Annotated in this window: 46 protein-coding genes (1 of these 46 running past the window's edge); 22 read left to right on the top strand and 24 right to left on the bottom strand. The window is 65.4% G+C overall.

Features of this window, described 5'->3' with window-relative positions:
- Positions 1-75: 75 nt before the first annotated feature.
- From EUV02_RS11870 to carA, 7 genes are all read right to left on the bottom strand, one after another.
- Positions 76-558 (bottom strand): CYTH domain-containing protein, encoded by a 483-nt coding sequence (locus tag EUV02_RS11870; RefSeq protein ID WP_424022191.1) that lies wholly within the window; start codon positions 556-558, stop codon positions 76-78.
- A gap of 164 nt (positions 559-722) precedes the next feature.
- Positions 723-1424 (bottom strand): PEPxxWA-CTERM sorting domain-containing protein, encoded by a 702-nt coding sequence (locus EUV02_RS15960; RefSeq protein ID WP_243445878.1) that lies wholly within the window; start codon positions 1422-1424, stop codon positions 723-725.
- A 94-nt stretch (positions 1425-1518) separates the two neighbouring features.
- Positions 1519-2199 (bottom strand): rhomboid family intramembrane serine protease, encoded by a 681-nt coding sequence (locus EUV02_RS11860; RefSeq protein ID WP_135246417.1) that lies wholly within the window; start codon positions 2197-2199, stop codon positions 1519-1521.
- 33 nt (positions 2200-2232) lie between these two features.
- Positions 2233-2712 carry a transcription elongation factor GreA gene (gene greA / locus EUV02_RS11855; protein ID WP_135246416.1) on the bottom strand — a complete coding sequence of 160 codons (480 nt, stop codon included), beginning with the start codon at positions 2710-2712 and terminating at the stop codon, positions 2233-2235.
- 140 nt (positions 2713-2852) lie between these two features.
- Positions 2853-6116, bottom strand: coding sequence for a carbamoyl-phosphate synthase large subunit (gene carB / locus EUV02_RS11850; RefSeq protein ID WP_135246415.1), 3264 nt, complete (start codon positions 6114-6116; stop codon positions 2853-2855).
- Positions 6116-6487, bottom strand: a complete 372-nt coding sequence (locus tag EUV02_RS11845; protein WP_135246414.1) for a ribonuclease E inhibitor RraB — start codon at positions 6485-6487, stop codon at positions 6116-6118. The genes carB and EUV02_RS11845 overlap by 1 nt, the downstream gene beginning before the upstream one ends.
- Positions 6484-7680, bottom strand: coding sequence for a glutamine-hydrolyzing carbamoyl-phosphate synthase small subunit (gene carA / locus EUV02_RS11840; RefSeq protein WP_135246413.1), 1197 nt, complete (start codon positions 7678-7680; stop codon positions 6484-6486). Before carA ends, EUV02_RS11845 begins: the two co-directional genes overlap by 4 nt.
- A gap of 147 nt (positions 7681-7827) precedes the next feature.
- Here carA and EUV02_RS11835 point away from each other — a divergent pair, with 147 nt between their 5' ends.
- The 6 genes from EUV02_RS11835 (at position 7828) to EUV02_RS11810 (ending at position 14666) form a co-directional block, all read left to right on the top strand.
- On the top strand, positions 7828-8283 hold the full coding sequence (locus EUV02_RS11835; protein WP_135246412.1) for a GatB/YqeY domain-containing protein: 456 nt from the start codon (positions 7828-7830) through the stop codon (positions 8281-8283).
- A gap of 22 nt (positions 8284-8305) precedes the next feature.
- Complete coding sequence (dnaG, locus tag EUV02_RS11830) at positions 8306-10156, top strand: DNA primase (RefSeq protein WP_135246411.1); 1851 nt, start codon at positions 8306-8308, stop codon at positions 10154-10156.
- A 41-nt stretch (positions 10157-10197) separates the two neighbouring features.
- On the top strand, positions 10198-12225 hold the full coding sequence (rpoD, locus tag EUV02_RS11825; RefSeq protein WP_135246410.1) for an RNA polymerase sigma factor RpoD: 2028 nt from the start codon (positions 10198-10200) through the stop codon (positions 12223-12225).
- A 59-nt stretch (positions 12226-12284) separates the two neighbouring features.
- Positions 12285-12953, top strand: coding sequence for a hypothetical protein (locus EUV02_RS11820; RefSeq protein WP_135246409.1), 669 nt, complete (start codon positions 12285-12287; stop codon positions 12951-12953).
- A 95-nt stretch (positions 12954-13048) separates the two neighbouring features.
- Complete coding sequence (locus EUV02_RS11815) at positions 13049-13747, top strand: hypothetical protein (RefSeq protein WP_135246408.1); 699 nt, start codon at positions 13049-13051, stop codon at positions 13745-13747.
- 73 nt (positions 13748-13820) lie between these two features.
- Positions 13821-14666 (top strand): AAA family ATPase, encoded by an 846-nt coding sequence (locus EUV02_RS11810; RefSeq protein WP_135246407.1) that lies wholly within the window; start codon positions 13821-13823, stop codon positions 14664-14666.
- Between the two features lie 38 nt (positions 14667-14704).
- Here the strand turns inward: EUV02_RS11810 and EUV02_RS11805 are convergent, their stop codons facing one another.
- The 4 genes from EUV02_RS11805 to EUV02_RS11790 all read right to left on the bottom strand — a co-directional run bounded on the left by EUV02_RS11805 (position 14705) and on the right by EUV02_RS11790 (position 18453).
- Positions 14705-15412 carry an ABC transporter ATP-binding protein gene (locus EUV02_RS11805; protein WP_135246406.1) on the bottom strand — a complete coding sequence of 236 codons (708 nt, stop codon included), beginning with the start codon at positions 15410-15412 and terminating at the stop codon, positions 14705-14707.
- Positions 15409-16371 (bottom strand): HlyD family secretion protein, encoded by a 963-nt coding sequence (locus tag EUV02_RS11800; protein ID WP_166430613.1) that lies wholly within the window; start codon positions 16369-16371, stop codon positions 15409-15411. The genes EUV02_RS11805 and EUV02_RS11800 overlap by 4 nt, the downstream gene beginning before the upstream one ends.
- 7 nt (positions 16372-16378) lie before the next feature.
- Complete coding sequence (locus tag EUV02_RS11795) at positions 16379-17518, bottom strand: FtsX-like permease family protein (protein ID WP_166430612.1); 1140 nt, start codon at positions 17516-17518, stop codon at positions 16379-16381.
- A gap of 137 nt (positions 17519-17655) precedes the next feature.
- Complete coding sequence (locus tag EUV02_RS11790) at positions 17656-18453, bottom strand: SDR family NAD(P)-dependent oxidoreductase (protein WP_135246403.1); 798 nt, start codon at positions 18451-18453, stop codon at positions 17656-17658.
- 282 nt (positions 18454-18735) lie between these two features.
- Between EUV02_RS11790 and EUV02_RS11785 the strand changes: the two genes are divergently transcribed.
- The 5 genes from EUV02_RS11785 to EUV02_RS11765 all read left to right on the top strand — a co-directional run bounded on the left by EUV02_RS11785 (position 18736) and on the right by EUV02_RS11765 (position 24578).
- Positions 18736-19857, top strand: coding sequence for a phosphoserine transaminase (locus tag EUV02_RS11785; protein ID WP_135246402.1), 1122 nt, complete (start codon positions 18736-18738; stop codon positions 19855-19857).
- 115 nt (positions 19858-19972) lie between these two features.
- Positions 19973-21550 carry a phosphoglycerate dehydrogenase gene (serA, locus tag EUV02_RS11780; protein ID WP_135246401.1) on the top strand — a complete coding sequence of 526 codons (1578 nt, stop codon included), beginning with the start codon at positions 19973-19975 and terminating at the stop codon, positions 21548-21550.
- On the top strand, positions 21547-22674 hold the full coding sequence (locus EUV02_RS11775) for an ATP phosphoribosyltransferase regulatory subunit (RefSeq protein WP_135246400.1): 1128 nt from the start codon (positions 21547-21549) through the stop codon (positions 22672-22674). Before serA ends, EUV02_RS11775 begins: the two co-directional genes overlap by 4 nt.
- Positions 22675-22714: 40 nt before the next feature.
- Entirely contained in the window at positions 22715-24004 is a 1290-nt protein-coding gene (locus tag EUV02_RS11770; RefSeq protein WP_135246399.1) for an adenylosuccinate synthase, read from the top strand.
- Between the two features lie 46 nt (positions 24005-24050).
- A complete protein-coding gene (locus tag EUV02_RS11765) occupies positions 24051-24578 on the top strand; it encodes a hypothetical protein (protein ID WP_135246398.1) in 528 nt (175 codons plus the stop codon).
- Between the two features lie 68 nt (positions 24579-24646).
- Here the strand turns inward: EUV02_RS11765 and EUV02_RS15955 are convergent, their stop codons facing one another.
- The 6 genes from EUV02_RS15955 to EUV02_RS11735 form a co-directional block, all read right to left on the bottom strand.
- Positions 24647-25486, bottom strand: a complete 840-nt coding sequence (locus EUV02_RS15955) for a PEPxxWA-CTERM sorting domain-containing protein (RefSeq protein WP_243445877.1) — start codon at positions 25484-25486, stop codon at positions 24647-24649.
- A 203-nt stretch (positions 25487-25689) separates the two neighbouring features.
- Complete coding sequence (locus tag EUV02_RS11755) at positions 25690-26100, bottom strand: NINE protein (protein ID WP_135246397.1); 411 nt, start codon at positions 26098-26100, stop codon at positions 25690-25692.
- 11 nt (positions 26101-26111) lie between these two features.
- On the bottom strand, positions 26112-26504 hold the full coding sequence (locus tag EUV02_RS11750; protein WP_135246396.1) for a TM2 domain-containing protein: 393 nt from the start codon (positions 26502-26504) through the stop codon (positions 26112-26114).
- 69 nt (positions 26505-26573) lie between these two features.
- On the bottom strand, positions 26574-28736 hold the full coding sequence (locus tag EUV02_RS11745; RefSeq protein ID WP_135246395.1) for an RNA degradosome polyphosphate kinase: 2163 nt from the start codon (positions 28734-28736) through the stop codon (positions 26574-26576).
- Positions 28737-28760: 24 nt separating this feature from the next.
- Positions 28761-29378, bottom strand: coding sequence for an HdaA/DnaA family protein (locus EUV02_RS11740; protein WP_135246394.1), 618 nt, complete (start codon positions 29376-29378; stop codon positions 28761-28763).
- Positions 29379-29382: 4 nt separating this feature from the next.
- A complete protein-coding gene (locus EUV02_RS11735) occupies positions 29383-30654 on the bottom strand; it encodes a heavy-metal-associated domain-containing protein (RefSeq protein WP_135246393.1) in 1272 nt (423 codons plus the stop codon).
- A gap of 83 nt (positions 30655-30737) precedes the next feature.
- On the opposite strand from EUV02_RS11735, the gene purM reads away from it, so the two are divergent.
- From purM to EUV02_RS11715, 4 genes are all read left to right on the top strand, one after another.
- Positions 30738-31832 (top strand): phosphoribosylformylglycinamidine cyclo-ligase, encoded by a 1095-nt coding sequence (gene purM / locus EUV02_RS11730; protein WP_135246392.1) that lies wholly within the window; start codon positions 30738-30740, stop codon positions 31830-31832.
- Positions 31825-32769 (top strand): phosphoribosylglycinamide formyltransferase, encoded by a 945-nt coding sequence (gene purN, locus EUV02_RS11725; RefSeq protein WP_135246391.1) that lies wholly within the window; start codon positions 31825-31827, stop codon positions 32767-32769. The genes purM and purN overlap by 8 nt, the downstream gene beginning before the upstream one ends.
- A complete protein-coding gene (gene bla, locus EUV02_RS11720; RefSeq protein ID WP_135246390.1) occupies positions 32766-33632 on the top strand; it encodes a subclass B3 metallo-beta-lactamase in 867 nt (288 codons plus the stop codon). The genes purN and bla overlap by 4 nt, the downstream gene beginning before the upstream one ends.
- Before the next feature lie 89 nt (positions 33633-33721).
- Complete coding sequence (locus tag EUV02_RS11715) at positions 33722-34192, top strand: cupin domain-containing protein (RefSeq protein WP_243445876.1); 471 nt, start codon at positions 33722-33724, stop codon at positions 34190-34192.
- A 170-nt stretch (positions 34193-34362) separates the two neighbouring features.
- Here EUV02_RS11715 and ndk read toward each other — a convergent pair whose 3' ends face one another.
- From ndk to EUV02_RS11690, 5 genes are all read right to left on the bottom strand, one after another.
- A complete protein-coding gene (gene ndk, locus EUV02_RS11710) occupies positions 34363-34785 on the bottom strand; it encodes a nucleoside-diphosphate kinase (protein ID WP_135246389.1) in 423 nt (140 codons plus the stop codon).
- An 87-nt stretch (positions 34786-34872) separates the two neighbouring features.
- Positions 34873-35943 carry a chorismate synthase gene (gene aroC, locus EUV02_RS11705; protein WP_135246388.1) on the bottom strand — a complete coding sequence of 357 codons (1071 nt, stop codon included), beginning with the start codon at positions 35941-35943 and terminating at the stop codon, positions 34873-34875.
- Positions 35940-36731, bottom strand: coding sequence for an enoyl-ACP reductase FabI (fabI, locus tag EUV02_RS11700; RefSeq protein ID WP_135246509.1), 792 nt, complete (start codon positions 36729-36731; stop codon positions 35940-35942). Before fabI ends, aroC begins: the two co-directional genes overlap by 4 nt.
- A gap of 25 nt (positions 36732-36756) precedes the next feature.
- The gene (locus EUV02_RS11695; RefSeq protein ID WP_135246387.1) at positions 36757-37662 is read right to left on the bottom strand and encodes a YihY/virulence factor BrkB family protein; all 906 of its coding nucleotides are present in this window, start codon (positions 37660-37662) and stop codon (positions 36757-36759) included.
- A gap of 27 nt (positions 37663-37689) precedes the next feature.
- Positions 37690-38640: a DnaJ C-terminal domain-containing protein gene (locus EUV02_RS11690; RefSeq protein WP_135246386.1), complete on the bottom strand. Its 951-nt coding sequence runs from the start codon at positions 38638-38640 to the stop codon at positions 37690-37692.
- Between the two features lie 153 nt (positions 38641-38793).
- Here EUV02_RS11690 and pdxH point away from each other — a divergent pair, with 153 nt between their 5' ends.
- The 6 genes from pdxH (at position 38794) to EUV02_RS11660 (ending at position 44604) form a co-directional block, all read left to right on the top strand.
- The gene (pdxH, locus tag EUV02_RS11685) at positions 38794-39372 is read left to right on the top strand and encodes a pyridoxamine 5'-phosphate oxidase (RefSeq protein WP_135246385.1); all 579 of its coding nucleotides are present in this window, start codon (positions 38794-38796) and stop codon (positions 39370-39372) included.
- A gap of 10 nt (positions 39373-39382) precedes the next feature.
- A complete protein-coding gene (locus EUV02_RS11680; RefSeq protein ID WP_135246384.1) occupies positions 39383-40288 on the top strand; it encodes a cation diffusion facilitator family transporter in 906 nt (301 codons plus the stop codon).
- 207 nt (positions 40289-40495) lie between these two features.
- Positions 40496-41785: a cytochrome C gene (locus EUV02_RS11675; protein WP_135246383.1), complete on the top strand. Its 1290-nt coding sequence runs from the start codon at positions 40496-40498 to the stop codon at positions 41783-41785.
- Entirely contained in the window at positions 41770-42147 is a 378-nt protein-coding gene (locus tag EUV02_RS11670) for a c-type cytochrome (RefSeq protein ID WP_243445875.1), read from the top strand. Before EUV02_RS11675 ends, EUV02_RS11670 begins: the two co-directional genes overlap by 16 nt.
- 82 nt (positions 42148-42229) lie before the next feature.
- Positions 42230-43615: a cytochrome P450 gene (locus tag EUV02_RS11665; RefSeq protein WP_135246382.1), complete on the top strand. Its 1386-nt coding sequence runs from the start codon at positions 42230-42232 to the stop codon at positions 43613-43615.
- Positions 43612-44604, top strand: coding sequence for an alpha/beta fold hydrolase (locus tag EUV02_RS11660; RefSeq protein ID WP_243445874.1), 993 nt, complete (start codon positions 43612-43614; stop codon positions 44602-44604). The genes EUV02_RS11665 and EUV02_RS11660 overlap by 4 nt, the downstream gene beginning before the upstream one ends.
- Here EUV02_RS11660 and EUV02_RS11655 read toward each other — a convergent pair.
- Positions 44568-45437, bottom strand: a complete 870-nt coding sequence (locus EUV02_RS11655; protein WP_135246381.1) for a hypothetical protein — start codon at positions 45435-45437, stop codon at positions 44568-44570. The two genes, EUV02_RS11660 and EUV02_RS11655, sit on opposite strands and share 37 nt — an antisense overlap.
- A gap of 223 nt (positions 45438-45660) precedes the next feature.
- Between EUV02_RS11655 and EUV02_RS11650 the strand changes: the two genes are divergently transcribed.
- Entirely contained in the window at positions 45661-46713 is a 1053-nt protein-coding gene (locus EUV02_RS11650) for a sigma-54 interaction domain-containing protein (protein WP_135246380.1), read from the top strand.
- Positions 46714-46720: 7 nt separating this feature from the next.
- On the opposite strand, the gene EUV02_RS11645 is transcribed toward EUV02_RS11650, so the two are convergent.
- Positions 46721-47719: the 3' portion of a succinylglutamate desuccinylase/aspartoacylase family protein gene (locus EUV02_RS11645; RefSeq protein WP_166430610.1), read on the bottom strand. The gene runs 87 nt beyond the window's last position; only the last 999 of its 1086 coding nucleotides appear in the window; its start codon lies beyond the right edge, outside the window; its stop codon occupies positions 46721-46723.

The following is a 47719-nucleotide window of genomic DNA, read 5'->3' as shown; positions in this document are numbered from 1 at the left end:
ACTAACCGATTCGGTTCGTGAAGTCAAGTGAAATCGCGCATTCGACCTCTCTCCCTAGTGGGGAGAGCAAAAAGGCTACGCCGTCCGCGCCAGTTCCGCGCCGCTGTAGGCCGGGTCGCCGGTAACTTCGCGCATCGCCCAGCCGGGCATCATTTGCGCCAGCACCGCCGCCTGCGTCGGTGCCTCGATCTCGGCGATGATCAGGCCGGCGTGGCGACCTTCGAACACGTCGAGCCCGAAGCCGTCGATGCGGTAGCGGCACTTGGAGATACGGTTGCCCGGCAGCACATCGAGCTGCGCGAACTCCTCGGCGGTCAAATACAGGTTGGTGATCGGCGCCGACACCGGATCATCCGACAGATATTTGCGGCATAGCTTGTAGACCGGCGCGGCACCGGCGCCGGTCACGCGCCGCAAGCGCAGCCGCGTCGCCACGATGTACAAGTCCTCGATCCGCACCATTGCCGCACCGTCGAGCGGCGGGCAGCGTGCCGGGTCGACGAGAAACCGCCGCTCATGTTCGAAAAGCGCGTATTTGGGCAGCTCCATCGCGGTCACCGCGCCGGCTGGCTGGACGTGCAGGTCGATATGAATTCGGACTGCATCATACGTGCCATCTCCCTGACACGTATGCCCGTTCCGGCCAAGCGGCCTTGCTGACAACGGGGATGGTGCAAGGCGGTGGGCGAAGCCACCGTCTTGCACCAGGACCATACCCTAAATCAGGCCGTCAGGGCCTTCTGGCGCCGACGCAACGACGTGCCAACGAGCCCAAATCCGGTGATCATCATCGCCCACGCTGCGGGTTCGGGAACCGCATTGCGGACGACCAATGAATCATTGAAGAACTGTTGCGGCCGGTTCCACGCTGGCGTCTGGCCGTACGAGCAGTTCGATCCGATGCCGTTGCACCAGTCACCATGATAGTAGGCATTGGTGAAATAGGGCGACGCCAGCGCCGCATCGCCGTTGAGTGTCACATCGGTAAACGACCAGAACGCACCGCTGACCGGATCAGTGCCGCCAAAAGGCACGTTGGCGCCTTGAAAAATGAACAGCATCGCCGACGGCGCATTCGCCAATTCGACATCGGTCGGCAGGCGCCAGCCGAATTGCGTCTGGTAGGACAAGTCAATAAACGACTCGTCGACCGGTGCAGCCCAGGCCCAGTTAAGGCCGCCATAGGTAATATAGGCATTGACCGGCACCGGCGCGTTGACCAACGCGGCACTGGCGGCGGTCGCGAAACCGGCTGCAGCAACCAGAACGCCCAGTTTTGCAAAAGTTTTCATGATATTTCCCCTGGATTTCTGATTCTTATGAATCGATGCATTGTCGATCACGCAACGCAACTTGCCAGCAAAGCCAATGGCATAGCCGCAACAGAAGGCCGGCAGGGAAAATTCTCCAAAAATTTCCTTCATTTGTAAAGAAGTGATTCAGGCTTGAGGGCTGGCTGGCGCCAGCGCAACGCGCTTCGATCAGGCGGCAATCCTGCCGATCCGGAACGCCGGCCGCTTAGACGCGCGGGTCGATCTGAGGGCCGCGCACGAAGGGCTGCGCGAACAGCAACCCGGTGACGAAGCCGCCGATATGTGTCCAGATCGCCACCTGGAACGGCCCGGTGTTGAACGCCAGCGCGGTCAGCAGTTGCAGCCCGATCCACACCGCCGCGTACCACAGCGCGGTCAGCGCGTCTGATGAAATGCTGATGCCCAGAATCTTGCGCGCCGACACACGGCTGCGCGCGAACAGCACCGCATAGGCGCCGAACACCGCGGCAATCGCGCCACTGGCACCGACAACCGGTGCCGGCGAGCCGGGATCGACTGCGACCTGCAGCAACCCGCCGGCGATACCGCCGAGCAAGTAGAGCGCCAGAAACCGCCAGCGCCCGACGACCCATTCGACATAGCGCCCGACCCATGCCAGAAACAGCATGTTGAGCAGCAGATGCATCCAGCCGCCGTGCAGGAACATCGAGGTCAGCAGCGTCAGCGGCGCCGGCACGATGCCCGGCAACAGCTTGGCTGCACCGATGCCCAGACTGTGCGACAGTCGCGCCGGCACAAGCCCGAAATTGTCGATCATCCAGATACCAAAGTCGTGCCCGCCGACGGTGGCGATGACCTGCACCGCCACGCACAGCGCAAGCAGCAGCCGCGTCACCACGGCCAGCGGCGGGGTGAACGGCTTCATCGGCGGGGGCTCAACGCGGCGACCGCCCTCGCCTCAGATGAACTGCAGCGACTGGATCTGGTAGTATTTTTCGCCCGACGGGGTCACGACCTCAACATCGTCACCGACCTTGCGGCCGATCAGCGCGCGGCCGAGCGGCGACGAATAGGAGATGCGGCCGATGCGCGCATCGGCTTCGGTCTGCCCGACGATCTGGTAGGTGATCGACTTGTCGTCCTCGTCCGCCAGCTTGACGGTGGCGCCGAACACGACGCGGTCGCCCGACAGCGACTTGGGATCGATGACCACGGCGCGCGACAGGCGATCCTCGATCTCGTAGATCTGCGCTTCGATCTGGCCCTGGCGCTCCTTGGCGGCGTGATATTCGGCATTTTCCGAAAGATCGCCATGCGCACGCGCTTCCTCGATCGCCACGACGACTTCGGGACGCTCTTCCTCTTTGAGGCGGCGCAGCGTGTTGACGAGGGTTGCATGCCCCTCTGCCAGCATCGGCAGCTTGTCGACGGTCGCCATTAAACTCGAACCTTTCGTCACTTCATTTTACGGTAGACAGGGTGTAACGCCCGGCCCCCGATTTTGTTGCAGCCCCTTGAACAAGACGGCTCGGCCGTCGGTGGAATCCCACCGTATTCGGCCGACTGCTTTCCCTGGAGCTACGCTTCGCGCGTCTTATAGTATGACTGCAACGACCGGACTTCAAGCGCGCGTTGCTTGGCTGCGGCGATTGCGCGGGCTGCGGCGACGCCTGCCGAGGCCGTGGTGAACGACGGCACCTTGCCGTACAGCGCCGAGCCGCGGATCGACTGGCTGTCCTTCATCGACTGCACGCCTTCGGTGGTGTTGAAGATCAGCGCGATGTCGCCGTCCTTGATGCGGTCGACGATATGCGGCCGGCCCTGCAGCACCTTGTTGACGCGTTCGACCTTGAGCCCCTGCCCCGTCAGATACTCGGCGGTACCGTCGGTGGCGATGACGGTGAAGCCCATGTCGAGCAGCATCCGCGCCGCCGGCAGGATGACCGGCTTGTCGGTGTGCTTGACCGAAATGAACACGCAGCCCGCCATCGGCAGCACCGTACCGGCGCCGAGCTGCGCCTTGAAGAACGCCTGGCCGAAGTCGGCATCGATGCCCATGACTTCGCCGGTCGACTTCATTTCCGGCCCGAGCACCGGATCGACGCCGGGGAAGCGCGCGAACGGGAAGACGGCTTCCTTGACGGCGACATGCGCCCATTTGGGCTTGGTCAGCCCGAAGCTCGCGAGGCTTTCGCCGCCCATGACGCGCGCCGCAATCTTGGCGATCGGCATGCCGGTGGCCTTGGCGACGAACGGCACGGTGCGCGACGCGCGCGGGTTGACTTCGATGAGGTAAACCAGCCCGTCCTTGACCGCGAACTGGATGTTCATCAGCCCGCGGACGTTGAGCGCGCGTGCCAGCAGCGCCGTCTGGCGCTCGATTTCGGCGATGATCGCGGGTGCCAGCGAGTGCGGCGGGATCGAGCACGCCGAATCGCCCGAATGGACGCCGGCTTCCTCGATATGTTCGAGCACGCCCGCCACGAACACCGTCTCGCCGTCGGCCAGCGCATCGACATCGACTTCGGTGGCGTCACGCAGATACTGGTCGATCAGCACCGGCGTATCGCCCGACACGCGTACCGCCTCACGGATATAGGTATCGAGCTGCGCGGTGGTTTCGACGATTTCCATCGCACGGCCGCCAAGCACGTAGCTCGGCCGCATCAGCACCGGATAGCCGATGCGTTCGGCGACTTCGACGGCCTCGTCGCGCGAACGCGCGATGCCGCCGGTCGGTTGGCGCAGGCCGAGTTCCTCGACCAGCGCGGCAAAGCGCTCGCGGTCTTCGGCAAGGTCGATGTTGTCAGGCGAGGTGCCGAGGATCGGGATGCCGGCGTCCTTAAGGCGCTGCGCCAGCTTGAGCGGCGTCTGGCCGCCGAACTGGACGATGACGCCGACCAGCGTGCCGGCGTCCTGTTCTCGCTTGAGGACTTCGAGCACGTCCTCGCCGGTCAGCGGTTCGAAGTACAACCGGTCCGAGGTGTCATAGTCGGTCGACACCGTTTCGGGGTTGCAGTTGATCATGATGGTTTCATAGCCGGCTTCGTCCAATGCGAAGCAGGCGTGGCAGCAGCAATAGTCGAACTCGATGCCCTGGCCGATGCGGTTGGGGCCACCGCCGAGGATGACGACCTTGCGCTTGTCCGTCGGCGCGCTTTCGCATTCGGGGGTGCCGAAGCTCGGCGCTTCATAGGTCGAATACATGTACGGCGTCTTCGCCTCGAACTCGGCAGCGCAGGTGTCGATGCGCTTGAACACCGGGTGCAGGCCGAGGTGGTGGCGGGTGTTCGCCACCGCGGCTTCCGTCAGGCCCGACAGCTTGGCGAGGCGTGCATCCGAAAAGCCCATCGCCTTCAAGGCGCGCAACGGCGCCAGCTCGCGCGGCAGGCCGTGCGTCGCGACTTGTTCCTCGGCAGCGATGATTTCGGCGATGCGTTCAAGGAACCACGGCTCGTAATGGGTGATGGCGTTGATGCGTTCAACACTGAAACCGCAGCGCAGCGCCTGTGCGATGATGAGCAACCGGTCGGGGCCGGGGATGCCGAGCGCGGCGGCGATTTCGTCTTCGCTGGCATCGACAAGGCTTTCGACTTCGTCAAAGCCGGTGAGGCCGGTTTCCAGCCCGCGCAGCGCCTTCTGGACGCTTTCGGCGAACGTCCGGCCAATCGCCATGACTTCGCCGACCGACTTCATCGCGGTGCCGAGCAAGGCTTCGGCGCCCTTGAACTTTTCAAACGCAAAGCGCGGTATCTTGGTGACGACATAGTCGATCGTCGGTTCGAACGCCGCGGGCGTCGCGCCGGTGATGTCGTTCATGATCTCGTCGAGCGTGTAGCCGACCGCGAGCAGCGCTGCGACCTTGGCAATCGGGAAGCCGGTGGCCTTCGACGCCAGCGCCGACGAGCGCGACACGCGCGGGTTCATTTCGATGACGACCAGGCGGCCGTCCTTGGGATTGACCGCGAACTGGACATTCGAGCCGCCGGTTTCAACGCCGATCTCGCGCAGCGTCGCGATGCTCGCGTTGCGCATGATCTGGTATTCCTTGTCGGTCAGCGTTAGCGCCGGCGCGACGGTGATGCTGTCGCCGGTGTGGACGCCCATCGGATCGATATTCTCGATGCTGCAGATGATGATGGCGTTGTCGTTTTTGTCGCGCACCACCTCCATCTCATACTCTTTCCAGCCGAGCACCGATTCCTCGATCAGCACTTCGGTGGTCGGCGAGGCGTCGAGCCCGCCGGTGACGATATGGACGAATTCCTCGCGGTTATAGGCAATGCCGCCGCCGGTGCCGCCCATTGTGAACGACGGCCGGATGATCGACGGCAGGCCGACGACGTCGAGCGCTTCCAAGGCTTCTGCAACAGTGTGCGCGATGCGCGACTTCGGCGATTCCAGCCCGATCTTGTCCATCGCATCGCGGAACTTGAGCCGGTCTTCGGCCTTGTCGATGGCTTCGGCGTCGGCGCCGATCAGCTCGACATCGAATTTTGCCAACGTGCCGTCATGGTGCAGCGCCAGCGCGGTGTTGAGCGCGGTCTGGCCGCCCATCGTCGGCAGCACGACCATCTTCTCGCCCGGGTGGCTGGCACGTTCGGCAGCGATGATCTTGGCGACCACGGCCGGCGTGATCGGCTCCACATAAGTCGCGTCGGCCATGTCGGGGTCGGTCATGATCGTCGCCGGGTTCGAATTGACCAGCACGATGCGGTAGCCTTCGGCCTTCAGCGCCTTGCACGCCTGCGTCCCCGAATAGTCGAACTCGCACGCCTGCCCGATGATGATCGGGCCGGCGCCGATGATGAGGATCGAGTCGATGTCAGAACGTTTGGGCATCAGCTATTTTTTCCGGTCTTCGCTTCGCAGCCCCAGCCGTCGTATTCGACGCCGTGGCTGACTTCGATTTCGAGCGCCTTGCGGGTCAGTGCCGCCATCGCATCGGGCTGCGTAGTGCCGTCGATCTGCAGGTCGATGGCGCTATCACCGTCTTCATAGGCACCGAAGCCGACGAAGCGGAAACCCAGCGCTTCGACATCGGCGCGCAGGGCCTGCACGGCCGCCTCGCTGCCCTTGAAATGCACGTCGATCGGGCGGACCAGCGTCGCGATATCGCCGTTCGCCGCGAGGTCTTCGAGCACGTCGCTGTCGGCGGCGATTTCCATCGCGAACTTCATCAGGTCGATCGGGGCTTCGGGAATGCCGCTCATTTGCGCAGCCCTGCGACAAATTTTTCGAACAGGTAATGGCTGTCCTGCGGGCCGGGCGAGGCTTCAGGGTGGTACTGGACGCTGAACGCCGGCTTGTCGGTGAGTTCCAGCCCGGCCAGCGAGCCATCGAACAGGCTGAGGTGTGTCGGCCGCGCATTCGCCGGCAGCGTTTCGGCTTCGACCGCGAAGCCGTGGTTCATGCTGGTGATTTCGACGCGGCCATCGCTGAGCCGCTTGACCGGATGGTTGGCGCCGCGGTGGCCCTGGAACATCTTGACGGTCCTGGCGCCCACCGCCAGCCCGAGCATCTGGTGGCCGAGGCAGATGCCGAACAGCGGCTTGCCCGTCGCCAGCCACGCCTGGATGACCGGAACGGCATAGACGCCGGTCGCGGCGGGGTCGCCGGGGCCATTCGACAGGAACAGCCCGTCGGGGTTGTGCGCCATTATGTCGTCGAAGCTCGCGGTCGCGGGCACGACGGTGACGCGTGCGCCGGCATTGACGAGGTTGCGCAGGATGTTGCGCTTGATGCCGTAGTCGATGGCAACGACGTGCGGCCGCTTGGCCTCGTCGCCGGCGTTGATCGTCGGGCCGTCTTCGTCGGCGGGGCTGGCATAGCCCTGCCCCAGCCGCCACAGCCCGTCTTCCCAGCCATAGCTTTGCAGCGTCGTGACGTCCTTCGCGAGGTCCATGCCTTCGAGGCCGGGCCACGCCTTGGCGCGTGCCAGCAGCGCCGGAATGTCGAATTCGCCATTGGCGCTGTGCGCGATGACGGCGTTGGGGGCGCCCGCCAGCCGGATGCGACGCGTCAGCGCGCGGGTATCGACGCCCGACAGCCCGATCCGGCCCCAGCTTGCCAGCCAGTCGTCGAAGCGCCCGGTGGCGCGGAAATTGGCGGCTTCGGAAATATCGGCGGCAATGACGCAGCCCAGCGCGTGCGGGTTGGTCGCTTCGACATCTTCGGCGTTGGCGCCGACATTGCCGATGTGCGGGAAGGTGAAGGTGACGATCTGCCCGGCGTACGACGGGTCGGTCATCACTTCCTGATAGCCGGTCATCGCGGTGTTGAAGCAGACTTCGCCGACCGCCTGGCCTTCGGCGCCGCAGCCGCGGCCCCAGACCAGAGTGCCGTCAGCAAGTACCAAAACGCCTGTCGCGCCTGTCGGTTGGGCGTGCGCGAGGGCGTCGGCCATTTATGGCTCCTGTGGTTCTTGGCGGCATGGATGTTGGCTAACGGCCAAACGCATGGCGAACTAGGGTGCAGACCCCGCGTCGTCAATCTATTCTTTATGCCGCGCTGCCGCTATCATTGCTTCCAATCCCACATAGCAGGACACGACATGATTCGCGACGACATCAAGGCCGCCACCATTGCATCGATGAAGGCGCACGACAGCGCCCGTACCGCGACGCTGCGCATGGTTTCGAGCGCCATCAAGAACAAGGACATCGAACTGCGCACCGGCACCGCGCCGGCGAACGACGACGCGATGGTCGCCGACGTGCTGGCCAAGATGATCAAGCAGCGCCGCGAATCGATCGACATGTACACCAAGGGCAACCGCCCCGAACTCGCCGCCGCCGAAGCCGCCGAGGTCGCAGTCATCGAAAGCTTTCTGCCGCAGCAGATGAGCGAGGCCGAAGCACAGGCCGCGGTCGCGGCGCTGGTTGCCGAACTGGGGGCGAGCAGCGCCAAGGACATGGGCCGGGTGATGGGCGAGCTGAAGACGCGCTACGCGGGCCAGCTTGATATGGGCAAGGCCGGCGGCATGGTAAAGGCAGCGCTGGCGGGGTGAGCGGCGCAACAGGGGCACGCGATTGACCATCCCCCCCGCCTTCCTCGATGAAATCCGCGCGCGCGTGGCGCTCGCCGCTGTCGTCGGGCGGCGGGTCAAGCTGACGCGTGCCGGGCATGAATGGAAGGGCTGCTGCCCGTTCCACAACGAGAAGACGCCGAGCTTCTACGTCAACGAGGACAAGGGTTTTTACCACTGCTTCGGCTGCGGCGTGCACGGCGATGTCATCCGCTTCGTCACCGAGCAGGAGGGGCTGAGTTTCCCCGACGCGGTGCGGCAATTGGCCGACGAGGCCGGGCTCGAAATGCCGGTCGAATCGCCCGAGGCACGGGCGCGGGCGGCAGCACAGGTCGGGTTGCACGACGTGACGGCGGCAGCATCGGCGTGGTTCACCGAACAACTCGGCAGCGTCGAGGGCGCCGAGGCGCGCGCCTATCTGACCAAGCGCGGCATCGACAGCGCCACGGCGCGCGCCTTCGGGCTTGGGCTGGCGCCCGACAGCAAGGCCAGGCTCAAGACCGCGCTGGCGGGGCTGGGCATGCAGAAGCTTATCGACACCGGGCTGCTAATCGCCCCCGATGAACCCGGGCGCGAACCCTATGACCGCTTCCGCGGCCGGTTGATGTTCCCGATCCGCGACCCGCGCGGCCGCATCATTGGGTTCGGCGGCCGCATCATGGGCGACGGCCAGCCCAAGTATCTCAACTCCCCCGACACGGTGTTGTTCGATAAAGGCCGCACGCTCTACAATTTCGAACGCGCCGGGCCGGTCGCGCGCAAGTCGACGCGGCTGCTGGTGGTCGAAGGCTATATGGACGTCATTGCGCTGGCACAGGCCGGCATTGCCGAGGCGGTCGCACCGCTCGGTACCGCGTTGACCGAAACGCAGCTGGCGTTGCTGTGGCGCGTCGTGCCCGAACCGATCCTGTGTTTCGACGGCGACGCGGCGGGGCAGCGCGCCGGCTTGCGGGCGGCGCTGCGGGCGCTGCCGTTGCTGGAGCCGGGGCGTAGCTTGCGTTTTGCCATGCTGCCCGCCGGGCAAGACCCCGATGATGTCGTGCGAAGCAAGGGGCTGGCGGCGTTCGAGGCGCTTCTGGCGGCGGCGGAACCGTTGATCGAGCTGCTGTGGCGCACCGAAACCGCCGGCATCGACACCAGCACCCCCGAGCGCCGTGCGGCATTGCGCGAACGGCTGCGGCTGCACAGTCACGCCATCGGCAATCCGTCGGTGCGCAGTCTTTACGACAGCGAATTCCGCAGCCGCTTCGATGCGCAGTTCAATCCGCCGCGGAGCTTCGTCCGCGGTGCACAGCCCGGACGCGGCGGCTTCGGACGCAACCTGCCGCCGGCGGGTGCGTCGTCGCAGCTCCGCGCTTTCCAGGGCCGCAGCGCCGGCGACGCCGAACTCGCAGCATTGCTCGTCGGGCTGCTCGAACACCCCGGGCTGGCCGACCGCCACGGCGAGGCGCTGGTGCAATTGCCGGCGGGCGAACCGCAGCTGGCGACGCTGCGTGCGGCGATTCTCGATGCGACTATTCACGCGCCCGACCTTGACAAGGCGGCTTTGGGCCACACATTAGCCTCTACTGGGCTTTCTGCGCTTGTCGAAGATGTCCGGCGTTCGACGCGACTGCGCTATTCATTTACCCGGGCCGGGACCGATTTTGCTCAGGCGAGCGAACATTTCGGTCTGGTTCTGGGCAATCTGATCGCCCGCCGCCGCATCGAGGACGAACTGACCGAGGTGACGTTGCGCCTTCGTGACACGATGGACGAGAATGACTATGCAGCGCAAAACAGCCTGATTGCCGAACGGCAGCGGGTCAATGACCTGTTGCTGGAACTGGCAGCCCGCGAACGCGGTGATGAGTGACAGCGGCTCAACCAGCCGCAGAGTAGAGAACGGACCGACGAATGGCAAAAGCACCGGCAGTGGCGACCAGCGACACCAAGACCGAAGTGGATAGCGCGCCGCTGCTCGACCTCAACGAAGGTTCGATCAAGAAGCTGATCGCCCGCGCCAAAAAGCGCGGCTACATCACTTATGACGAGCTCAACGAGGCGCTGCCGCAGGACCAGATGTCGTCCGAGCAGATCGAAGACATGATGTCGGCGCTCAGCGAAATGGGCATCAACCTCATCGAGAACGACGAGCCCGCCGAAGAAGGCGCCGAAGCGGCGGCCGATGACGACGACGAACCCGTCGAAGCCGAAGAAGGCGAACCGCTCACTGCCACCGCGATGCCCGCCGTCAAGGCCGCGCCGCTCGACCGCACCGATGACCCGGTGCGCATGTATCTGCGCGAAATGGGCGCCGTCGAGCTGCTCAGCCGCGAAGGCGAAATCGCCATTGCCAAGCGCATCGAAGCCGGCCGCAACACGATGATCGCCGGCCTGTGCGAAAGCCCGATGACGTTCACCGCGATGATCGACTGGTCGGACGCGCTGAACGACGGCCGCATGCAGTTGCGCGAAATCCTCGACCTCGACGCGATGCTCGCCAAGCCGACGATCGGTGAGCCCGGCGAGGACGGCGAAGAGCCCGCCTCCGACCTGCCCGCCGTCACCTTCAAGGACGAAGCCGACACCGACGAAGCGCCAGTCGCGTCCGCCGATGACGATGAGGAAGCCGCGGCGCCGCGCACCGGCCCTGTCGACGACGAAGAAGAAGACAACACGCTGTCGCTCGCCGCGATGGAGGAATTGCTCAAGCCCGACGCCATCGCCAAGTTCGCGCTGATCACCGCGACCTACAAGAAGTTCGCCAAGCTGCAGGAAAGCCGCCTGACCGCGCTGCATGCCAACGCCGACTTCGGTGCCGCCGACGAACGCCGCTACCAGAAGCTACGCGAGGAGCTGACGGCGAACGTCCAGAGCGTCCACTTCAACAACAACAAGATCGAGTTCCTGGTCGACCAGCTCTACAGCTACAACCGGCGCTTGCTGGCGCTCGGCGGCCAGATGCTCCGCCACGCCGAACGCCACAAGATCAACCGCAAGACCTTCCTCGACGAATATATGGGCCACGAGCTCGATGACGGCTGGCTCGAGCGCGTCGCCGGCATCGACAAGAAGTTCGCTGCCTTTGCCGCTGCCGAGGCCCAGGCCGTCGAACGCATCCGCGTCGAAATCGCCGACATTGCGCAATCGACCGGCGTTGACCTCGGCGAGTTCCGCCGCATCACCAACATGGTCCAGAAGGGCGAACGCGAAGCCCGCATCGCCAAGAAGGAAATGGTCGAGGCGAACCTGCGGCTGGTCATCTCGATTGCCAAGAAATACACCAACCGCGGCCTGCAATTCCTTGATCTCATTCAGGAAGGCAACATCGGCCTGATGAAGGCGGTCGACAAGTTCGAATACCGCCGCGGCTACAAGTTCAGCACCTATGCGACGTGGTGGATCCGCCAGGCGATCACCCGCAGCATCGCCGACCAGGCGCGCACCATCCGTATTCCGGTGCACATGATCGAAACGATCAACAAGCTGGTGCGCACCAGCCGCCAGATCCTCCACGAAATCGGCCGCGAGCCGACGCCGGAGGAGCTTGCCGAACGGCTGTCGATGCCGCTCGAAAAGGTCCGCAAGGTGATGAAGATCGCCAAGGAACCGATCAGCCTCGAAACGCCGATCGGCGACGAGGAAGACAGCCACCTCGGCGATTTCATCGAGGACAAGAACGCCGTCATCCCGGTCGACGCGGCCATCCACGCCAACCTCAAGGAAACCGTGACGCGCGTGCTGGCGTCGCTGACCCCGCGCGAGGAACGCGTGCTGCGCATGCGCTTCGGCATCGGCATGAACACCGATCACACGCTCGAGGAAGTCGGCCAGCAGTTCAGCGTGACGCGCGAACGCATCCGGCAGATCGAGGCGAAGGCACTGCGCAAGCTCAAGCACCCGTCGCGCAGCCGCAAGATGCGGTCGTTCCTCGACGTCTAGGGCGGCTGCGTCAGACTGCCGCAGCGCAGGTTCAGTATTAGCACGGTAGGACAGTGGACATGAAAATCTTGCTCGCTGCCGCCGCGCTGGCGCTTGTTGCTGCCGCTCCGGCGGCCGACCCGCTGCAATCGAAGCTGATTGCCGATGCCAAGCTGTTCCCGCCGTCAACGCTGAGCTTCACGCGGAACGTCACGATGACGCAAAGCGGCGGCGGCAAGACCGAAAAGTCGGTGCGCGTTGACCGCTGGGACGGCAAGCAGTGGACGCTGGTGTCGGTCGACGGCAAGCCGCCGAGCGCCGACGAAGCCGCCAAGTTCCGCAAGGAAGCCGCCGGCCGCCCGGTGCCGGGCTATTACCGCCTCGCCGGATTCCTCAATGCACCCGCCTCGCGCAGCACCGATGCGCAGGGCAACACCGTGCTCAAGATTGCCAAGCTGCCATCGGGCAGCGTCGACATGGCCGGCGACCGTTCGGACAAGTTCGGCGGCGAGGCGATTGTCGCGACCGCCGGGCCGACGACCTATGTCAAGCAGCTGCGGCTTTCGGCGCGCGAACCGTTCCGGCTGATGGTCGTCGCCAAGATCGACCGCTTCGACATCGTCAACGACTATACGCTCGGCAAGTCAGGGCGTCCGGTAGTCGTGCGCTCGGTGCAGGAATATGCGGGCAGCCGGCCGGGTGAAAGCGGCACCGTGCGCAACGAGGTCGCCTACAGCTACGACGGCTGATCCACCGGACGCAGTATCATTGTAATGGAAGTGTAACCAATTCTGCAGTATTGCCCTGCCATGGCCTTAATGCGGTTGGCGAGGTTTGCAGGGCAATGGCCACGACTTCCGGTCAGACATTGCGGTTGGCGGCAATTGCCTGGTGCGCTTTGGCAGCGACAGCGCAACCGCTGCGTGCCGCCGGCAACGCGCATATCGTCGATGACTCCGCAGTCGCCGCACCGGGCAGCTGCTATGTCGACAGCTGGTACAACCGCTTCGGCAGCGACAGCGGCTCGGTCCAGATCACCCCCGGCTGCACGCCTGCATCGCTGCCAAATGTTGAGCTTAGCGGCTATGTCGTCACCGGCTGGCAGGGCGGCACATCGCTCACCGGCATCGGCCTCTCGCCCAAGTTCAAATTGCGCGATGAAAGCACCGGGCTGGGCATTGCATTGAGCCCCAGCGTCGCAATTGGCCTCGATAGCGGCACAATCGACTTTGCCTCGCTGATTGTGCCAGTGACCATCCCGGCGTCGGCCACCATCCGGCTGAACGTCAACGCCGGGCTGCAATGGCTGCGCGCCGACGACACCTACGCCGGATTCTTTGGCGGCCAGATCGAGGTTATGGCATTGCCGAACCTGATGCTGATGGCCGAAGGCTTCACCCGCACCATCGGCAAAGCCGGGCTGCAAGCCGGTGTGCGCTGGACGCCGGGTGGCGGCAGCGTCGATATCGAACTGCTTGCCGGGCGCTATATCGACAGCTTCACGCCGTCATCCGTGACGCTGGGCATGACAATCAGGTTCTGACGCACCCCCCTTGCCCCGCGCGCAATTGCGCTCTAGCGTTGACGTGAACGTGAACCATTCGAGGCAAGATTCCATGCGCTTTACCGGCACCAGCGGCTATGTCGCCACCGATGATCTGAAAGTAGCCGTCAACGCTGCCGCAACGCTGCGCCGCCCGCTGCTCGTCAAGGGCGAGCCCGGCACCGGCAAGACCGTTCTGGCGCATGAAATCGCCAAGGCGTTCGACATGCCGATCATCGAATGGAACGTGAAGTCGACGACCAAGGCGCAGCAGGGCCTGTACGAATATGACGCCATCAACCGGCTGCGCGACAGCCAGCTCGGCGATCCGCGCGTCCACGACATTTCGAACTACATCCGCAAGGGCAAGATGTGGGAAGCCTTTGTGTCCGACAAGCTGCCGGTGCTGCTGATCGATGAAATCGACAAGGCCGACATCGAGTTCCCTAACGATCTGCTCACCGAGCTCGACCGCATGGAATTCGACGTTTACGAAACCGGCGAGCGCGTGAAGGCCGCACAGCGCCCGATCGTCATCATCACGTCGAACAATGAAAAGGAATTGCCCGACGCGTTCCTGCGTCGCTGCTTCTTCCACTATATCAAATTCCCCGACCGCGAGACGATGGAAAGCATCATCCGCGTCCACTTCCCCGACATCCAGAAGAACCTCGTCGCCGAAGCGATGAACATCTTCTTCGACATCCGCGAAGTGCCGGGCATGAAGAAGAAGCCTTCGACGAGCGAACTGCTCGACTGGCTCAAGCTGCTGATGCACGAAGACCTGCCCTTGGAAGTGCTGCGCAACCGCGACACCAAGAGCCTGATCCCGCCGCTGCACGGCGCACTGCTCAAGAACGAGCAGGACGTCATGCTGTTCGAGCGGCTGGCATTCATGAACCGCCGCCAGGGCGGTTGAGCTTTCCTTTCCCCTCCCGGCAACGGGAGGGGATGAAGTCAGTCGTCGTCGTGAATATGGTGCATGATCTTCACGCTTGAGCCGCAAGGCCAGGCGGGCTTGTCGATTTCGAAGACATCATCGGCCGCGTCGATCATGATCTGGTCATGACTGACCGCGACGACGATGGCGTTGTTGTCGCGCGCATATTTGCCGAGCCGCTTGGCGACCAGCTTCGAATTGGCATGATCGAGCGCCGCCGTCGGTTCGTCGGCCAGCAGGATGCGCGGCCGGTGCGCCATCGCCTGCGCCAGTGCGGCGCGCTGCTTCTCGCCACCTGACAATTGCCCGGGCCGGGCGTTCATCAAGTCTTCCAGCCCGAGACCGCGCGCCAGCGCCTCGCCCTCGGCGGCGGCGCCGGGCTGGCCGCGCAGGCGCGCCACCAGCGCCATATGTTCGGAAACCGTCAGCACATCGATCAGCCGGCAGGTCTGGAAGACCATGCCGACTTCGCTGCGGCGCCAGTCGCGGCGCGCGTCTTCGTCGAGCTTCGAAACCGAAATGCCGTTGTGGACGATCTGGCCGCCGTGCGGCACGCAGACGCTGGCGAGCAGCGACAGGATGGTGGTCTTGCCGCAGCCGCTGGGGCCGGTCAGGCAGGCGAAGCTGCCCGGGGCAAAGACCAGGCTCAGCTCCGAAATCAACGTGCGCTCATGCCCGCCTTCGGACAGGTGATAGTCAACCGCGTCGAGCGACAACAGGCTCATTTCAGAAACCCGACATTGACGCGCAGGCCGACCAGTGCCGGCGGTGCCGGCCCGTCGAACGCCACCAGCACTTCGCGGACATCGCGGTCGAAGCGGTCGGTCGGGTCGAGCGAACGCGACGTGCGCCGTCCCATCAGGCTGGCGGCTTCGATGACGTGGCCGTGCCAGCGCTGCTTGTCGCCGTCGAGCCAGACGTCGGCCTTTTGCCCGACCGAGACGCGCGCGGCGTCGCGGTCGATGAGCTCGGTGCGGACGATCATGTTGGTGAGGTCGCCGACCACCACCAGCGGCGTGCCGGTCGAGGCGCCCGAAAATTCGCCCTCGCGGCGCAGCACCTTGAGCACGCTGCCGTCGATCGGCGAGCGCAATGTGCATTTCTTGAACGTCGCATCGAGCGCGTTGGCACTTGCCGTCGCGGCATCGGCGCGGGCGCGCGCGGCGGCGCGTTCTTCGACGCGCGAGCCGGCCTTGAGTGCGGCGTAGTCGGCGTCGGCGGCGCTGGCCTTTGCGGTCGCTTCGGCAAGGTTGGCGCGCAACTGCGTCAGCCGGCGGACCGAGACATAGCCGCTGGCCTGCATGCCCTCGGCGCGGCGCAGTTCGTCCGCGGCGTCGGCGCGGCGCGTGGCGGCTTCGGCGGCGCGGGCAGCGCCTGCCTCGACAGCTTCGCGGCGCGGGCCCTCGTCGGACAGCCGGGCATCGGCGTCGCTGGCGCGGGCCTGGGCGCGCGCGGCGTCGGCCTGTGCCGCGACATCGCCGCAGCTGATGGTCAGCAACGGCTGGCCGGCCGCGACCTTGGCGCCGGGGCGCACCAGCAGCGCCTCGATACGGCCGTCGCGCTCGGCAGCGAGAAAGCGTGCTTCGACGCGGGCATCGAGCCGGCCCGACGCGGTCGCGACATAGTCGGGCCGGTCGCCGACGGGGTCGCGCGAACAGCCGGCGAGCGCCAGCAGCGTCAACATGGCGGCGCTAGCTGCGGAAAATCGCATCGGCCGGAAACCTCCCCAATTCGCGGCTGGCAGCGATCACCGAAGCCATCAGGCACAGCGCGGACACGACAATGACGAATACCAGATCGGCAAAGCTGAAATGCACCCAGGGTAGTAGCGGGTGCGCGACCTGAACGAACAGCGGCACCAGTAGCAGCGCGACACCGAGGCTGGCGGCCACCAGAAACCCCGCCATCGCCAGCAGCACCGCGCGGATCTGCGCCGGGCTGGCGCCGTGGCCGAGCATCGAGATGATGTCCGACTGGCGGCGCTGGACGAAGCGCCCGACGCTGTTGACCAGCAGCAGCCCCATCAACAGGCTGGCGAGTGCGGCGGCGAGCAGGATCGCGGCCCCTGCCCCGGTCTTGTTCTGCCAATAGGCCGAGCTGCTCGCTTCGAATTGCGCGCCGGTGCGGGCACCGAGTTCGGGGAAGCGTTCTTCGATGCGCGCCAGCCGCTCATTGAGATCAGGCGGCACACCGTCTGGGAAATGCACCGCCAGCATCGCGGCATTGTCGGTGGGATAGCCAAGGATGCCATGGGCTGCTTCGTAGTCCATCACCGCATAGGGGGCGCCGAGGAAGGTCGCGAGCGCGCGCGTGACGCCCGCCAGTTCGACCGAGACGCCGCCGATGCTGGCGCCGGTCTGGCCCGCTTTCAAATCGAGCCGGCCAAGGTCCGAGCGGTCGGCGCGGAACTCACGCGGGGTCAGGCCGGAATCGTCGACGCCGATCAGCGCGACATTGCCGCGCCCGCCGGTCGGCGACAGCCAGCCGGCATAGCCGATGACGATGCGGTCGATACGCGCACCGGGCAGCTCGGCAAGCAGCGCGCCGCGGTAGCCTTCGGCAATCGGCGTCGGGAAATCGAAACATTCGATGCCGCGTTCGACAATCCAGGCGTCCGCCGCGATGAAGCGCGGCCCGGCGGCACCGGCGGCGAGGAAAGAGGTGAACACCGCGAACTGGAAGGTGGCGACGGTCGCGGCAATCGCGCAGGCGGCAATGCTGAACCATAGCGAGCGGCCGTCGAAGCGCAGCACGGCGCCGAACACCAACGCCGCAACGTCGAAGTCTTCGCGCCATTTTTGCCAGCGTGACTGGACCTGCGCCCGCGTCATCACCTGCATCAGCGCGCTGTCGCAGAATGTCCTGCGCCCACCCCTGAATCTCCCCCAAAGCCAGCATTTTCCGGCATTTGCGGTGATTGTGACAGCGCAACGTCAAATCGGCAAGTAGTTGCCGTCGGCGTGCCAGTTCACACCAGCCCGAGTCGTTTGACCCCCTCGGCAACGCCGTCGTGGCGCGGCTGCATGTCGGCGGCCAGATGCGCGTGCGTCGGGATGTAGAACAGCCCGGCATCGAGCCCGGCGAGCGCCAGTTCGGCGCAGCGTTCGGGCAGGATCATCGCCATGTCCTTGGGCCATTTCGCCGGATCGGGCGGCAGGTCGCCTGCGACCAGCGGCGTGTAGACACCGCCAGGCAGCAGGATGTGGACGTCGAGCGGCTTGTTGCCGCCCACCATCTCGTCGCGCAGCCATTCGGCGAGGATGAGCACGCCGTGCTTGGTCGCCGCATAGAGCCCGAGGCCGAAGCCCTTGACCGCCGCCGGCACCGACAGCGAATTTTCGGAGCCGGTGATCAGCAACCGCCCGCGCTGGCCCCGCGCTTCGAGTTCGGTCAGATAGGCCTGCGCCAGTCGAACGGCGGCGAACAGGTTGATCTGGAACAGCTTGTCGACAGCGCCGTCGTCGAGGTCGGCCTTGTGCAGCCGCCGGTTGAAGCCGACTCCGGCGTTCGAGGCGATGAGGTCGACGCGCCCCGACACTGCATAGGCATCTGCCACCAGTCGCGCTGCGGCATCGGGTTCGGCAAGGTCGCAGGTCAGCGCCACCGCGCCGTTGCCGCACAGCGCGGCGGTTTCGGCGGCACCTGCGGCGTTGCGATCGGCGACGATAACGCGCGCGCCGCGTGCTGCCAGCGCCTGCGCCAGGGCGCGGCCGATGCCTGAACCGCCGCCGGTGACGAGCGTGGTGGTGCCGGTATAGTCGATCATGTCTGCCTCCGCTTGATGGACACAGATTAGGCGGGATTTGAGGCGGCGTGAATGGCTGGAATGGGATAGTTGAAGTGAAGGGGCACGGGCAAAGCCCGTGCCGTCGGACGGGTTCAGCGGCTTGATAGCCGCTGCCCCGCCGGCCGGGCGAAGCGCGAGTCTGCAACCAAGCGAAAAATCGCAAGAGCAATTTTTGTCTTGCTTCCAGCCGCACTTTCGCCGACACCCGCCGCGGGCCACGCCGCCCCAACGCGGCGCGAGCTCTCTGTGAGGAGAGAATACATGACTGAACGACCCAACGCGCTTCCGGCGCGCCCGTACTTTTCGTCTGGCCCTTGCGCCAAACGCCCCGGATGGTCCGCCGACCAGCTTGCCACCGAATCGCTCGGCCGCTCGCACCGCTCCAAAATCGGCAAGAACCGCCTCAAGCTCGCCATCGACCTGACGCGCGAAATCCTGCGCGTGCCCGACACGCACCGCATCGGCATCGTCCCCGGTTCGGACACCGGCGCGTTCGAAATGGCGATGTGGACGCTGCTCGGCGCCCGACCCGTCACCATGGCGGCGTGGGAAAGCTTCGGTGAAGGCTGGGTCACCGACGTGGTCAAGCAGCTCAAGCTCGACGCCGAAGTCGTCACCGCCCCCTACGGCGAGCTCCCCGACCTGACGCGCGTCCATCAGGACCGCGACCTGTGCTTCACCTGGAACGGCACCACCTCGGGCGTCCGCGTGCCCAACGGCAACTGGATCCGCGATGACCGCGCCGGGTTGAACCTCGTCGATGCGACCAGCGCGGTGTTCGCGCAGGACATCCCGTGGGACAAGGTCGATGCGCTGACCTACAGCTGGCAGAAAGTGCTTGGCGGCGAAGGCGGCCACGGCGTGCTCATCCTCGGCCCGCGCGCTGTCGAACGCCTTGAAAGCTACACGCCGGCCTGGCCGTTGCCGAAGATTTTCCGCCTGACTTCGAAGGGCAAGCTCATCGAGGGCATCTTCAGCGGCGAAACCATCAACACACCGTCGATGCTCGCGGTCGAAGACTATATCGATGCGCTGGAGTGGGCGCAGCAGATTGGCGGGCTCACCGAATTGTGCGCACGCGCCGATGCCAATGCCGCAGCGCTCGACCGCTGGGTGCAGAAGACGCCGTGGGTCGCGCATCTCGCCGCCGATCCCGCCACGCGCTCGAACACCAGCGTCTGCCTGACGCTGCCGGGTGCCGATGCCGAAGTGCCCAAGAAGATGGCGTCGATCCTCGAAAAGGAAGGCGCGGCGTTCGATATCGGCGCCTACCGCGACGCCCCTCCGGGGCTGCGGATCTGGTGCGGCGCGACGGTCGAAACACGCGACATCGAAGCGCTCGGGCCCTGGCTCGACTGGGCGTACGCGCAGGCCACCGCCTGACCCATCCTCCCCTCCCTGAACGGGAGGAGTCCGGGGCGGCGTGCCTGCCCCCATTGACCAGAAACCCACCCCCGACCCCTCCCGTAGCGGGAGGGGAGCAGCGGAAGGAAATCAAATGCCCAAAGTTCTTATCGCCGACCAAATGTCCCCCAAGGCCGCCGAAGTTTTCCGCTCGCGCGGTGTCGATTTCGACGAAATCACCGGCCTGTCGAAAGAAGAGTTGATCAAGATCATCGGCAATTATGACGGCCTCGCGATCCGCTCGTCGACCAAGGCGACCAAGGACGTCCTCGCCGCCGCCACCAACATGAAGGTCATCGGCCGCGCCGGCATCGGCGTCGACAATGTCGATGTACCCGCCGCTTCGGCGCAGGGTATCGTTGTGATGAACACGCCGTTCGGCAATTCGATCACCACCGCCGAACACGCCATCGCGCTGATGTTCGCGCTCGCCCGCCAGCTGCCCGAAGCCGATGCCTCGACACAGGCCGGCAAGTGGGAAAAGAACCGCTTCATGGGCGTCGAACTGACCGCCAAGACACTCGGCCTCATCGGTTGCGGCAACATCGGTTCGAACGTCGCCGAGCGCGCCATCGGCCTGAAGATGAAGGTCATCGCGTTCGACCCGTTCCTGACGCCCGAACGCGCGCAGGACCTCGGCGTTGAAAAGGTCACGCTCGACGAACTGCTGGCGCGCGCCGACTTCATCACGCTGCACACGCCGCTGACCGATTCGACGCGCAACATCCTGTCGGCCGAAAACATCGCCAAGACCAAGAAGGGCGTGCGCATCATCAACTGCGCGCGCGGCGGGCTTGTTGACGAAGTGGCGCTCAAGGCGGCGCTCGACAGCGGCCAGGTTGGCGGCGCGGCGCTCGACGTGTTCGTCGAGGAGCCGGCGAAGGCATCGCCGCTGTTCGGCACGCCGAACTTCATCTCGACCCCGCACCTCGGCGCCTCGACCGATGAAGCGCAGGTCAATGTCGCAATTCAAGTGGCCGAGCAGATGGCCGACTTCCTGCTCACCGGCGGCGTCACCAACGCGCTCAATGTGCCGTCGCTCAGCGCCGAGGAAGCGCCGCGGCTGCGCCCGTACATGAAGCTCGCCGAAGAACTCGGCCTGCTGATCGGCCAGCTGACGGAAAACGTCACCGGCGTGACCGTCGAAGTCGAAGGTGCGGCCGCCGAACTCAACATCAAGCCGATTACGGCGGCGGTACTTACGGGCTTGATGAAGCCGTTTTCGGACACGGTGAACATGGTCAACGCGCCGTACATGGCACGCGAACGCAACATCGAAATCGCCGAAGTCCGTCACGAACGCGACACCGACTACCACACGCTGGTCCGCGTTACGGTCAAGACCCCCGAAGGCGAACGTTCGGTCGCCGGCACGCTGTTCGGCAACCGCGAACCGCGTCTCGTCGAGATCATCGGCATCAAGGTCGAAGCCGATATGCACGGCCCGATGCTGTTCATCGTCAACGAGGACAAGCCGGGCTTCATCGGCCGACTGGGCACCGCGCTCGGCGAGGCCGGCGTCAATATCGGCACCTTCCACCTCGGACGCCGCGCCGCGGGTTCGGAAGCCGTGCTGCTGCTGTCGGTCGATACCAAGATCCCTGAAAGCCTGCTGTGGACGATCTGCCGTATCGACGGGGTGAAGCAGGTGAAGGCCTTGTATTTCGGATGAACGAAGTCACCGCCGGCCTGCTCCCCGAGGGGCTCCGCGACCGCCTGCCGCCGCAGGCGGAAGCGGCGGCGGCATTGCTGCGCGGCGTGCTCGATACCGTGGCGAGCCATGGCTACGAGCGCGTCCAGCCGCCGCTGGTCGAATATGAGGAATCGCTGACCGGCCGCGTCGGTGCCGAAAGCGGCGCCAATGCCAAGCTGCTGCGCTTCGTCGATCCGGTGACGCAGCGCACGCTGGCGCTGCGCCCCGACATTACTGGGCAGGCCGGGCGCATCGCCGCGACGCGGCTGGCGCATTATGCACGGCCGCTGCGGCTGAGCTACGGCGGGCCGGTGCTGCGCGTGAAAGGCACCCAGCTCAATCCCGAGCGCGAGATGATCCAGGCCGGTGCAGAGCTCATCGGCAGCGACGGCGTCGCGGCAGTCACCGAAGTGCTGCTGCTCGCGGTCGAAGCATTGCAGTCAGCGGGGCTGGAAACGCTCAGTGTCGATGTCACCTTGCCGAGCTTCGTCGGTGCGCTGGCGGCGGGGCCGTGGCCGGTGGCGGCGGACAAGATCGAAGCTGTGCATACGCTACTCGACGGCAAGGACGTCGCCGGCCTGCGCGCCGCCGGTGCATCGCACTACGAGCCGTTGATTGCCGCCAGTGGCCCCGCCGAAGCGGCACTGGCCGCCTTGCGCGCGCTGCATCTGGGTCCGGCGTTCGAAGCGCGGCTTGCCGATGTGGCGGACGTCGTCGCGGCGCTGCCCGCCGATGTGCGTGTCACGCTCGACCCGACAGAGCGGCATGGCTTCGGCTTCCAGTCGTGGATCGGCTTTGCGATCTATGCACCCGGCGTGCGCGGCGAAGTGGGCCGCGGCGGCGCCTATGCCATCACGCATCCCGATGGCCACCGTGAAACTGCAGTGGGTTTTTCGCTCTACGTCGATGCGCTGGTCGATGCCGGGCTGGGCCTGAGCGCGGCGCGCCGCATTCTGCTGCCGGTGGGAACATCGCGGGCTGATGCTGCGAAATTGCGCGCTGCCGGCTGGTCGACGGTCGCGGCACTGACCGATAACGCCGATCCGCACGCTTTTCGCTGCACGCATCGCTGGAACGGTGTAGAGGCGGTCGCGATCAAGTAACGACCCCGCCCTTTCGGGGGACAGGTAAAAGGGAGCCGTCATGGCCAACGTCGTCGTAATCGGCGCCCAATGGGGCGATGAAGGCAAGGGCAAGATTGTCGACTGGCTGTCGGCGCGCGCCGATGTCGTCGTGCGTTTCCAGGGCGGCCACAACGCCGGCCATACGCTGGTCGTCGGTAACCAGACCTATAAACTGAGCCTGCTGCCGAGCGGCATCGTGCGCGGCACGCTCAGCGTCATCGGCAACGGCGTGGTTTTCGACCCGTGGCACTTCAAGGCCGAAGTCGAAAAGCTGCGCGACCAAGGTGTCAACATTACCCCCGAAAACCTGCAGATTGCCGAGCAATGCCCGCTGATCCTGCCGCTGCACAGCGACCTCGACGGCGCGCGCGAAGACGCGTCGGGCGCCGGCAAGATCGGCACGACGCGGCGCGGCATCGGCCCGGCGTATGAGGACAAGGTCGGGCGCCGGGCATTGCGCGTGTGTGACCTCGCGCATCTCGACGCGGCCGGGCCGCAACTCGACCGCCTGCTCACGCATCACAACGCACTGCGCGCCGGTTTCGGCATCGCGCCTGTCGACCGCGACGCGCTGGTCGCGTCGCTGGAGGAAATCGCGCCGTTCATCCTGCCGTTCGCGGCACCGGTGTGGGTGACGCTCGGCGATGCGCGCCGCGCCGGCAAGCGCATCCTGTTCGAAGGCGCGCAGGGCGTGCTGCTCGATGTCGATCACGGCACCTATCCGTTCGTCACTTCGTCGAACGTGGTTGCCGGCTCGGCGGCGGCGGGCAGCGGCATGGGGCCGGGATCGCTCAATTTCGTGCTCGGCATCGTCAAGGCCTACACCACGCGCGTCGGCTCGGGCCCCTTCCCCACCGAACTCGACGATGCCATCGGGCAGCGCCTCGGCGAAGTCGGCCGCGAGTTCGGCACGGTGACCGGACGCAAGCGCCGCTGCGGCTGGTTCGACGCGGTACTGGTGCGCCAGGCGGTGCAGGTCAGCGGCGTCACCGGCATGGCACTGACCAAGCTCGACGTGCTCGACGGGCTCGAGGAGCTGTGCATCTGCACCGGCTATGAACTGAACGGCAAGCGCCTCGACCATTTCCCCGCGCATGCCGCCGACCAGGCCGCGGTCGTGCCGATCTACGAACGCTTCGAAGGCTGGAGCCAGTCGACTGCGGGCGCACGCAGCTGGGCCGATTTGCCGGCGCAGGCGATCAAGTACATCCGCCGCATCGAGGAACTGACCAACTGCCCGGTGGCGCTGGTCAGCACCTCGCCCGAACGCGACGATACGATTCTGGTGCGCGACCCGTTCCTCGACTAGGCCGCGATTTGTGCGTTAAGGTGCCACCGCTGAGCGGGAGGGCACCATGGACGCAGCGCGGCATCTGGAGCTGATCGAAGCCGAATATTTCAAGCTGCAGGAAATCGTCGAGGCGTTCGACGCCAAGGCGCTGCAGTTCAAGGGGTGGAGCGTCACGGTGACGCTGGCGGCGGCCGCCACCGCACTCGTGACCGAAAAGCTGACCAACGATCAGCGCGTCACGGTGCTGGCGCTCGCAGCGTTCGGGTCATTCGTCTTCTGGCTGACCGAAGCGATGTGGAAGCTGTTCCAGCAGGCGTTCTTCCACCGGCTGCGCAATATCGAGGCGGCGTTTGCCGATGGCACGGTGGCGAGCCTCAAGCCGCTCCAGATCAGCAGCGAATGGAAAAAGGCCTTCGCCCACCAGAAGTTCGGCAATTTCTGCAAATATGCGCTGAAGCCGAACACCTGGCTGCCGCATCTGGCGGTGTCGGTGTTCTGCCTCGGCACGGCGCTGTATCTGGCCTATTGCCCGCTCGCCAGACCGGTCGACGCGTCCCCCGCGACGACCGCAACCCGTGTAACGACGCCTTAGCCTACGCTGCAATATGCACAAAAAACGCCGCGTCCCGGCAAGGACGCGGCGTTCTTATGTGTGGCGCCTTAGCCGAAGGTGACGCGGGCGACGCGGCGGCGCATGGTCGCGCCGATCAGGCCGAAGCCCATGATCATCATCGTCCACGCAGCCGGTTCAGGCACGTTGCCGCCGCCGGTGATGGTGTTGCCGTTCGAAAGCAGGCTCGAATAGGCGCCCGTGCCGGGGTTGCTGGCCGCGAATGCCGGGTCGGCATCGAAGTAGCTCTTGGTAAAGCCGAGCGCGCCAAAATACGTCTGGTTATAAGCCTGATGGGTCCAGCAGCCGACGGGTCCGGGCTGTGTGAAGCCGTTCGAAATGCCGAGTGCGGTGACGGTTTCGCCATCGGTGCAACTCGGACCGGTCAATCGGCCACCGACACCAGCGACCCAGGCTGAGTTGTTGCTGCCACCGACGAGGAAATCCCAACCGGCGTCGCCGTCATAGTTGCCGATTTCGATCGTGCCGCCAGCGTTGTAGTAGTTGGTGACATCGACATTACGACCAGCAATGGCGGCCGGGTTTGAATCGCAGCAACCGAAGCCAGCCATGAAATAGACCGCCGAATATTGGCTGAGAGCCCCGGCGGTGCTCAGGTCGACCATCGAGACGATGGCATGCGTGCCCGAGGTGCCAAAGCCGCCAAGGACATTCAAGCCAACGACCGCGATCGGCTTCGGACTCGAACCGCCAAGCGCGCTCCATGTCTGATCAGAGTATTGAATTGCAGGCACTTGCCCGATCGGTGCGTGAAAGCCGATCGAGTCGCTGCCTTCGAGGATGATGGTGCCGCGTGCCATGACCGGCGTGGCGCCAATGGCACCAAGCGCGAGCACAGCCGCGCCAATGAGCGATACAGTCTTTATCATTTTTGAGCTCCCCAATTCTGTCGCCAAGCGTGACGGCAATTCATGCCATGCAAGAACGGGGCCGTTTCAAATATATTATTTAAATCCTAACATATCAGCATCATCTACGTCGGAGCTGAATAACCGATTTTAAAATGTGTAAAAAAAATTGACACTTTTTGTGCAAAAACTTGTCGCGCCGCCGGCTCGGTGGCGTTGCCTGCCTAGCGCAATCCGCCCAGGCCGAGCCCGATCGCGAGCTGGCTGTTCCAGCGGCGCACCATGCCGGGGACCAGGAACACGTCGATCAGCCACCACACCCAGGCAATGGCGCGCATCGCCCAGCCGAGCGTCGCGACGACGCCGCCGCGTGCGGTTGCCTCGACATTGGTGAAGCTCGAGACGCCGAGCGCGGTTTCATAGGTTTCGGTGCTGCTGTGCGAGCCGAAAGCAAACGCCGCAATCAGCAGCGCCCAGCCGCCGACATGCAGCGCCATCATGTACCAGCCAGTCTTGCCGGCGCTGGCATAGAGCCGGTGCGCGCCGAACAGCCCAAGGAAGAACCACAGCAGATAGGCAACGCCGGTCGATTTGCGCTTGTCCTCGTACGCCGTCAGGTTCGCGGTCTCGGTCATGGAAATTCCCCTTACGGCTTCGACGGTTCGATCAGGCTCGCCGGTATCAGCCCCTGATTATTGCGCCGGCGCACCATCACATAGGTGTAGGCACCGTCCAATAGCCACCAGATTGTCATGCCGCCCAGAATCAGGTCACCAATCCAGCCGAGCAGCGTGTTGGGTGCCAGCAGCACCGTTTGCAGCGCGCTGTTGAAGTCGGCGCCGCTGACCTTGGCGCTGCCCCACGCGGCAATCGTCGTCGCGATCAGGCCGGCGACGCTGAGCGCCAGCATGATCAGCGCGCTGCGTTTGTAGCCAAGGTAGAAGCGGTGCGCGCCAAAGCGTCCGAGGAAGAACCACAACACATAGGCAGCGATGACCGAGCGCTGCTTGCCCTCGAACGTATCCAACAAATTGTCCATGCGAAGCTCCGTCGACTGGATTTGCGATTGAGATTGTGTCGCAGTCGCCGTCACAAGTCGAGGGCTGTCTCAGTCGTCGTCGAGCACCAGCCGCGGTACCGATTTCGGGTCCTTGAGCGCCGCACCGCGCCCCGACAGCGAGGGGTTGGTCATGAAATAGCGGTGCAGGTTGAACGCCGGCCCGGCGCCATGCAGCCGCGCGTAGGTGCCGTCGCTCTTGAGCTGCCACGACTGCTCGGTATCCTTGAGGTTCGCCAGCATGACCTGGTCGAGTACTTGCGCGTGCACCGTCGGATTTTCGATCGGCACCATGACCTCGACGCGGCGATCGAGGTTGCGCGGCATCCAGTCGGCCGACGAGATGAACAGCTTGGCCTTGCGCGACGGCAGGTCATGGCCGTTGGCAAAGGCGAAGATGCGGCTGTGTTCGAGGAAGCGCCCGATCACCGAGCGGACATGGATGTTTTCCGACAGGCCCGGCACGCCCGGGCGCAGGCAGCAGATGCCGCGGATGATCAGGTCGATTTCGACCCCCGCGCCACTGGCTTCGTAGAGCTTCTCGATGATGCCCGGATCAACCAGCGAGTTAAGCTTGGCCCAGATCTGTGCGGGCTTGCCGGCCTGCGCATTGGCGATTTCGGCGTCGATCAGGCCGTAGATCATCGGCCGCATCGTCAGCGGCGCCATGCCGATTTTCTGCAGGTTGTTCGGCTGGACATAGCCGGTGATGTAGTTGAGCACCTGCACCGCATCGCGCGCCAGCACCGGATCGGCGGTGAAGAACGACAGGTCGGTATAGATGCGCGCGGTGACGGGGTGATAATTGCCGGTGCCGAAATGCACATAGGTGCGGATGTCGGCGCCCTCGCGGCGCACCACCATCGACAGCTTGGCGTGCGTCTTGAGTTCGACAAAGCCGTAGACGACCTGCACGCCGGCGCGTTCGAGCGCCGCCGCCCACATCAGATTCTGTTCCTCGTCGAAGCGCGCCTTGAGCTCGACCACCGCGGTCACTGACTTGCCGGCTTCGGCGGCGTCGATCAGCGCACGGACGATCGGCGAGTTTTTGCCAGCGCGGTACAGCGTCTGCTTGATGGCGATGACATCGGGGTCGGCGGCCGCCTGCCGCAGGAACGCCAGCACCACATCGAAACTTTCGTACGGATGGTGGACGACAAGGTCCTTGGCGCGAATTGCCGCAAAGCAGTCGCCGCCGTGTTCGCGGATGCGTTCGGGGAAGCGCGGCGTATAGGGTTCGAACTTGAGGTCGGGGCGGTCTTCGTCGACCAGCACGCCGAGGTCGGCAATACCGAGCACGCCTTCGACGACAGTAACGTCACGGTCATCGACGCCGAGCGCGTCGCGCACCAGAATGCGCAGCTCGCGCGGCGTGTCTTCCTCGATCTTCAGCCGGATGACTTCGCCGCGGCGGCGGCGCTTGATGGCGCTTTTGTAGTAGCGGACGAGGTCTTCGGCCTCTTCCTCGATTTCGATGTCCGAATCGCGGATGACACGGAAGGCGCCGTCGCCGAGCAGGTCATAGCCCGGGAACACTTGCCCGAAGAACAGCCGGATGGTGTTTTCAAGGCTGATGAAACGCGCCTTGCGCCCCGGCAGCCGGATGAAGCGCCTCAGCATCGAGGGTAGCATCAGCAGCGCGCGCAGCAGCTCGTCATCCGACTGGCGGCGCAATTCGAAAACCAGGCTGAGGCCCTTGTTGCCGATGAACGGGAACGGGTGCGCCGGATCGATGGCCTGCGGCGTCAGCACCGGGAAAATCTGTTCGAGGAAATGGCGTTCGAGCCATGTCGCCTCGGCGGGCGTCAGGTCGTTCTTGCCGAGCACGTCGAAGTCGGCGGTCGCCAGCAGGCGCCGGAGTTCCCCCCAGGCGGTCTGCTGGTCGTCCATCAGCCGGTCGGCGGTTACGGCGATTGCCGCGAGCTGCTCGGCGGGCGTCAGGCCTTCGGGGCTGAGCGTTTCAATACCTTCCTGCACCTGCCCGCGCAGGCCGGCGACGCGCACCATGTAGAATTCGTCAAGGTTGTTCCCCGAAATCGACAGGAAGCGAAGCCGTTCGAGCAGCGGGTGGCTGGTGTTGCTGGCTTCGCCGAGCACGCGTTCGTTGAACGCCAGCCACGACATTTCGCGGTTGAAATAGCGTTCGCGGTCGGGAATGTCGGCCGCGACGTGCACGACAGGCGCGGCGTATTGGGGGATTGCAGCTTCAGCCATTCCCCCAGTGTAGCTGCCGCACTGTTACACGTCCATGACAGTGTCGATCCAGTCGCCCTGCGCCATCAGCACTGAACGCGCCAGCGGCACGGTAATCGGCCGGCCGGCGGCTAAGGCTGCGGCATCGAGCTGTTCGACGACGCGTGCGATGCTGCCGAAATCGCGGTCGATGCGCGCCAGGACATAGTCGACGACATCACCCGACACGCGCAGGCCGTGGTCGCGGAACTGTTTCGCCAGCAGCGCCGCAAGCAGCGCGTCGTCAGGCGCTTCGATGCGCAGCTGCGGTGTCGCTGCCAGCCGCGAGCCCAAATCGGCGAGCCCGTGCGGCCAGTCGCGCGGCGGGCGGGTCGCGGTCATCAGCAGCGGCGCCTCGCGCGTTGCGGCATTCCAGCGGTGGAACAGTGTTTCGGCGTCGAGCGCTTCGGCGTCATCGGCAATGGTCGCGCCGGTGCGGCGGGCGAAAATGCGTGCGAGGTGGCTCTTGCCCGATCCCGGCGGGCCAACAATCAACGCGCACGGCACCGGCCATTCGGGCCAGCGGTCGAGCCATTCGACGGCGGCGGCATTGGCTTGCGAAACAAAGAAATCCGCCTCGCCATCGGCGCTGCGATAGGCGAGCGGCAGCGGCAGCTGGCTCATCTTGTCAGCGCGGCGCCTCGGTCGCGGGCAGGTCCGCCGGGGCTTCGGTCGCCGTTCCGGCGGGTGCGGCTGCGGCAGGCGCGACTGGCGCCACTACCGGCGCCGTCACCACTGGATCGCCCGGCTCGCGGCGGCGCAGCAGCAGACCCGACGATGTCGGCGCCAGCGTCATGCCCTTCAGGTAGAGCTGGTAGGCGAGCATTTCGCGGCTCTCGCTATACTGGACGAGCACGCCGGTGCTGCCGCCGATCGACAGGCTGGTCAGCGTCACGCCGGCAACCGTCGGCGTCGAGCGCAGCAGCGCTTCTGCGGCGGTCCAGGCAGCGCTGTCGGGGGTGGGCACCAGCAATTCGATTGCGGCCGCAGAAGCGACGCGTTCGGGGGCGTCGAACATCGGCGCGCCACTGGCAATCGGCTCCATCGCGGCGATCAAATCGGGCTCGGAGCGCAGGCGGCCGTCCTGCAAGGCTTGCGAATAGATGGCGTCAATGCCGCGCGCACCGGCATCGAGCATCGCATCGAGTCCAGCCTGGTTCGGCGCACGCAGTTTGAAGCGCCCGAGTTCGGTCGAATCAGGCCCGTGACGCGCGATGAACAGCGCATCGACCGGCCCGCCGGGGTACAGCCGCGTCAGCACGGCTTCGGCGACGAGCACATCGACGGTGCGGAAGCGGTTGAGAATGTTGCGCCACAGCGGCCGGTCGGGACGGCTGGTCTGATAGGCGGTCAACAGGATGTTGTCGCCCGCCGAGCCGCTGGCGAGGATGTAGGTGATCGGGCTGACCATCTGCGAATAGCGCTGCCACGCCAGCACCCACGGCGTCTTGCGTTCATAAACGAAACGCGCGCCGCCGTCGTGGAGCAGCGGCAACAGCAGCATCGGTTCCGAATGCAGCGCGCCGCCGATGCCGGTGAAATAGCCGCTGGCGCGCGCGCGGTCGAACACCACGCCGAGCGTCGCGATATAGCGCGTCATCGAAAAGCGTTCGCCCTGCACCTCGATGCCCGCGACGATCGACTCGAGCGTCGCATCGGACAGATGCGGCGCCGACGCCGCCGAAGTGCCGGTCATCCGCGCCCACAGCTGCGGCCAGGCGCGGCGCTGCGCCAGCGTATAGGCGGTGCGGCGTGCTTCATCGGGGGTCTTGGCTGCGACGTCCACGGCAATCCCGCCGATGGTATAGGCACTCGCCGCGTCGCCCGCCTCCTGCGCACGCGCCGGAGCCAGCGCCAGCATGCCGAGCAAAACCGCAATCCAGACCAACCAGGTGCGCACGCTGTTCCTCAAAACCAACTCACCGATGCTCTTAAAGACTTTGAGAGTCGAAAACCAAGCCCGATGTCGCTAATGACTGGCAAATGACCAATCGCACCCCCCTCACCTACGCTGACGCCGGCGTATCGATCGAAGCCGGCAATGCCCTGGTGCGCGCCATTGCGCCGCTGGCGCGCGCCACTGCGCGCGCGGGCGCCGACGCCGAACTCGGCGGTTTCGGCGGCTTCTTCGACCCGCGCGCTGCGGGCTACAAGGACCCGTTGCTGGTCGCCGCCAATGACGGCGTCGGCACCAAGCTCAAGCTCGCCATCGACACCGGGCTGCACGACAGCGTTGGCATCGATCTGGTGGCGATGTGCGTCAACGACCTGATCGTCCAGGGGGCTGAGCCGCTGTTTTTCCTCGACTATTTCGCCAGCGGCAAGCTCGACACCGATACCGCGGTGCGCGTTGTCGCCGGCATTGCCGAAGGCTGCAAGCAGGCCGGCTGCGCGCTCATTGGTGGCGAAACCGCCGAAATGCCCGGCATGTATGCGGCGGGCGATTATGACCTCGCGGGCTTTTCGGTCGGCGCCGTCGAACGCGGCGAGCAGCTGACCGGTGACAAGGTCGCGGCAGGCGATGTGCTGCTCGGCCTCGCCTCGACCGGCCCGCATTCGAACGGCTATTCGCTGATTCGCCGCATCATCGCCGATGGCGGCCACAAGCTCGACCGGCCGGCGCCGTTTGATATCGAGCAACTGCTCGGGCGCGCATTGCTGACGCCGACGCGCATCTATGTGCGCTCGCTGCTGCCGAGCATCCGCGCCGGCAAGATCCATGCGCTGGCGCACATCACTGGCGGCGGCCTGCTCGAAAACGTCCCGCGCGTGCTGCCCAAGGGCCTGCATGCCGAAATCGATGCCGATGCCTGGGCGCAGCCGCGGGTGTTCGCCTGGCTGCAGGCGCAAGGCCGCATCGAGCCCGGCGAACTGGCACGCACCTTCAACTGCGGCATCGGCATGGTGCTCGCGTTGGCGGCCGCCGATGTCGCGGACGTCAGCGCGGCTTTGACCGCTGCCGGCGAAGCCGTATTTACCATCGGCAAGATCGTCCCCGGCGACCGCGGCTGCACGGTGCGCGGTGGTGACGAAACCTGGTCGGCACGCGGTGCCTGGGAAGCGACGCACCTTGCCTGAGTGCAAACGCGTTGCGGTGCTGATTTCGGGACGCGGGTCGAACATGGCCGCGCTGATCTACGCCGCACAGGCGCCGGATTGCCCGTATGAAGTCGCGCTGGTCGCGTCGGACAAGCCCGATGCCGAGGGGCTAGCGCTGGCGCGTGCCGAAGGCGTCGCTACCGCCAACCTGCCGCCGGCGCGCGGCAATCGCGCCGGGTTTGAAATTGCACTCGCCGACGCCATCGACGCTGCCGGCATCGATTACATCGCGTGTGCCGGTTATATGCGGATTCTCGGCGACGATTTCGTCAAGCGCTACGCCGGGCGCATTATAAACATCCACCCGTCACTGCTACCCGCGCACAAGGGCCTCGACACGCATGCCGCCGTACTGGCGGCGGGCGAGAAGGTGACCGGCGCGACGGTGCATCACGTCGTCGCCGAACTCGATTCCGGGCCGATTTTGGGCCAAGTGCGCGTGGCGGTGCAACCGGGCGACACCGTCGAAACGCTCGCCGAGCGCGTGCGCATTGCCGAACACCAGCTATTTCCGCGCGTGCTGGCCGAACTGGTGGCAGCGGAGGTCAGCCCCGAAGCGCTGCTCACCAAGGTCCGTGCGCTGGCGCTTGGATTGCCCGCGGCGGCGGAAAAATTGTCGCACGGGTCGCCGGGGTTCTTTGTCGAAGGTGGCAAGTTCTTCGCCTATTTCAGCTACGACCATCATCACGACGGCGTCACCGGGCTCCTCGTCAAGGCGAGCGGCGTCGAGGAACAGGCGCAGCTCATCGAGAATGACCCCGATTTATATTACCGACCGGCGTATCTCGGGCCGTCGGGCTGGGTCGGCATCCGGCTCGATGGCGGCGCGGTCGATTGGGGGCATATCGAGGATTGGCTGTCGCGCAGCTGGCGCATGAGTGCGCCGAAGCGGCTGGCAGCGATGTTCGACCTGTGAGGCTGCTACACACGACGCTGGCGATCGCCGCGCTGTTGTTTGTCGGCAGCGCTGCGCGGGCGGGACTCGATCCGCCCGCATGGACCGAGGCGCAAACGCCATTCCACATCGTCGGCCCGATCTACTATGTCGGCAGCAAGGGGCTTTCGGCGTATCTGATCCAAACCTCGGGCGGGCTGGTGCTGCTCGACGGCACGATGGAAGAGAATGTACCGATGATCGAGCGCAACATCGCCGCGCTCGGCTTCCGCATGCGCGACGTGAAGCTGCTGATAAACAGCCACGCACATTTCGACCATGCGGCGGGGCTGGCGCAGCTCAAGGCCGACAGCGGGGCGCGGCTGGCGGCGTCCGCACGCGACCGTGGCGCGCTTGAAAGCGGCACGCCGCCCAGCGTCACCAGCTACGGCGTGGTCAAGTTTCCGCCGGTCAAGGTCGATACAATTCTGGCGGACGGCGTGCCGGTGACGCTGGGCGACGTCGCACTCACCCCGATCCTGACGCCGGGTCATACGCCCGGCTGCACCAGCTGGCGCATGACCGTACGCGAGGGCTCGCGCAGCTACGCAGTCATGTTCCCATGCAGCTTCACCGTCGCGGGAAATCGCCTGGTCGGAAACACCGGCTATCCCGGCATCGTCGCCGACTTTCGCGCAACCTTCGCGCGCCTGGCGACGCTGCAGGCCGACATCGTGCTGACGCCGCACCCTGACCAAGCCGATGTGCTCGGCCGCCACGCACGACAAGTCGCGGGTGACGCGCAGGCGTTCGTTGATCCCGACCTGCTCGCGACGATCGCCAGCAGCGCGCAAGCGGCGTTCGAAGCGGATCTGGCGAAGCAAGCGGCGGGCGGCAGCAAATAGGCTGGCGGGGCTGCCGATCTGACCCACATTTGCAGCGTGCGGCGAAGCATGGGACTATCGCCGCGCGCGGTGACGCAGGGAGACTGGGCATGATGCGGGCTTTGGCGGTGGCAGTGGTGCTGGCGGGTGCGGGACTGGCGGCAACGGCGGTGGCGGGCGACTTCATGGTCGTACCGGCGGACCAGCTGGTGTGGCGCGAGATGCCCGACAGCCATGGCGTGCGCGCCGCCGTAGTCTATGGCGATCCGTCGAAGCCGGGGATTTATGTCGTGCGCGTGCGCTTTCCGCCGCATGTGATGGACCGGCCGCATTCCCACAGCCAGGATCGCTATGTCACCGTGCTTGAGGGACGCTGGGCGGCCGGCACTGGCGCGCGCTTCGACCCGGCCGCGGCGACGCCGCTGCCGGCGGGCAGCTTCATGTTCCATCCGGCGGGCGGCGTGCATTGGGACGGGTCGAACAGCGACGCGCCGGCGGTGGTGCAGATTATCGGGATGGGGCCGGTGACGTCGACGGATGTGGACCCGGCGTTGCCGCCTTGGGTGAAGGTTGGCGGTTAACAGACGCTGCGATTGGCGCGGGCGTTTTGAAGTAAAGGCGCGGGCAAAGCCCGCGCGTCGGACGGGTTCAGCGGCGTGATCGCCGCTGCCCCGCCGGCCGGGCTGGACGCGAGTCCGCGCCGAGCGGCAAATTCGCAAGTGCAAATTTGACGTTAGGCGCTGGCCGCGTCTCAGCCGACAATTTCAGTCTGCGCGAAGAAGTACGCGATCTCGATCGCGGCGTTCTCGAGGCTGTCCGAACCATGCGCCGAATTGGCTTCAATGCTTTCGGCGAACAGCTTGCGGATGGTGCCTTCGGCGGCGTTCGCCGGGTTGGTGGCGCCCATGATGTCGCGGTAGGCGAGCACGGCGTTGTCGCCTTCGAGAACCTGGACCACGACCGGGCCCGAGATCATGAACTCGACGAGTTCACCGAAGAAGCCGCGTTCGCGGTGCACGGCATAGAAACCTTCGGCCTGTGCGCGGGTCAGCTGCAGGCGCTTCTGCGCGACGATACGAAGCCCCGAATTTTCGATGACGGCATTGATCGCACCGGTCAGGTTGCGGCGCGTCGCATCGGGCTTGATGATCGAGAAAGTGCGTTCGGTGGCCATGTTGGGTCCGTTCGGAAAACTGGGGTTGATTGGATGCGCGCCTCATTATCGCTGCGATGCAGCAATGGCAAGCCTAGCCGCTGCAGCCTACCGCCCGGTCTGGCCGCGCTGCATCAACTTCGCGTCCGCCAGCACCAGTGCCATCATGGCTTCCGCCACCGGTGCAGCGCGGATGCCGACGCAGGGGTCGTGGCGGCCCTTGGTGACGATTTCGGTGGCTTCGCCGTCGCGGGTAATCGTCTGCACCGGCGTCAGGATCGACGAGGTCGGCTTCAACGCCATGCGCACCACCACCGGCTGACCGGTCGAGATGCCGCCCACGATGCCGCCGGCGTGATTGGCGAGAAATAGCGGTCCGTCATTACCCGGGCGCATCGCATCGGCATTGTCCTCGCCGCGCAATCGCGCCACGCCGAAGCCATCACCGATTTCGACGCCCTTGACCGCATTGATGCTCATGCACGCAGCCGCCAACTGGCTGTCGAGCTTGGCATAGAGCGGTGCGCCCCAGCCTGCCGGCACGCCGTCGGCGACGCATTCGACGATGGCGCCGAGCGACGACCCCGACTTGCGTGCGGCGTCGAGCGCGGCTTCCCACAGCGGCACGGTGCCGGCATCGGGACAGAAGAACGGGTTGTTGTCGATTTCCGCGTCGTCGAAGCGGCTGCGGTCGATAGCGATGCCGCCGATTTCAACGAGATAGGCGCGAATCTTGACCTCGGGAATGACCAGTCGCGCCACTCCGCCCGCCGCGACGCGCGCTGCGGTTTCACGTGCCGATGACCGCCCGCCGCCACGCGGGTCGCGCAGGCCGTATTTGGCGTCATAGGCGTAGTCGGCATGGCCGGGGCGATAGGCACGCGCCACCTCCGAATAGTCCTTCGAGCGCTGGTCGACATTCTCGATCATCAGCGAAATCGGCGTGCCGGTGGTGCGGCCTTCGTACACCCCCGAAAGGATGCGCACCGCGTCGGGCTCCTGCCGCTGCGTCGTGAAGCGCGATGTGCCCGGCCGCCGCTTGTCGAGCCACGGCTGCAAATCGGCCTCGCTCAGCGCCAGCCCCGGCGGGCAGCCGTCAACGACCGCGCCAAGCGCCGGCCCGTGCGATTCGCCCCAGGTGGTGAAGCGGAAGAGGTTGCCGAAGCTGTTGTAGCTCACACGACGCTCATGTCGGGCGCGTCTTCGGCCTTCATGCCGATGACGTTGTAGCCGGCATCGACGTGATGGATTTCGCCGGTGACGCCGCTGGCGAGGTGGCTGAGCAGATAGGCACCGGCGCCGCCGACATCCTCGATGGTGACGTTGCGGCGCAGCGGTGCGTTATGCTCGTTCCATTTCAGAATGTAGCGGAAGTCGCCGATGCCGCTGGCGGCCAGCGTCTTGATCGGGCCGGCCGAGATCGCGTTGACGCGAATGTTTTCGGGGCCGAGGTCCATCGCCAGATATTTGACCGAGGCTTCGAGTGCGGCCTTCGCCACGCCCATGACGTTGTAGTGCGGAATGACCTTTTCGGCGCCGTAGTAGCTCAGCGTCAGCAGACTGCCGCCGGCCTTCATCAGCGGCAGCACGCGGCGCGCGACATCAGTGAAGCTGAACACGCTGATGTTCATCGTCATCGCGAAATTTTCGATACTGGTATCGACATAGCGGCCGCGCAGCTCGTTCTTGTCCGAAAAGCCGATGGCGTGGACGACAAAGTCGATCGTCGGCCAGCGTGCCGCCAGCGTCGCAAAGGCGGCGTCCATCGATGCCGGATCGGCGACATCGCATTCGATCAGGAAATCGGCACCAAGCGATTCGGCCAAAGGCCGCACGCGCTTTTCGAGCGCCTCGCCCTGGAAGCTGAAGGCAATCTCGCCGCCCTGCGCGGCCACCGCCTGCGCGATGCCCCACGCCAGCGAGCGGTCGTTGGCGACACCCATGATGAGGCCGCGCTTGCCTGCCATGATGCCGCTTTTTGGTTCTGCCACTTCAGGCTCCCTGAATCGGTGCGATTGGACGCTTCTTCTGGCGCAATCGCGGCACAATCGCCAGTGCCGCGTTGAGGTGGATGCCGAGCACCAGACCCATGCCGATGATATAGAAGAACAACAGCGCGATGATGACGCCGGCGAAGCTGCCATAGGTGCGGTCATAACCGGTCAGGTGGCTGAGCAGCGGCGGCAGCAGCATCGTCGTGCCGAGCCAGACGCCGATAGTCAGCGCGACCCCGGGCCAGACGAGATAGTCGCCGCCGCGGTAACGCAGCGGTGTCAGGCTCCAGATGGTCACGTACAGCGTCGCCAGCATGACCGCCACGGGCACCAGCCGGCCGATGCCGAGCCGGTCGAACGTCGCCGATGCGACGGGGAGAAACTGCGCGAAAACCGCCTCGACGCTGGTCATCGCCAGCTGGAACGCGAACGCCAGCATCATCACCCCGACCGCGACGAAAATCAGCAGCACTGACCCAAGCCGGTAGCGCCAGAACGCCTCGTCCGATTTGACCTGATAGGCCGCGTGGAGAATGTCGCGGATGGCCTCGATGGTGCTCGAAATCGTCCACAGCATCAGCACGAGGCTGACCACGAGCAGCGGCCCCGTCGCCTCTGCTGCGTGGCGGACGACTTCATCGATCGGGCCGCGCAACGAGCCGACGACCTGCGCCGGCAGCGCATCGAGGAACAGCGTCACCGCGCGCATGCCGTCATCCGACGCCCCGAAAGCGCCCGCCACCACCGCGACGACGATGAAGAACGGAAACAGCGTGACCAGCGACAGGTATGCGAGGTTGCCGGCGTTGGCGAAGCCGTCGCGCCAGGTGCCCGACAGCGTCTGCACCATGACCGACCAGGCCCAGTAGTTGGTCGCGATAAACCGGCGGAATGCCCCTCGCACTGTGGCCGGCAGCCGCACGCCTGGCGCCTAGTCGACGCCGAGCGCGGCGCGGGGATTGCGGCGGTCGTCGCGCCAGGTTTCGGCAAACGCCTTGAGCGCCGCGTCATCGGCGGGCAGATCGACCTGCAGCGTTACCAGCTGGTCACCGCGGGTGCCGTCGGCACGGCTGAAACCCTTGCCGCGCAGGCGCAAAATCTTGCCCGTCGTCGACCCTGCCGGAATGCCGAGCATGACCGCACCGTCGACCGTCGGCACCTTGAGCTTGGCACCGAGCACCGCCTCGTGCAGTCGCACCGGCAGGTCGAGCAGCACGTCATCGCCGTCACGGACGAAAAAGCGATGCTTGGCGACTTCGAGCGTGATCAGCGCCGCACCGGGACCACCGGGGCCTTCATCGCCCTGGCCTGTCATGCGCAGCGGCTTTTCGGCGGTGAAACCTGCGGGCAGCTTGAGATCGAGTGTCTTGCCGTTGCGCAGCGTGATGCGCTGCGGCTTGAGTGTCGCCGCATCCTCGAACGGCACCATCAGACGGTAGGCGACATCGGCGCCCTTTTGCGGGGCGCGCTGGCGGGTTTCGAAACCGCCGCCGAACGGATTGCCGCCGCCACGACCGCGGCCGCCGAAAAGTTCGGAGAAAATGTCACCGGCGTCGCCGCCGAAGTCGAAGCCCTGCGGGCCGGCACCGGGGCGACCACCGCCCTGAAAGCCGCCGCCGAATGGGTTGCCGCCGCCGCCGAAGCCGGCAGGCGCCTTGGGCTGGCCGTCGCCGTCGATTTCGCCGCGATCATATTGGCCGCGGGTCTTTTCGTCGGACAGCAGCGCATAGGCCGACGATGCCGCCTTGAACTTTTCAAGCGCCTTGGGATTGTCGGCATTCTTGTCGGGGTGATTTTCCTTCGCAAGCTTGCGATAGGCCTTTTTGATTTCGGCCGCGCTCGCGCTCCGCGTCACACCAAGTATTGCGTAAGGATCGCTCATTCTCTCCGCTCACCACAGGGGCAGGTCATTGTCCAGTGTTGCACCATTGCAACAGCATTGTCATGTGGGGTCACAGTGTGCCGGTGTAAAGGGCCGCTGCGACGCGGCTGGAGTTTAATTGCCGCAAGGCGTTGCGGGCGCTACAGAGGCTGGATGAGCAACGATCCCTTCGCCCTTTTTGCCGACTGGCTGGCCGCAGCGTGGGAAAGCGAGCCGAACGACGCGAATGCCATGGCGCTCGCCACCGTCAGCCCCGCCGGCCAGCCGAGCGTGCGCGTCGTGCTGCTCAAGGCATGGGATGAAGCCGGCTTTGTTTTTTACACCAATCTCGACAGTCACAAGGGCAATGACATTGCCGCCAACCCACTGGTCGGGCTCGATTTCCACTGGAAGTCGCGCGGCCGCCAGGTCCGCATCGAAGGCCGTGCCGAGCCGGTGAGCGCCGCCGAGGCCGACGCCTATTTCGCCACCCGCCCGCGCGACTCGCAGCTGGGCGCCTGGGCCTCGGACCAGTCGCGGCCGATGGCAGCGCGCGCGACGTTCGACGACCGCTTTGCCGCTGCGTCGGCGCGCTTTGACGGCGGCGACGTGCCGCGCCCGCCACGCTGGTCGGGGTTCCGCGTCGTGCCGAGCGCCATCGAGTTCTGGGAAGCGCGCGATTTCCGCCACCATGACCGGACACGCTACATGCGCAGCGACGGCGGATGGGCAGCCAGCCTGCTGTTCCCATGAGGATTGCCGCATGACGCCGGCCGGAAAACTCAATCGCCGTGCCGCCTTTGCCTCGGTCAGCGTCGCCGTGGCACTGCTCGGGCTGAAGGTCTGGGCGGCCTGGGCGACGGGCTCGGTGTCGATGCTCGGCTCGGCCGCCGACACGACGCTCGATCTGATGGCCTCGCTGGTGACGCTGTTCGCGGTCGGGCTGGCCGCACAGCCGGCCGACGCCGAACACCGCTTCGGCCATGGCAAGGCCGAGGCGATTGCGGCGCTGATGCAGACGCTGCTGATCATGGGGTCGGCGGTCGGCATCGGCTGGCGCGCCATCCAGCAGTTCGGCAATCCCGAAGTGCCGACGCGCGCCGATCTCGGCATCGGCGTATCGGTGGTGGCGCTGGTGCTGACGCTGGCGCTAGTGGCCTATCAGCGCCATGTCGTGCGCGTCACGGGGTCGATCGCCATCGGCACCGACCAGTTGCATTACCAGTCGGACCTGCTGCTCAACCTGTCGGTCATCGTCGCGCTGATCCTCGATGTCGTGCTCGGCGTCCACGGCGCCGATGCGGCGTTCGGGCTGGGGATAGCCGTCTATCTGGCCTGGGGTGCCTATAGCGCCGCACGCCACGCCATCGACATGCTGATGGACCGCGAATGGCCGCCCGAACGGCGCGAGCAACTGGTGCGCGTCGCCGGCAACCACCCGCAGGTCTACGGCGTCCACGATTTGCGGACGCGCAGCAGCGGCAGCAACGACTTCATCCAGTTCCACATCTGGCTGCCCGCCGAGATGACCGTGCTGGAAGCGCATGATGTCGTCGATGCCGTCGAAGCCAATGTCGCGGCCGAGTTTCCCGGCGCTGAAATCCTGATCCACATCGACCCCGTCGGCCATGTCGACAAGGACATCGCCGGGGAACCCAAGGCGGCGTAGCACCGCCGTCAAAACTCGGTTCGTCGCAAAATCCGGCGTGTTGCACTGCAGCGCCGTAAATTGCGTTGACTCATGATATATTGTTGCACCTATACCCGCAAATAGTCGGAACGGCTGAGTCGCAAAGTGGGTATTGATATGCGTTATCAAGAAGATATGCCGGGCATTCGTTCTTATGCTCGCCGCTTTTTTGCATTATTTTTATTCATGATTGGTCTGGCGTCGACACCCGCCTTCGCCGTCCCCAGTTTCGCCATCCAGACCGGCCAGCCGTGCCAGTCGTGCCATGTCGGCGGCTTCGGACCGCAGCTCACGCTATTCGGGCGCGAGTTCAAGATCCGCGGCTACACGCAACGCATCGGCGGCTTCAGCAATCCGCTTGCTGCAATGGTTGTCGTCTCGGGCGTGCACACCAAGGATGACCAGGCCGAACCGCCCGCCCCGGCGCTCAGCCTCAACAACAACATCGCCATCGACCAGTTCAGCGTCTTTGTCGCGGGTGGCATCGGCCAGCATTTCGGCGGCTTCGTCCAGACAACCTACGACGGTGTTGCCAAGGCCTGGGCGTGGGACAATGTCGATCTGCGCGGCGTCACCAGCACGATGATCGGCAGCACCGAGGTGTTGTTCGGGACCAGCGTCAACAACTCGCCGACGGTGCAGGACCTGTGGAACACGCTCACCGCCTGGGGCTTCCCGTATACCGACTCCGGGTTGGCACCCGGCCCCGCCGCCGCGCCGCTGATTGCCGGCGGGCTGGCGCAGACCACCGTCGGCGTGACCGGCTATGCGTGGATCAACCAGAGCATCTATCTCGAAGGCGGCGGCTACGGCTCGCCCAAGGCCGGCACCCTGACGTGGCTCGGCGCTGACCCTTACGCGCCCGGCAGCATCAGCGGCATCGCGCCCTATGCCCGCGTCGCCTACCAGAAGGTGTTCGGGTCGCAGAACATCCAGATTGGCGCCTACGGCCTATGGGCCAACATGGTGCCGGGCCGCGACACCAGCACCGGGCTCACTGACCGCTATGTCGATCTCGGCCTCGATGGTTCATGGCAATATACGACCGGCGCGGGCGACATGTTCACGCTCAATGCGCGCTACGTCCACGAAACTCAGACGCTGGGGGCGTCCGATATGCTCGGCATTGCGTCGAACTATAACAACCACCTGACCGATATCCGCGCCGATGCGTCCTATTACTGGCGCAACCACATCGGCGGCACCGTGCAGCTGTTTTCGACTTCAGGGTCTGCCGATGCGCTGCTCTACGGCGGCAGTTTCACGGGTAGCCCGAACAGCGCGGGCGCGACGTTCCAGATCGACGGCACGCCGTTCGGCGCCTCGGATTCGCCGAGCCCCTACCTCAACCTGCGCGTAGGATTCCAGTACACCGCCTACACCAAGTTCGACGGCGCCAAGACCAACTATGACGGCAACGGTGCAAACGCATCGGGCAACAACACAGCGAGGGTATTCGCATGGTTCGCATTCTAGGTCGCGCCGCAATCGCTGCAACGCTGTGCATCGCCTCTGCCGCTTTGGCTGACGGCGACGCCGAAAAAGGCCATGCGGTGTTCCACACGCAGTGCGCCATCTGCCACAGGATCACGCCCGACGGTGCCAAGTCGATCGGCCCCAATTTGTTCGGCGTCGTCGGCCGCAAGTCGGGCACGCTGGCCGGCTACAGCTATAGTTCTGCGATGAAGGCATCGAACCTGACGTGGAACGACGCGACGCTGGAGCAATATCTGCCGGCACCGATGAAGCTGATTCCGGGCATCAAGATGACCTATGCCGGTCTCAAGAACCCGGCGCAGCTTGCCGATCTCATCGCTTATCTCAACACTGCGAAGTAGCGGCACCGCGCCGCGGGGCGCGCCATTGCCAGACCAGGGATTAATACGTATCTAGGCTCCGTATTTGCGGAGTTGAACCAGCATGAACGCCCCCGTCCCGCCCAAAGCCTTCACGCCCAACGCCAAGGACCTTTACGAGCCCAAGCTCAAGGACCTCGCGGCGATTCCGGGCACCGAGCCGCACCCCTTCCCGCTGCTGCGGACGCTCAAGTTCCTCAAGGACCCGCTCAAGGGCGTGACCGAGAATGTCGAGAAGTACGGCCCGGTCTACCGCGTCAACAATTTCGGCGGCTGGAGCGTCGCGCTGGTCGGTGCCGATGCCAACGAGCTGGTGATGTTCGACAAGGACAAGAATTTCTCGTCGAAGCTCGGCTGGGATCCGATCCTCGAACGCGTCTTCCCGCGCGGGCTGATGCTGATGGATTTCGACCACCACCGCGCCGACCGCAAGACGCTGTCGGTGGCGTTCAAGCCCGAACCGATGAAGCACTACCTCGGCGCGCTCAACGACGGCATTGCGCGCGGCATTGCCGACTGGGACCAGAAGGGTGAGTTCAAATTCTATCCGGCGATCAAGTCGCTGACGCTCGATCTGGCGGCGACGTCGTTCCTCGGCATCGCCTGGGGACCCGAAGCCGACCAGATCAACAAGGCGTTCGTCGACATGGTGATGGCATCGATCGGCATCGTCCGCGTGCCGCTGCCGGGCACCGCGATGGGCCGCGGCGTCAAGGGCCACAAGTTCATGAGCGCGTTCTTCGCGCGCGAAATCCCCAAGCGCCGCGGCGTCAAGGGCGACGACTTCTTCACGCAGTTCTGCAACGCCAAGGATGACGACGGCAAGTTGATGGACGACCAGGCCATCATCGACCACATGAACTTCCTGATGATGGCGGCGCACGACACGCTGACCTCATCGCTGTCATCGACGGTCTATTTCCTCGCCGCCAACCCTGAATGGCAGGACCGCATCCGCGCCGAAATCCTCGCAGTGCGCGCCACCGCCGGCGACAAGCTGCCCTACGACCGCCTCGGCGACCTCGAGCAGCTTGAGTGGGCGTTCAAGGAATCGCTGCGGCTGCTGCCGCCGGTGCCGTCGCTGCCGCGCCGCGCGCTGCGCGACTTCGAATATGGCGGCTACAAGATTCCCGCCGGCACGCACGTCGGCATCAACCCGATGTATGTCCACCGCATGGCGGAGTATTGGGAAGATCCCGAAACCTGGGACCCGTCGCGCTTCAGCCACAACCGCTCGAAGGGCCGCCACAAATATGCGTGGGTGCCGTTCGGCGGCGGCGCGCACATGTGCATCGGCCTGCACTTTGCCTATATGCAGATGAAGGCGTTCTTCTACACGCTGCTCGCCGAGCACCGCGTCGTGCTGGCGCCGGGCTACAAGCCCGACATTCAGATGTTCCCGATCCCGAAGCCGCGCGACGGCCTGCCGATCCGGGTTGAACGGATTTGACCACCGCGGCCTCACCCAAGCGCTGGCCCATCGTCACCGGGCTGGTCATCCTCGGCCTGATCGCGCTGCCGATGGCGTTCTATACGCCCGACATTCCGGCGGCGACGCTGCGCGCCAAATACACGACGCCGGCATCGACGTTCATGGGCGTCGAGCCCGGCCTGCAGGTCCATGTCCGCGACGAAGGCCCGCGCGACGCGCCGGTACTGGTGCTGATCCACGGCTCGAACGCCTCGCTGCAGACCTGGGAACCCTGGGTCAAGCGGCTGTCGGACAGCTTCCGCATCATCAGCCTCGATTTGCCCGGCCACGGCCTGACCGGCGCCAGCCCGACGCGCGATTATAGCCCGGAGGGCTTTGTCCGTGTCGTCAATGAAGTCACGGCGGCGAAGGGCCTGACGCGCTTTGCCATCGGCGGCAACTCAATGGGCGGCGGCGTTGCGTGGCGCTATGCGGCGGCGCATCCCGAACAGATTACCGGCCTTATCCTCGTCGATGCCGCCGGCGCGCCGAGCAAGACCAAGTCCGACCCGCCGCTGGCGTTCAAGCTGGCGCGCATTCCGTATGTGCGCGACATCGCCATCAAGTTCCTGCCACGCAGCCTGATCGAAAAGTCGCTGCACCAGACGCTTGCGGTGCAGGGCGTCATCACCCCCGAAATGGTCGACCGCTACTGGGAGCTGCAGCGCTACCCCGGCAACCGCGACGCCACCGTCGACCGCTTCTCGGCAGGCTATAAGCCGGCCGTGGCGTCAGACCTCAAGGGCATCACCATGCCGGTGCTGATCCTGTGGGGCGCCGACGACAAGCTCATCCCTGTCGATGCCGCCGCCTGGTTCTCGCAGGCCGTGCCCGACGCGCGCGTCACCATCTATCAGGGCGTAGGCCATGCCCCGATGGAAGAAGCGCCCGACCGCACCGCCGCGGACGTGCGCGCGTTCCTCAACGGGCTTCAGACCCCCGCAGCGCCCGACAGCCCGGCGAGATAGGCCATCATCGCCTGCGCAGTTGGTTCGGACAGCTGGACCAGCGCGCGACGGGCATCGCACGGGTCGAGCCGGCGTTCGAAGATGCCGCTGTCGCAGAGGTTGCGGATCCAGCGCAGCGCTGTCGTCGTCGGCACCGCCGCGGCGATGCACAGGCTCGACACCGACACCGAGCGGCCTTCGAGGCGCGCTGCGGTCAGGTCGAGCATCATGTCCCACGCCGGGTCGGAAAACAGCTCGGCCGAGAAATAGCGGTCACGGGCGCGCCGGGCCTTGATGAGGGCGCGGACCTGCGCGACCGAGACTTCGCGGCCGCCTTCGGCGTCATCACGTTCGCTGGCGGCCAGTGCCGCCAAGGCGGTGGCGATGCGTTCGACTTCGCGGCCCAGCGCCGAAATGCTAGCGAAGTCGCGTTCGCCGCGGTCGGCGACGCCCGCAGTCGCGCTGGCGAGCGCGCTGTCGAGCACTTCGCCGAGCTCCGCGTCATCGGCTTCGGGATCGAGGAAGGTGACATTGGCGGCGGACAAAGCCATGCCAGCGATGTCGGCGCTTTCGGGGTCGGCGACGGCAACGATTGCCGGTGCCGCGCCCCCGATCCCCAGCCCGACCAGTCGTGCCAGCAGTTCGGCGGAGGCCAGCGCCAGATCGACGACAACGACATCGACGCTCCAGTCGACCGAAAGCCGGTGCGCCAGCGCATCACCGTCGGAAAAAAATTCAGCTGGAAGCCCGAGGCGGGCCATCGATTCGCGCCTTGCACCGATTCGTTCGGGGCGTTCAGCGAAGATTACCGTCGGAGTCAGGACGGGTTTTGGTACGACTTGATACTCGGTCACGCGATTCCCCTCCCAGAAACCGCCGCCCACGCTCGAAATTGTAGCCAGAATGGATGAAACTCCCGGCCCTCTCCGCCGAAAACTCCCCCAAACTGGACCCAACGTCGATCCGCAGCGTCGGCTACCTGGATAAAGTAAAGGCACGACCCTCGCTGTGAGGTGGGCTCAGCTTGGTCGCAGGTCAAGTGCTTGATGCATTTGTTATGCGGACAGGAGCTAGGTCATGGGCGTTCGGTGGGCACAGCCGTCAATTCCAACATTTGCCGAACTCATCGGTGAGAGCAGATCGATGCGCGAAGTGCGTCGATTGATCGATCAGGTCGCGGGCACCGATTCGACGGTGCTGGTCACTGGTCCGTCGGGCAGCGGTAAGGAAGTCGTCGCGCAACGTTTGCACCAGCGCAGCCCGCGCGCCGCCAAGCCGTTCGTCGCGGTCAATTGTGCGGCGATCCCGCGCGACCTGCTCGAAAGCGAGATTTTCGGCCATAAGGCGGGCGCCTTCACCGGTGCGACACGGGCGCGGCGCGGACGTTTCGAAATGGCCGATGGCGGCACGCTGTTTCTCGATGAAATCGGCGACATGCCGACCGACATGCAGGTCAAGCTGCTACGCGTGCTCGAAACGCGGATTGTCGAGCGCGTCGGCAGCATGATCGGCATTCCGGTCAACGTCCGCGTCGTGGCCGCAACCAACATCGACCTCGACACTGCGATCAATGACGGCCGCTTCCGCGAGGACCTCTATTACCGGCTCAACGTCGTCGAGGCGCGGCTACCGACACTCGCCGAACGCTGCGATGACATCCCGCTACTGCTCGAACATTTTGCCGCCGCCGGTGGCGCCCGTCGCGTGCATTTCAGCGCCTCGGCGACGCGCTATCTGACGACGCTCGGCTGGCGCGGCAATGTCCGCGAGCTGCGCAACCTCGTCGACCGTGCCAACGCCTTGCACGCCGGGCAGGTCATCGACCAGGCGCTGGTCGAACAACTGGTGGGAACGACGCGGCGGCCGGTCGAGACCTGGCTGGCGACGCCCGCCGCCGTGCCACCCGCCCCCACGCGGCTCGGCCGGACGCGCTTCACCCCCGCCGTCCCCGACGAAGGCGCGTTCGACCTCAAGAAGCTGCTGGACGATTATGAGCAGAGCTGCATCGAACATGCGCTCGACCGCACCGCCGGCGCCGTGGCTGAATCTGCACGGATGCTCGGGCTGCGGCGGACGACGCTGGTCGAGAAGATGCGGCGCCTCAACATCCACCGCATGCCGGCGTGCTAGGTGCGGTTCAGCACCCCATCGCGCATTTGGGGTCATCGCTATGGAAGGCGATGCGCAGCACCATGTCGCCGGCTTCGCGGAGCGGGTTGGTGGCGATGGAATTGACGCGGCCGGCGAGCGGCGCGGTGATCGTGCCGATGCTGCGGCCGAACGGGTCGGCGAGCGTCGCAATCACCTGCCCGGCGGCAACCGTGTCACCCAGCCTGACGCGCAACGTCATGAAGCCACCGGCGGGCGTGTAGACATTGACCAGCTTGTTGGCGACGAACGGCGTCACGCTGGCGGCGGGCTGCGGCGCCAGCATCTTGCGGTCGGCCATCAGCCGCTTGATGCCCGCAACGCCGCGTTCGACCATCGCCGTATCGAAAACCTGCGGATAGCCGAGTTCGAGCGTCACCGCGGGCACGCCGTCATCGGTCAGCATGTTTTCGACGGTGCCCTTGACCCCCGGATCGAGCTTGATGATGTCGGGCCCCAGCAGCTGCGCCATCGCCAGCGTCGCCGGTGTCGAGGCAAACGCATACATCACATATGCCGTGCCGCGCGACTGGGTGTGCAGGTCGACGGCGAAATCACTATTGCCGCGCATCAGCGCCCACAGCCGCGCCGCATAGCGTTCGGACGCGCCGCCGTTGGAGTCACCCGGCATGATGCGATTTAGGTTGTCGGCGGCGAAGTTGGGCGTCGAGGTGAATTCGCGGGCCTCCTGCAACAGCCCTGGTGTGTTGAGCCCCGGCAGCATGACCAGCGTCCCCGCCAGTTGCGCGGGATCGATCTCGTTCGCCAGCCGGTGGATGACGGCAATGCCATTGAGCTCGTCGCCGTGGATCGCTGCGGTCAGCAGCAGCCGCGGCCCCGGTTTGGCACCGCGCACGACGATGACCGGCACATACCAGCCCTGCCCGATGGCGCTGTCGGCGGGGCGGTACCAGAAGCGGTTGACGCTGCCCGCCGGCAAAGTCGCGGCGTCGAGCGTCGTCACCACCGGCGTGCCGTCGATGCGATC

The organism is Glacieibacterium arshaanense (assembly GCF_004681125.1).
In the GTDB taxonomy this organism is placed as follows: domain Bacteria; phylum Pseudomonadota; class Alphaproteobacteria; order Sphingomonadales; family Sphingomonadaceae; genus Polymorphobacter_A; species Polymorphobacter_A arshaanense.
Note: the sequence above shows the minus strand (reverse complement) of the source record. Positions and strands in the feature narration are given on the sequence as shown.

Bases quoted from the DNA above. Each gene is read 5' to 3' on its own strand.
- EUV02_RS15960 (WP_243445878.1), bottom strand. From the start codon at position 1,424: ATGAAGGAAATTTTTGGAGAATTTTCCCTGCCGGCCTTCTGTTGCGGC.
- EUV02_RS11860 (WP_135246417.1), bottom strand. From the start codon at position 2,199: ATGAAGCCGTTCACCCCGCCGCTGGCCGTGGTGACGCGGCTGCTGCTT.
- greA (WP_135246416.1), bottom strand. From the start codon at position 2,712: ATGGCGACCGTCGACAAGCTGCCGATGCTGGCAGAGGGGCATGCAACC.
- carB (WP_135246415.1), bottom strand. From the start codon at position 6,116: ATGCCCAAACGTTCTGACATCGACTCGATCCTCATCATCGGCGCCGGC.
- EUV02_RS11845 (WP_135246414.1), bottom strand. From the start codon at position 6,487: ATGAGCGGCATTCCCGAAGCCCCGATCGACCTGATGAAGTTCGCGATG.
- carA (WP_135246413.1), bottom strand. From the start codon at position 7,680: ATGGCCGACGCCCTCGCGCACGCCCAACCGACAGGCGCGACAGGCGTT.
- EUV02_RS11835 (WP_135246412.1), top strand. From the start codon at position 7,828: ATGATTCGCGACGACATCAAGGCCGCCACCATTGCATCGATGAAGGCG.
- rpoD (WP_135246410.1), top strand. From the start codon at position 10,198: ATGGCAAAAGCACCGGCAGTGGCGACCAGCGACACCAAGACCGAAGTG.
- EUV02_RS11820 (WP_135246409.1), top strand. From the start codon at position 12,285: ATGAAAATCTTGCTCGCTGCCGCCGCGCTGGCGCTTGTTGCTGCCGCT.
- EUV02_RS11815 (WP_135246408.1), top strand. From the start codon at position 13,049: ATGGCCACGACTTCCGGTCAGACATTGCGGTTGGCGGCAATTGCCTGG.
- EUV02_RS11810 (WP_135246407.1), top strand. From the start codon at position 13,821: ATGCGCTTTACCGGCACCAGCGGCTATGTCGCCACCGATGATCTGAAA.
- EUV02_RS11805 (WP_135246406.1), bottom strand. From the start codon at position 15,412: ATGAGCCTGTTGTCGCTCGACGCGGTTGACTATCACCTGTCCGAAGGC.
- EUV02_RS11800 (WP_166430613.1), bottom strand. From the start codon at position 16,371: ATGTTGACGCTGCTGGCGCTCGCCGGCTGTTCGCGCGACCCCGTCGGC.
- EUV02_RS11795 (WP_166430612.1), bottom strand. From the start codon at position 17,518: ATGACGCGGGCGCAGGTCCAGTCACGCTGGCAAAAATGGCGCGAAGAC.
- EUV02_RS11790 (WP_135246403.1), bottom strand. From the start codon at position 18,453: ATGATCGACTATACCGGCACCACCACGCTCGTCACCGGCGGCGGTTCA.
- EUV02_RS11785 (WP_135246402.1), top strand. From the start codon at position 18,736: ATGACTGAACGACCCAACGCGCTTCCGGCGCGCCCGTACTTTTCGTCT.
- serA (WP_135246401.1), top strand. From the start codon at position 19,973: ATGCCCAAAGTTCTTATCGCCGACCAAATGTCCCCCAAGGCCGCCGAA.
- EUV02_RS11775 (WP_135246400.1), top strand. From the start codon at position 21,547: ATGAACGAAGTCACCGCCGGCCTGCTCCCCGAGGGGCTCCGCGACCGC.
- EUV02_RS11770 (WP_135246399.1), top strand. From the start codon at position 22,715: ATGGCCAACGTCGTCGTAATCGGCGCCCAATGGGGCGATGAAGGCAAG.
- EUV02_RS11765 (WP_135246398.1), top strand. From the start codon at position 24,051: ATGGACGCAGCGCGGCATCTGGAGCTGATCGAAGCCGAATATTTCAAG.
- EUV02_RS15955 (WP_243445877.1), bottom strand. From the start codon at position 25,486: ATGATAAAGACTGTATCGCTCATTGGCGCGGCTGTGCTCGCGCTTGGT.
- EUV02_RS11755 (WP_135246397.1), bottom strand. From the start codon at position 26,100: ATGACCGAGACCGCGAACCTGACGGCGTACGAGGACAAGCGCAAATCG.
- EUV02_RS11750 (WP_135246396.1), bottom strand. From the start codon at position 26,504: ATGGACAATTTGTTGGATACGTTCGAGGGCAAGCAGCGCTCGGTCATC.
- EUV02_RS11745 (WP_135246395.1), bottom strand. From the start codon at position 28,736: ATGGCTGAAGCTGCAATCCCCCAATACGCCGCGCCTGTCGTGCACGTC.
- EUV02_RS11740 (WP_135246394.1), bottom strand. From the start codon at position 29,378: ATGAGCCAGCTGCCGCTGCCGCTCGCCTATCGCAGCGCCGATGGCGAG.
- purM (WP_135246392.1), top strand. From the start codon at position 30,738: ATGACCAATCGCACCCCCCTCACCTACGCTGACGCCGGCGTATCGATC.
- EUV02_RS11715 (WP_243445876.1), top strand. From the start codon at position 33,722: ATGATGCGGGCTTTGGCGGTGGCAGTGGTGCTGGCGGGTGCGGGACTG.
- ndk (WP_135246389.1), bottom strand. From the start codon at position 34,785: ATGGCCACCGAACGCACTTTCTCGATCATCAAGCCCGATGCGACGCGC.
- fabI (WP_135246509.1), bottom strand. From the start codon at position 36,731: ATGGCAGGCAAGCGCGGCCTCATCATGGGTGTCGCCAACGACCGCTCG.
- EUV02_RS11690 (WP_135246386.1), bottom strand. From the start codon at position 38,640: ATGAGCGATCCTTACGCAATACTTGGTGTGACGCGGAGCGCGAGCGCG.
- pdxH (WP_135246385.1), top strand. From the start codon at position 38,794: ATGAGCAACGATCCCTTCGCCCTTTTTGCCGACTGGCTGGCCGCAGCG.
- EUV02_RS11680 (WP_135246384.1), top strand. From the start codon at position 39,383: ATGACGCCGGCCGGAAAACTCAATCGCCGTGCCGCCTTTGCCTCGGTC.
- EUV02_RS11675 (WP_135246383.1), top strand. From the start codon at position 40,496: ATGATTGGTCTGGCGTCGACACCCGCCTTCGCCGTCCCCAGTTTCGCC.
- EUV02_RS11670 (WP_243445875.1), top strand. From the start codon at position 41,770: ATGGTTCGCATTCTAGGTCGCGCCGCAATCGCTGCAACGCTGTGCATC.
- EUV02_RS11665 (WP_135246382.1), top strand. From the start codon at position 42,230: ATGAACGCCCCCGTCCCGCCCAAAGCCTTCACGCCCAACGCCAAGGAC.
- EUV02_RS11650 (WP_135246380.1), top strand. From the start codon at position 45,661: ATGGGCGTTCGGTGGGCACAGCCGTCAATTCCAACATTTGCCGAACTC.